This is a genomic window from Sphingomonas aquatilis (genome assembly GCF_014196115.1).
GTDB lineage: Bacteria > Pseudomonadota > Alphaproteobacteria > Sphingomonadales > Sphingomonadaceae > Sphingomonas > Sphingomonas aquatilis.
On the sequence record NZ_JACIDB010000002.1, the window covers coordinates 225,309 to 279,448 of the forward strand.

Consider the following 54,140-nt stretch of genomic DNA (forward strand, 5'->3'; position numbering starts at 1 on the left):
CGCGGGGGGAAGATCACGAAGTCCGCATTGGCGCGGCCGGGCACGTCGCTGGGTGAGGTGAGGACGGTAAAGATCGACGGATCGGGATGGTCGAAGCTGACCGTGTTGATCGTGTTGAAGCGCGACAGGTCGTAGCGCCATGGGGCGAGATTGCCGTGCCATGCCACCACGTCGAGCGGGCTATGGTCGAGCGTCATCGTCCACAGCGATCCCATGAACTTCTGGATCACCTCGGTCGGTTCGTCGCGATCCTCGAACCACGCGACCGGCGTTTCGAAATCGCGCGGATTGGCGAGGCCGTTGGCGCCGATGGGGCCGAGATCGGGCAGGCGGAAGAGGCTGCCGTGATTTTCACAGACATAGCCGCGTGCCGCGCCGTCGGGCAGCAGCGCGCGGAAGCGGACGCCACGGGGGATCAGCGCGATCTGGCCGGGCGCGACGTCGAGGCGGCCGAGTTCGGTCAACAGCTGCAGGCGGCCGGCCTGGGGCACGAACAGCAATTCGCCGTCGGCATCCATGAAGACGCGGGTGCTCATGTCGGCATTGGCGGCGTAGACGTGCATCGCGACGCCTTCGAGGTCTGCCGGATGCCGGTTGGCGAGCATCGTCGTCATGCCGTCGATCAGGTCGGTGCCTGGCGGCGACTCCGCGACCGGGTTCCAGCGCAGGCGGTTCGGCGCGAGCGGCGCGTCGTCGGTGCCGGGGGCGAAGCGCTTCGCGCCGTCGTAGCGCGTATAGGGCGGGTGCTCCGCGGTCGGACGCATGCGGTACAGCCACGAGCGGCGATTCTCATGGCGCGGTGCGGTGAAGGCGGTGCCGGAGAGCTGCTCGGCGTAAAGGCCGAAGGCGGGGCGCTGCGGCGAATTACGACCGATCGGGAGCGCGCCGGGGACGGCCTCGGTCGCGATATGGTTGCCGAAGCCGGGGATATAGTCGCTGCGGGGGTGGTGGTCGGTCATTGTTCTGGCGTCCTCTCCTGTTTCCACCACCCCGGTGTCGTACCGCGTTGTCGCCTGCTCCACATTCTTCGTCACTCCGGACTTGTTCCGGAGTCCACTTCCCCCCGAGGGAAAGGCTGGAGGCTCAGGCCTTCCCCTCGCCGCGGAGTGGACCCCGGAACGAGTCCGGGGTGACGGAGTGGATGGGGCGGGGTGACCCGATCCCATCCCATCCGACGTCACGGCGGCGCTTTCGCGCCGCACCGCGAACGAAGCTAAAGCTTCGTTCTTGGTCAGGCGTCGACCGTGATGACGCCGCGGCGGATCTGATCCAGCTCGATCGACTCATACAGCGCTTGGAAATTGCCGTTGCCGAAGCCTTCGTTGCCCTTGCGCTGGATGATCTCGAAGAAGATCGGGCCGACCATTGTCTCGGTGAAGATCTGGAGCAGCAGGCCTTCCTCGCCGACGTTGCCGTCGATCAGGATGCGGTTCTGGCGCAGGCGTTCCAGATCCTCGCCATGGCCGGGCACGCGCTTGTCGACGAGTTCGTAATAGGTCTCGATCGTGTCTTGCAGCTTGACGCCGCGCGCGCGCAGCTTTTCGACGGTGGTGTAGATGTCGTCGGTGGTCAGCGCGAGGTGCTGGATGCCTTCGCCGTTATAATCGCGGATGAATTCCTCGATCTGGCTCTTGTCGTCCTGGCTCTCGTTCAAGGGGATTCGGATCGCGCGATCGGGGGCGATCATCGCTTGGCTGAACAGGCCGGTCGCCTTGCCCTTGATGTCGAAATACTTCTGCTCTTCGAAGCCGAAGATCTGGCCGTAGAAAGCCGACCAGGTACGCATCTGGCCGCGGCGCACGTTGTGCGTCAGATGGTCGAGCAGGTCGAGGCCGACGTTGTTTTCGGCTTCCGCCTCCGCCGCGCCGGGCACCTGATCCCAGTCGTCGTAGACGCTGCCGTCGGCGCCATGGCGATCGACGAGGTACAGCAGCGAACCGCCGATGCCTTCCAGCGCCGGAATGCCGTCGAGCGACTGACCGGCGAGGGCCGGCTTGGCGCCGCGCGCGATCGCCGCGTCATAGGCGGCCTGCGCGTCCTGCACGCGGAACGCCATCGCGCTCGCCGACGGGCCGTGCGCCGCGCGGAAATCGGCGGCGTGGCCGCTGTCTTCGCGGTTGATCAGCAGGTTGATGCGGCCCTGCTTGTAGCGCGTGATGGCGCGCGTCTTGTGCGTCGAGGCGGGGACGAAGCCCAGCGCCTCGAACTGCTTGGCCAGCGCATCCGGATCGGGCGAGGTGAATTCGCAGAATTCGAAGCCGTCGAGCCCCATCGGGTTGACGTCGATATGGTCGTCGGTCTGGGCGGCATCGGTCATCAGTCTGGCCTTCCGAGATGGTATCATCCGTTACCAAACCCTGCGACATTGCCAAACTGGTGTCAACTGATACGAATGCGGCATGGCCGACCCATGCCCAGCCTCATCGCCCGCGCCATCGTTGGTTTTGGCCGATTTTATTCCGTACCGGCTGTCGGTGACGTCCAACCTGGTCAGCGATTCGATTGCGCGGACCTATGAGGCGTTGTTCGGGCTGACGATTCCGGAATGGCGGCTGATCGCGGTGATCGCGGAAACAGGCGGCATCACACAGCAGGCGATCGGCCGGGCCACGCGGATGGACAAGGTGACGGTCAGCCGCGCGGCGATCGCGCTGGTCGACCGGGGATTGCTCGACCGGCGCGGCAATCCGGAAGACCGGCGGTCGCACCTGCTCGACCTGACCGATGCCGGGCGCGACCTGTATGCGGTGGTGGCACCCAAGGCGCTGGACCTGGAAAGCCGCATCTTTTCGCAATTCCCCGCCGACGACGTCGCGCGGTTCATGGAGATGCTGCGCCGGGTCGAGGCGGTGACGCTGGCGCTCGACACCTGATCGCATCTTGCAGCGCGTTCCCACATCACGGACACCGCTCTGGCACATTCGTGCGACAATTGGCGTTTACGCGCCGGCCGGTCGCCACAGGGACGGCGGCGGGTAAGAGGGACAAGCAAATCATGCGGATCGTTGCGGCGATGATGGTGGCGGCAAGCTGGCCGGCGATGGCGCTGGCGCAAGAGGTGCCGGCGCCCGCGCAGGCCCCCGCGCCCGCTCCGACGCCAAATCCGACGACGCCTGCCCCCGCGGCAGCGACGGTCCAGGCCGCGCCCACGACCCCGGCGGCAGCACCCGCCGCCCCGGCGGAAGAGGACAGCGAAGAGGGCGATATCGTCGTCACCGGCCGCAAGCCGGTGGGCTCCGTCGTCGGCGACATTCCCGCCGAACAGACGCTGAGCCCCGCCGACGTGCGCAGTTATGGCGTCAGCAGCGTGTCCGATCTGCTCACCGAACTGGGGCCGCAGACGCAGAGCGGCGCGGGCGGACCGCCGGTGGTGCTGCTCGACGGGCATCGCATTTCGGGCTTCCAGGAAATCCGCGACATCCCGACGGAGGCGATCCTGCGCGTCGATATCCTGCCCGAAGAGGTCGCGCTGAAATACGGCTATACCGCCGATCAGAAGGTGGTGAATTTCGTGCTGCGCCGCCGCTTCCGCGCGACGACGGTCGAGCTGGCCGACAAGGGCGCGACCGAAGGCGGCAGCAACACGCCGCAGGGCGAGCTGGACCTGCTGACCATCCGCCAGGGCGCGCGGCTGAACATTCACAGCAAATATCAGCAGACGTCGGCGCTGACCGAATCGGAACGCGACATCACCGCCGCGTCGACCGAAGGCCAGACCAACAATTTCGACCAGCGGCCGTATCGCACATTGGTGCCGTTCAGCCGCAGCTTCGGCACCAACGCGACCTATGCCAAGACGATCGGCGAGGACATCAACGCCTCGATCAACGGCGAGATCGCGGCGACGCAGAGCACCGGCCAGTTCGGACTGCCGCTCGACGGCACAGGTACGCCGGTCAGCGGCGATCCGCTGCGCCAGCAGACCAACGGCGTCACCGGGCACCTCGGCACCAGCTTCAACGGGCGGCTGAGCCCGCGCTGGCTGTGGACGGTGACGGGATCGTTCGACCGCGCCGATACGCGCACGATCGGTGACACGGTCGCCGGCCGCGGCACCAACCGCGCGCATTCGGTGTCCAATGCCGGCGATCTGGAGGCGCTGGTCAACGGGCCGTTGTTCACGCTCCCTGCGGGCGACGTGACGACGGCGGTGCGCGTCGGCGCACAGACCAGCCAGTTCACCAGCAACTCGCTGCGCGCAGGCCTAGTCAGCGGCGGCCGGGTGTCGCGCGATCAGGCGAACGCGCGCGTCAACATCGACCTGCCGATCGCCAGCAAATCGCGCGCCGTGCTGCCGTTCCTCGGCAATCTGTCGATCAACGGCAATGCGGCGGTCAATCAGCTGTCCGACTTCGGCACGCTGACCGCCTATGGCTATGGCGTGAACTGGGCGCCGATCAACGCGATCCGCGTCATCGGGTCGATCAACCAGCAGGATGTCGCGCCGACCGCGCAGCAGCTGGGCAACCCGACGGTCGTGACGCCGAACGTGCGCGTCTTCGACTATGTGCAGGGCCAGACGGTGACGGTGACGACGATCAGCGGCGGCAACCCGGGCTTGCGCGACAGCAGCCGGCGGGTGACGAAGCTCGGCGTGACGCTCAGGCCGCTCGACCAGACCGACCTGACGATCATCGGCAATTATACGAAGCAGGATACGCGCAACCCGATCCAGGGCTTCCCGTCGCCGACCGCGGTGATCGAGGCGGCCTTCCCCGATCGCTTCACCCGTGATGCGGACGGCGAACTGACCCGGCTCGACACGCGGCCGATCAACTTCGCCCGATCCGAAAGCTCGGAATTCCGCTGGGGGATCAATTTCTCCAAGCCAATCAAGTCGAAGATCCAGAAGCAGATCGAGGCGTTCCGCGCCGGCACCGGACCCAATCCGTTCGCCGGCCTGCGTTTCCCGGGTGCGGACGGACGGCGACGGGGCGGCGGCGGTGACGGCGCCGGTTCGGGTGGGGGCGCAGGTGCCCCACCGGCGGGCGGCGATCAGGCTGCGACGCAGGGGACCAGCGGGCAGGCGGGTGACGGTTCCGGAGCGCGCCCGAACCAGCAAGCCGATGGGGGCGACCGGCCGCGGGGTGGCTTCGGTGGTCCGGGCGGCGGCGGGCGCGGCTTCGGCGGTGGCGGGTTCGGGGGACGTGGCGGCGCCGGTGGTGGTCGCGTCCAATTCGCCTTCTATCACACCTGGCATCTGGTCGAACGGCGGACGATCGCCAACGGCGGACCGGTGCTCGACCTGCTCAAAGGCGATACGCTGGGGTCGAACGGTGGCCAGCCGCGCCACGAATTCCAGGGGCAGGCCGGCTATTCCAACAACGGCATCGGCGTGCGCCTGTCGGCCAATTACGCCACCGGCACGCGGGTGAACGGCGGCACTGCGGCGAACCCGCAGACGCTCAACTTCTCGGGCCTCGCGACCGCGGATCTGCGCATCTTTGCCGATCTGGGGCAGCAACTCAGTCTGGTGAAGGCGCATCCGTGGATCCGCGGTACGCGCGTCACCTTCTCGGTCAGCAACATCTTCAACAGTCGCCAGCGTGTGACTGATGCGACCGGCGTGACGCCGATCAGCTACCAGCCGGATTATCAGGACCCGATCGGGCGGACGGTACGGCTGTCGTTACGCAAGCTGTTCTTCTAAAGGCCCAGCCGGCGGGCGAGCCAGGCCGCCGCCTGGTCGGGGGTCTGCTTGTCGGCGTCCCGGTCGACGCGATAGTTCGCCTCGCGCATCGCGGTCACCGGGATGCGGCCGACCAGCGGCTGGAGTGCCGCGACGAACGCGGCGTCCTTCGCGCGGCGCGGGGCGACGAGCAGCAGCGCGTCGTAGCTGGGGATGGCGTGCTTCGGGTCGGTGAGGACGGTCAGCCCGTCCGCGGCGATCCGGCCGTCCGAAGAGAAGGCGGAAATGACGTCCGCCTCGCCGCTGGCAAGCGCGCGGTACATGAAGGTTGGTGCGTAGGACTTGGCCGCCGCGAAGCGCAACGGATAGGCGCGGCGCACCGCCGCCCATTCGGGCCGTTCGAGGAATTCGAGGTCGCTGCCAAGCTTGAGCGAGGGCGCGGCGGCGACGAGGTCGGTCAGGCTGGTGATCGCCCGCGCCTTGGCGTCCGCTCCCCGCATCGCGAAGGCATAAGCGTTTTCGAAGCCCAAGGGGCCGACCAGGCGTACGCCGCTGCTGGCCTGTGCCCAGCGACCGATCGCGGCGACCATCGCGCGGCGATCCGGCACGTCGCTGCGGTGCATCTGGCCGTTCCACAGCGTGCCGGCATAATCGACGTAGACGTCGACATCGTTGCCGGCGAGCGCGCCATAGACCACCGCCGAGCCGAGGCCGTCGCGATAGCGGACGCTATAGCCGGCGCGGGTCAACCGATCGCCGATCAGCCGGGCGAGAATATATTGTTCGGAGAAGTTCTTGGCCCCGATCGTCACGACCTTCGTGTCGTTGCGTTGCCACAGCGGCGCGGTGGCGAGCGCGAGGCCGGCGACGAGCGCGATCAGCGCGCCGATCCACAGTGGCCGGCTGCGGTGCGCGATGCCGCGCTCGATCAGGCCGATGAGCGCGTCGGTGACGAGCGCCAGCCCGGCGGCGGCGATGCAGCCCGCCAGCACCAGCGCCCAATTCTGCGTCTGAAGGCCCGCGAAGATCATGTCGCCGAGGCTGGGCTGGCCGACCGTCGTGGAGAGCGTCGCCGCGCCGATCGTCCACACCGCGGCGGTGCGGATGCCCGCGACCAGCACCGGCAGCGCAAGCGGTGCCTCGACCAGGCGCAGCTTTTGCGCGGGCGTCATGCCGACCGCATCCGCCGCCTGGGTGACGGCGGGGTCGATGCCGACGAGCCCGGCGACGCCGTTGCGGATGATCGGCAGCAACGCATAGAGCGTCAGCGCGATCAGCGACGGCAGGAAGCCGAGCGCCGGGATACCGCCCCCCACCAGCCCCGACAGCCACAGCAGCAATGGGTAGAACAAGGCGAGGAGGGCGAGCGCCGGGATCGTCTGGATCAGGCTGGCAATCCCAAGGATCGCGGTGCCGATCCGTGGACGGCGCGCGGCGAGGATGGCGAGCGGCAGGCTAATCGCGATGCCGAGCGCCAGCGCCGCTGCCGACAGCAGGACGTGCTGGGCGAGCAGGGGCGGCACGCGGCCGAGCGCGGCGAGAAGGGCGTTCATCGTGCCATCTCGCGCAGCCGTTCGGCCTGATCGCGCGGCACCGCGACCAGCGCCTGCGCGGTCTCGCCGCCTTCGCCGCGCAGCAGCTGTGCGGGGGTGGCGTCCGCGACGAGCCTGCCCGCCTGCATCACCAGCACGCGGTCGGCGAGCAGCAAGGCTTCGGCCATGTCGTGCGTGACGAGGATCGTGGTGAGGCCGAGGCGATCGTGCAGCGCGCGGATCTCCTGCCCCAATGCATCGCGCGTCACCGGGTCGAGCGCACCGAACGCTTCGTCGAGCAGCAGCAATTTGGCACCCGGCGCGAGCGCCCGGGCGATCGCCACACGCTGGCGCTGCCCACCCGACAGTGCGTCGGGCCTGCGGCCGGCGAGTTCGCGCGGCAAGGCGACGAGGTCGAGCAGCGCGGGCACGTCGACGGGCGGCCCGCCGGCGATGCGCGGGCCGATCGCGATATTCTCTGCGACGGTCATGTGCGGGAACAGGCCGATCGACTGGAAGACATAGCCGATGCTCCGTCGCAGCGCCGGCGCGGGGCGGCTGGCGACGTCGGCATCGTCGATCAGGACGCGGCCGTCGCTCGGCACGACCAGACGGTTGACGGTCTTGAGCAAGGTCGATTTGCCGGAGCCGGAAGCGCCGACGAGCGCGACAAACTGACCCGCGGGGATCGTCGCTGAAACGCCATCGACCGCGACCGTGTCGTCGAACCTCTTGGTCACGGCATCGAAGCGGAGCGATTCTGCTGGCATCGGGGTCGACGATGCGGGATGCCTGATGCAAAGTCCAATAGGGAGAGCGAGATGGGCGAGCGGAAGGCGATCTTCATCACCGGTGGCGGATCGGGTATCGGCCGCGCGATCGGGCGGCTGTTCGCGAGCCGCGGCTGGCTGGTCGGCGTGGCCGACGTCAATTCGGGCGGCCTTGCCGAGACGCTGGCGGCGCTGCCGGGCGAGGGGCACCAGAGCTATGTGATGGACGTACGCGATCGCGATGCGTGGACAGCAAGCCTCGACGGCTTCACGCGCGTCAGCGGTGGGCGGCTCGACGTCTTGTTCAACAATGCCGGCATCGGCACGGGCGGGCCGATCGCAACCGCGAGCTTCGACGAGATCGACCGGACGGTCGCGATCAACTTCACCGGCGTGCTGAATGGCGCGCGGATCGGCCATGCGTATCTGGCACGGACGCCGGGGTCGGTGCTGCTCAACACCTCGTCGGCGTCGGGCATCTATGGCTCGTCGGGGCTCGCGACCTATTCAGCCACCAAGTTCGGAGTGCGGGGATTGAGCGAGGCGCTGGATGGCGAATGGTCGGCGGAGGGTATCAAGGTGCGTTGCCTGCTGCCGAGCTTCATCGAAACGCCGCTGCTGAACGGCGTATCCTCGGGCAGCAACCGCACCATCCGTGAGAGCGTGACTGGCGCGGGACTGGAGCTGACGCCGGTCGACGTGGTCGCGGAGGCCGCGTGGAAGGCGGTACATGGCGACGCGGTCCACACCTATGTCGGCAAGACCGCGGAGCGGATGCGCTTCGCCGCGCGCTGGATGCCGGGATCGCTGCGCAAGCGGATGCGGCGGGCGATGCGCTGATGGTTGCGGTGGCGCGCTGCGCATCCTCTCCGTCACCCCGGGCTTGACCCGGGGTCCCGCTTTCTATGCGGCGGCGTCGAAGAAGCGGGGCCCCGGCTCTTCGGCCGGGGTGACGGAGGGTAGGAAATGCGTTGCGGCTATTCGTCGACGATCGCGTCGATCGCCTCGGCCATGTCGATGTCGCGGTGGCTGAGGCCGCCGGCGTCATGGGTGGTCAGCAGGATTTCGACGCGGTTGTAGACGTTCTTCCATTCCGGATGGTGGTTCGCCTTTTCCGCCATCAGCGCGACCTGCGTCATGAAGCCGAACGCCTCGACGAAATCGGCGAACACCAGGCTGCGGGTGATCGCGTCGCGAGCCTCGTCATAATCCCATTCGGGCAGGCCATCGAGCGCATCGGCGCGGTCGGTTTCGCTGAGAGCCTCGATCATCCGGTCTTCCTTGCTGGAGGGCGTGGCGCCGGGGTATGGCCGTTATCATGGCGCTGCAAGAATCTTATAAGCAAGATGCTTTTGGCCCGGCGCCGGACGCCGACGCGATCGACGGTATCGCCCGCGACACGATCGCGCGGCTGCCCGCGGCGTTCGCGCAGCATCTGGGCGATGTCGTCCTGATCGTCGAGGAAGAGGCGGATGGCGAGACGCTCGCCGCGCTCGGCCTCGACCACCCGCTCGATCTGACCGGCCTGTATCACGGCCGACCGATCGGCGAGAAATCGGCGATGGAATCGGGGGCGCTCCCCGATCGTATCCATCTGTATCGGCAGGCGATCCTGGCGGAATGGGTGGAGACGGGCGTGCGGCTCGACGATCTCGTCCGCCATGTGACAATCCATGAGATCGGCCATCATTTCGGCCTGTCCGACGACGACATGCATGCGCTGGAAGAGGCGGCCGCGGATTGAGCGTCCTCCGGTTCGAGGATGTTGGCTGTCAACGCGGCGGCCGAATGCTGTTCGCGGGGATCGGCTTTGCGCTGGCGGCGGGCGGGGCCTTGTGTGTCACCGGACCCAATGGCGTCGGCAAGTCGAGCCTGATCCGCATCGCTGCCGGCCTGCTGCGGCCCGTCGAGGGCGCGGTGACGCGCGAGGGCGACGTCGCCCTGCTGAGCGAGATGCATGCGCTGGACCCGGAGCGCCCGCTGGCGCTGGCGCTGCGCTATTGGATCGGCGCGCGGACGGAGGCGGCTCTGGCGGCGGTCGGGCTGGCCGAGGCGGCGGCGGTGCCGGTGCGGCTGCTGTCGACCGGGCAGCGGCGCCGCGCGGGATTGGCGCGGGTCATCGGAACCGAGGCGCCGATCTGGCTGCTCGATGAGCCGGCGAACGGGCTGGACGCGGCGGGGGTCGCGTTGCTGGAGGCGGCGGTCGCGGACCATCGCGCGAAGGGCGGCATTGCGGTGGTGGCGACGCATCTGCCGCTGGCGCTGCCGGGCGCGCAGATGCTGGCGCTCGGCTGATGCGTGTGTCTGCGATCATCCTGCGCGACCTGCGGCGGGCGTGGACGGGCGGCGGGTTGCTGTGGCCGGTCGCCTTCTTCCTGCTCGTCGCAACGCTGTTTCCCTTTGCGGTCGGGCCGGATGCGGCGCTGATCGGGCGGATCGGCGGCGGCGTGATCTGGGCGGCGGCACTGCTCGCGGCGCTGCTGCCGGTCGAGCGGCTGGTCGCGCCCGATGTCGAGGCGGGGGTGATCGATCAATATGCGGTGCGGGGCATGCCGCTGGCGCTGGTCGCCTTCGCCAAGACGGTCGCGCACTGGCTGGGCTTCGCGCCGCCGTTGATGCTGGCGGCGGTGATCGCGGCCGGTCTGTTCGATCTGCCGGCGGCGACACTTCTGCGTGTCGAGGCGGGGTTGCTGGTGGGAACGCCGGGCCTCGCCGCTCTGGCGGTCGCGACATCGGCGTTGGTGACGGGCCTGCGCGGAGGGGGTGGCGTCGCAGGCCTCGTCATGCTGCCGCTCGCGATCCCGCTGCTGATCTTCGGCGCGGGATCGCTCGACTCTGGGGTGGGGGCGCTGAAGCTGCTGGGCGCGGTCAGCCTGTTGCTGACGGCGGGCGCCCCCTGGATCGCCGCCGCGGCGATCCGAGCAGGGATGGACTAGGGGAAGATCAGCCCTGGGTGTTGTCCGATGCATAGACCATCGCGGCCGCAGTTCCGGTTGCCGGTTTCAAGTGAAACCATTCGGGACGGTCGATCGCGGTCAGAAATGCCAGTACCGTCAGGCCGAACATCAGCAGCGCTAGTCTGCCCCACAGCGGATTGGGAGGGCTGTCGTCGGTGTTGGTCTTGGCGATATCGTCGTCAAGCTGCATGATAAGCCTCTCTGTCTGCCGAAGCTGAGATATAGGCACATCAAGTCTTCTGATCGACGAGCGTTCCGTTACGTTTTCTTGCTGCGTCGCACCATGGCGATGGGGCGACGCATTTCGGCCGGTGAGACGAGCCGCTAGCGGCTCCAGCGCGCCCAGATCGCGGTCGGCAGCGTCAGGCCGCGGGCCTCTTCGCGCACGCCGAGCTCGCCCGCTTCCACCTTGCCCGGCAGATCGGCGAACAGCTGGCGCATCAGTTCCTGCAGCGCGAGCGCCGACATACGCACCGCGTAGACGGTGAGGAACAGGAAGCGGCTGTCGGCATCGAGCAGGCGGCGGCAATCGGCGAGCAGGCGAGGCAGGTCTTCCTCCAGCCGCCATACTTCGCCCTCGGGCCCGCGGCCGTATTTGGGCGGATCGAGCAGGATGCCGTCGTAGCGGCGGTTGCGGCGCACTTCGCGCGCGACGAATTTCGCCGCATCGTCGATGATCCAGCGGACCGGCGCGTCGCTCATCCCCGACAAGGCCGCATTGGCCCGCGCAGCCTCGACCGATTTCTTGGAGGCGTCGACATGGACCATCTTCGCGCCTGCGGTCGCCATCGCCAGCGTGCCGACGCCGGTATAGCCGAACAGGTTCATGCATTCGGGCTGGTCCATGTCGGCGACCTGTTCGCGCATCCAGCTCCACACCGGTGCCATGTCGGGGAAGAAGCCCAGGTGGCGGAAGGGCGTCGTCTGCGCGGTGAAGCGCACCTCGTTCCACTTCAGCGGCCAACCTTCGCGCGGCACGGGTTCGGCAAAGACCCAGCGACCGCCGCCGTCCTCGTCGCTGGCGGGCAGGAACTCGCCCTGCGCCTTCCAATTCTCCGACGCGGGCGCCCACATCGCCTGCGGTTCGGGGCGGATGAAGCGGAAGCGGCCGTAGCGCTCCAGCTTGCGGCCGTTCCCCGAATCGACCAGGCCATAGTCGGCCCAGGGTTCGCCGATCAGCGTGTGGAGCGTCATGCGCGGGGGCGCGCCCGCTCGGCGATATAGGCCGTCACCGCCTCGAACGTGCCGGGCAGGTGGGCGCAACGCTCTTCGCGATCGAACAGGTCGCCGACGCGGGCCGGCAGCGCAGGACGCTGGCCGGTCGCACGCTCCACTGCATCGCCGAACTTGGCGGGGTGGGCGGTGGCGAGCGTCACCATCGGCGCATCGCCCGCCTGCGCGCGTGCGGCGGCGAGGGCAATGGCGGTGTGCGGGTCGACGATCTGGCCCGCCGCGTCGTGCGCCCAGCGCATCGCCAGCGTCATGTCGTCCAGGTCGACGCGGGCGCTGGCGAACAGCGAGGCACCGGTCTGCTGCGCATTGCTGAGCCGCATCGCGCCGCTCGATTCGAAGCCACGCATCTGGTCGGCCAGCGCGGCGCCGTCGCGCCCGCCGAGGTCGAACAGCAGGCGTTCGAAATTGGAGCTGACCTGGATGTCCATCGACGGCGTCGGCGTCTGCTGGACAATGCCCTTGCTGTAATCGCCCGCCGACAGCGCGCGGTGCAGGATGTCATTGACGTTGGTCGCGACGATCAGCTTGGCGACCGGCAGGCCCATCCTCGCCGCGACATAGCCGGCGAAGACGTCGCCGAAATTGCCGGTCGGCACCGAAAAGGCGACGGCGCGGTCGGGCGCGCCGAGGCGGACCGCGGCGTAGAAATAATAGACCACCTGCGCCATCAGCCGCGCCCAGTTGATCGAATTGACCGCGGACAAATGGAAACGCCCGGAGAAACCGGGATCGTTGAACATCGCCTTCACCAGCGCCTGCGCGGTGTCGAAGTCGCCGTCGATCGCGATGTTATGGACGTTGGGGGCGAGCACCGTCGTCATCTGGCGGCGCTGCACGTCGCTGACCCGGCCATGCGGGTGAAGCATGAAGATATCGACGCCGGCACGCCCCGCCAGCGCATCGATCGCCGCCGATCCGGTGTCGCCGCTGGTCGCGCCGACGATGGTCAGATGGTCGTTGCTGCCCTTGAGGAAGCGTTCGAACAGGAGGCCGAGCAGCTGCAAGGCCACGTCCTTGAACGCGAGCGTCGGGCCGTGGAACAGTTCGAGCAGCCACTGGTCGTGGTCGAGCTGGACGAGCGGCGTGACCGCGGCATGCGCGAAACGGCCATAGGCCTGCGTACAGAGCTCTTTCAACTCGGCCGGCGTCAGCGCGTCGCCGATGAAGGGCGTCATCACCGCGACTGCGGTATCGACATAGGACAGGCCGGCGAGGTCCGCGATCTGCTCGCGCGTGAAGCTGGGCCACGCGTCGGGCAGGTACAGGCCGCCGTCCGACGCCAAGCCGGCGAGGGTGACGTCGCGGAAATCGAGGGCGGGAGCGGCCCCGCGGGTGCTGACGTAGCGCATGGCGGCTGGGTAGCGGCGCGGGCGCGACGGGGCAACGGCGGGTTTTCTTGGGCGTGGTGCGGCTGGGCTATCGGCGTGCGAACGCGGCGGCGGCGTGCCGATTCGCGGCGATTCGGGCGCGGAAGTGGACGAAGTGGACGGTACGTAAGTGTCGAAATCGCCCATCGGCCCAGTGCGGGAGGGCACGGGGACGGCAAAGCGACGGTCGGACATGCCGCCGTCATAGCGGATCGGCGGCGTGTAGGACAGACGGGCGATGGCGGCGGGGCCGCGCGGCGTCGACGGGTCTGCAGTCTCGCTGCGCCGGATCGCCATGCTTCGTGTCGGTGATTCACGCGAAGACGCTAAGACGCGAAGAAGAAGAGGGTTGTTCACGCGGAGGCGCGGAGGACGCAGAGGGGGGTGCGCCTGCCGCGTCGGTGGGCTGCTTTCCTACGGCCGAGCGAGACAAGAACAGTGCGCCGCGGCGCACGAGAGACCTCCGCGTCCTGCGCGCCTCCGCGTGAACGGTCTTTCCTTTGCGTCTTCGCGTCTTCGCGTGAAGGAATGCCGATCCGTCCTGGTGGGTAAGTGATTGGCTTTGCCTTGTCTCGAAACCCTCCGCGCCTTGGCGTGACACCGGACTGTCATGGTGCTGGAGGCGCATGACTATCGAAGGGGCGATTGGCGCCGGCCCGGCGAACGGATTAGACGATCGGCCACCCCGTTCGTTATCGAGGCGCTATCCCATGACCCTCCCCGACCTGTTGCTGCCGACCTATGCCCAGATGCTGCGCGCGCTGTCGTCGTGGCTCGAAAAGGCGGGCGCGGGGCGGGAGGATGGTGGGGATGGGCTGCTGATTGCGCGGCTGGCGCCGGACATGTTCCCGCTGGCGACGCAGGTGCGCTTCGCCTGCGTGCAGGCCTATGAGGGCGTCGCCCGGCTGCGCGACGCGCCGCTGCCCGATGTGGTGCAGACGTTGCTCGCCGAGGGACGCGGCGCGGCCGAGGCGCCGGGGACGCTGGCCGACGCGCAGGCGCGGATCGCCGAGACCATCGCGATGGTCGAGGGGGCGGCGGGGGCGATGCCGGCGGTCGATCCGGCGCGCGCGATCGCGCATGCGCTGCCGCAGGGCATGATCTTCGATCTCAGCGCCGAGCAATATGCCCGCGACTGGGCGATCCCGCAGTTCTATTTCCACGTCATGACCGCCTATGCGATCCTGCGGGCCGAGGGCGCGACGCTGGGCAAGGCAGATTATGTCGCGCACATGTTCGCCTATCTGCGCCCCGGCACGATGCGCGGATGAGTAGGTTTGTACTCCGTCACAGACCTAATCTGCCAGAATGAGCAATTGATTGCATTTTTTTGGACAGTATCCGCCAGTTTCGGGTGAGGATGCTGACGTTCCGTGTCGTCATGACAGCAACGACAAGCTCGTCGTGAACCGAGGGACGAACCACGCATTATGCCGGAACCGATCAAGCCGCCCCCCGCCCAGTTTCTGCGCGACGACGTGATCCGTGGGGGGATGGACCTGTTGCTGTTTGCGCACAAATCGCACCTGCGCCATTCCGATGCCGAACTGACCGCCATGGGGCTGGGCCGGGCGCATCATCGCTGCCTGTATTTCGTCGGACGGCGACCCAATCTGTCGGTGGGCGAGTTGCTGGGGCTCTTGGGCGTGACCAAACAGTCGCTGGGCCGGGTGCTCGGCGCGCTGATCGACAACGGCCTGATCGAACAGCGCCCGGGCGAGGCGGATCGCCGCCAGCGCCTGCTGCGCCTGACGCCGGCGGGTGAGGATCTGGAGCGTCGCCTGTTCAGCGGGCTGCACGCCAACATGAGTCGCGCCTATGCCGCCTCGGGTGAAGAGGCCGTCAGCGGCTATTGGACGATGATGCAGAATCTGATGAGCGACGACGCGCAGGCGCAGTTCAAGGCTTTCCACGCGGGGTGAGGGCGTGGGGCGGCGGTGCGCCACGCCCGCCGCCCCGTTCCGGCGTCAAAAGGGCAGGGGCTGCCGATCGGGTTCGACCCAGTCGCGGCGCGCGGCCACGCTGAACAGCGTATCGCGATGCCAGTGATCCAGCAGCCAGTCCGGGTTGCCTGGCCGCGATGCCATGAGCGCGGTGAGCACGCGATGCAGCGGTGCGTCCGGCGCGTAGCGCTCCAGATAGTGCGCCGCGGCCCGCATCGACGCGCAGGTGATGGTGTGATGGTAGCCGCTGCTATCGGTGTTGGCGGTGAGCGTCGCGTCATTGTAGCGCGAGATCAGCGTCCGCATGCCCTGCGGCGTGGCCAGGTCGGGACGATGGCGATACAGCCACAGCGCGGCGGCGAAGTGCGCGGCGTGCGTCCAGTCGCGCTTGGGTAATGTGCGATCGATTACGCCCAAAGCGATGCGGGCGATGGCCGCGTCCGTCGATATCATCATGCTTGGCCTTCCTTCGTCAGGCCCGACTGGCACAAAAAACCCCGCCGGTCGGGCGGGGTGGGTCGTGTCGGGACGGATAGGATGGTCAGCCGCTCCGACATCCCCACACACGCGCGAACACCGCCGTCATGACGCGGTGATGTTGGATCGAGGCGATCGCGCAGGTCATGTCGATGGGATAAGGGACATGGGGATCGCGCTCAAGGCGGCACCCGCCTACCGTCGCCGGCGCAGTGCCAGCGCGTAGATCGTTGCGGCGATGGCGGCGAAGAGGAACCACTGGACGGCGTAGGACAGATGGTTGTTCGGCACCGACGACAGATCGGGCTGGCCGTTGGCGGCGAGGCCGGGGGCGGGGCGATCGGCGACGATCATCAGCCGCTGCGGCGTATGATCGAACAGCGAGCCGATCAACGAGCGGGCGTCCGGCGCATGGCTGATGAAGCCGGTTACCGGGCCGCCGGTCCAGGTGCCCTTGTAGGCGGGATCGGTGGTGGTGCCGAGCTGGACGAGCATGCCCGGCCCCTCCGCGCCCGTCGCGCAGTCCGCGATCAGGCGGAAGCCGGCCTTGCCCGCGCCGGCGAGCCGCTGACCGGTGACGCGGACGCACAGGCCCGAGGCGCGGCGGAACAGCAGGCGGTCGTCGGGGAATTGCGGGAAGGCGATGGGCGGCTTGGCTGGGTTGGCGGCGAGCTGCGCGAGATACGCCTCCTTCTTCGGCGCGCGGTCGAGCAGCTGCCAGAGGCCGAGGCCGATCATCGCGGCCACCGCGAGCGCGACGACGATAGTGGGGATCAGGGGAATGCGCTTCATGGGGTGGAGTCGCTGCGGGACTCGTCGATGCGGCCTTCGCGCGCGGCGTTCCTATATTCGGCGGCGAGCAGCGCGGCCTTGGCGACGCGGAGCGACCAGATCACGCCCGCCGCGGTGACGGGAATCCAGATCAGCATGTGCAGCCACAGCGGTGGGTGCAGCGTCAGCTCGAGCGTGATCGCGCCGGCGACGACCAATGCGCCTAGGATCAGCGTCAGGAAGGCGGCGGGCCCGTCCCCGACGTTGAAGCGGGTGAAATCCAAGCCGCAGCCCGAACAGCGATCCGCGAACTTGACCCAGCCGGCAAACAAAAGGGGCCGGCCGCAACGCGGACACAGCCCCTTCAACGCGACCTCGGCAATCGCAGGCGAGGATACGGGCGTCGGATCGGTCATGCGACGCCCGTCAAACTTATCAGCCGCCGTGAACCGGTGCGCCCCAGCCGCCCCAGACGTAGATGGTGACGAACAGGAACAGCCACACCACGTCGACGAAATGCCAGTACCAGGCGGCGGCTTCGAAGCCGAAATGCTGGCGCGGCGTGAAGTCGCCCTTATAGGCGCGGATCAGGCAGACGATCAGGAAGATCGTGCCGATGAGCACGTGGAACCCGTGGAAGCCGGTCGCCATGAAGAAGGCGGCGCCGTAGTTGATGCCCTTGAACGGGAAGGGCGCGTGCATATATTCATACGCCTGGATGCTGCTGAACAGCACGCCCAGCGCGACCGTCAGCCACAGGCCCTTCAGCACGCCGTCACGGTCGCCGACGCCGAGCATGCCCCACAGGCCACGCTTCTCGCCGCCGCGCTGGTTGTGGATCAGCGCATGGTGCGCCCAGGTGACGGTGGTGCCGCTGGTCAGCAGGATCAGCGTGTTGAGCAGCGGCAGTTCGAAGGCGTTGATGACGGTCAGGCCCTTGGGGGGCCATTGCGCGGCGATCGCCGCTGCGCCTTCGGCCGCGCGCTCTACCTGGCCGTCGACGAAGGCCATGGCGGTCGGGAACAGGCTGAAATCGAAGAACGCCCAGAACCAGCCGACGAAGAACATGACTTCCGACGCGATGAACAGGATCATGCCGTAGCGGAAGTGGAGCTGGACGACGGGGGTATGGTCGCCATGATGCGCCTCGCGCACTACGTCCGCCCACCAGCTGTACATCGTGAACAGCACGCCCGCGAGGCCGGCGAAGAAGATCCAGCCGCCGCCATTGGCCTTGTCGGCCGCCAGATGGCCGCCGTGCATCCACATGATCGCGCCGCTCGCCATCACCAACGCCGAGAGCGATCCGAACAGGGGCCAGATGCTGGGTGGCAGGATGTGATAGTCGTGATTCTTGGCGCCGGCCATGGTCAGGTCCCTGTTCTCTTATCCTCTTTGGGGCGGGACCCTAAGGCCCAAACGCCCCTAGAACAAGGTCGTGGCGGTGACGATTTTAGCGCCCGGCGCAGGACGGTGGCCGTCGATCAGGATTCCGATGCCGTCTGCGCCCGGCCGGGGGTCTTGCCGGCATCGGCGGGATAGAAGGTGTAAGACAGCGTGATCGTCTCGACATCCGACGCGTCGGGGTCGTCCATGATCTTGGGATCGACGAAGAAGATGACCGGCATGCGCTGCGTCTCGCCGGGCTTCAGCGTCTGCTGCGTGAAACAGAAGCACTGGATCTTGGTGAAATATTTGCCAGCCTGGCTGGGCGTGACGTTGAACGTCGCGGTGCCAGTGACGGGCTTGGTGTCGAGGTTCGTCGCGGTGAAGAACGCCATGTCGCGCGCGCCGATCTTCACCGTCTCCGACCCCGCTTCGGGGCGGAAGCGCCATTTCATGCCGGGGGCGACGTTGCTGTCGAAATCGATGCGGATCAGCTTGTTGACCGCGCCGGGCGCCTCGAGCGCGCGCTGCGTCGTGCCGTTGAGGCCGGTCACCTGGCAGAACAGGCGGTAGAGCGGCACGCTGGCCCAGGCGATGCCGGTCATCACGCAGATGCCGAGCACCGCCAGCATCGCGGTGCGCAGCTGGCGGCGGGTGCCGGGATCGGTCGCCGTCCCGGTCACATGCCCTCGCGGATCTTCACGATCGCAATGGCGAAGACGAGGATCACGAACGCGCCGAGCAGCAGCGCCATCACGCGTGCCCGCGATTGCTGGCGTGCGCGGATCAGGTCTTGGTCGTCGGGAGTCATCATGGCAGCACCCAGCGGTCGACGACCAATGCGCCGAACACCACGAAGAGGTAGAGGATCGAATAGCTGAACAGGCGCTTTTCGGGCTTCATGTTATCGTCGGGCTGCGTCGTGCGCGTGGCGACGATCAGCGCGAGCGCGGCGAAGATCAGCGTCGTAACGGTGGCGACCACGCCGTAGATCGCACCGGTCAGGCCGAGCGGCCAGGGCAGCAGCGCGGCGAGCGCCATCGGGATCGTGTACAGGCCGATCTGGCGCCGCGTCGTGCGTTCGCCCGCGACGACCGGCAGCATCGGCACGCCGGCGTTGGCGTAATCGGTCTTCACGAACAGCGCGAGCGCCCAGAAATGCGGCGGCGTCCACAGGAAGACGAGGCCGAACAGCAGAACGGGGAGCAGCGCGACCTGCCCCGTCGCCGCCGCCCAGCCGATCAGCGGGGGAAAGGCGCCGGCCGCGCCGCCGATCACGATGTTCTGCGGCGTCCGGCGCTTCAGCCAGACGGTGTAGATCAGCACGTAGAACAGGATCGAGACGGTCAGGATCGCCGCAGCGGCCAGGTTGACCGCGAAATACATCAGGATGACCGAGAAGGCGGCAAGGCCGACGCCGAAGTGCAGCGCCGACTGACGGTCCATCCGGCCATCGGGCAGCGGCCGCTTCTGCGTGCGGCGCATCTTGGCGTCGAGGTCCGCCTCATACCATTGGTTGAGCGCCCCCGCCGCGCCGGCGCCCAGTGCGATGCACAGGATCGCGGTAAAGCCGATCACCGGATGCACGCCCACGGGCGCCGCCAGCATGCCGCACAGGCCGGTGAACACGACGAGCGTCATCACGCGCGGCTTGGTGAGCGCGAGGAAATCGCGCCAGTCGGCTGGCGGCAAAAGAGGCGTCGCGGCGGTCATGATCGCCCCGGCTATACCCATAGCGCGGGGGTTGGGGAAGGGCGCCGCACGTATCGTGCTGATCCAGGTCAAGCACCCCCGAAATGGCGGGAACGATAGCTGAAACAGGCGGTTAGCCTGACCTATTAGGCCGCCCGTACGGCGGCACAGGTTCGAGGGGATGAAGCAGTGGCAACCCGTATCATCGACGCCGGTATTCCGGTGTCGCAATTCCTAACCGACAGTTTTCAGCGCGGCCTCGCCCATTGGAACCGCGAGCGACTGGAGCCGGGCTTCCCGACTAGCGACTGGCAGCGCACGCTGGATCGCGACGTGCGGATGCAGCGGCTGGAAGGCGGTTTCCTGGAGGAACTGCGCGCGGAGGTGGCGGAGGAGGCTGCCGCAGCGCCGACCGACGTCGAGGGCTTCATCGCCTGGTTCGAGGCGCTGAAGGCGAGCGGCCCGGGGCAGCAGGACGCGCTGTTTCCGTGGCTGGCGCAGGAAGCGAACCTCGACCAGCTGCGCTGGTTCTTCGAGCAGGAAGCGGCGGGTGAGGCGGGGTTCGACGATCTCGTCGCGATGACGCAGGTGAAGCTGCCGACGCTCCCCAAGCTGGAGTTGGCGCGCAATTATTGGGACGAAATGGGCCGGGGCAATGCCAAGGGCATGCACGGGCCGATGCTCGATGCTTTGGTCGAGACGCTGGCGGTGAACCCGGTGATCGAGAACACCTTGTGGCAGAGCCTGGCGCTGGCCAATGCCATGACTGCGATGGCGACCAACCGCCGCTATGCGTGGCAATCGGTGGGCGCGCTCGGCGTGATCGAGTTGACCGCGCCGGATCGCTCTGCGGCGACCGCGAAGGGGCTGCGACGACTGGGCTTTTCCGACAAGGAACGCCGCTATTTCGATCTGCATGCGGTGCTCGACATCAAGCACAGCGAGGATTGGAACCGCGAGGCGATCCGCCCGGCGGTGGAGGAAGACCCGCGCCGCGCGACCGCGATGGCGGAGGGCGCGCTGATCCGGTTGAGGTGCGGCGAGCGGTGTTTCGAGGCGTATCGCGCGGTGTTGATGGGGTGAAGGTCGCGTAACGTAACCGTCACCCCGGACTTGGTCCGGGGTCCACCGGGCCGCAAGGGGGTGGCAAGAGGCTCAAACCATCCCCCTTGCCGCGGAGTGGACCCCGGACCAAGTCCGGGGTGACGGGGTGGCTAGGGCAGTCGCAGAGTCTTAAATCAGCGCGAGTTCTGCCAGTCGTCCGATGAGCGCGGGCGGCATGAGCGACAGGCCGTCCGCCTCTCCGCCTAGATCGAGCGGCGCATCCGCTGCTTCCAGATAACGCCAGCCCTGATGCGCACGCTTCGGCCGGGCCTGCACCAGCACCAGCGCCGGATCGATATGGATCGCGACGCGGCCGCCCTCCGCCTCGCCGAAGCCGAGGATCGGCGAGCGCGCGACGAGCTGGTGTTTGATGATCCAAAACAGCGAACCCTGCCCCGCCACCTCCTCGTGCCGCTTGGGCAGATAGCGCGTGGTCAGGAAGACCGGGCCGTCCGCGGCGCGCTGCGTCAGGCGATCGGCGAGATGATCGACGCTCGTCGCGCCGAAGGCCACTTTGGTGAGATGCAGCATGGCCGCGCGATGTGGGTGGGGGGTGTGGTGCCCGCAAGGCCGCGCTAAGTCCTCCCTCACGCAGCGGGGGAGGGGGACCGCGGCCGTAGGCCGTGGTGGAGGGGGGCGTTTCGGCATACGATACGCTCGCCGTGACCTCCCCCTCCGTCAGCGCTGCCGCGCTGCCACCTCCCCCTGGCGGGGGAGGACTAAGAAGGATTACCCGCCCAGCCCCCAGAGCGACGCCAGTCCCAGGAACGAAAAGAACCCCATCACGTCGGTCGCGGTCGTCACGAACACCGCCGACGACACCGCCGGATCGACATTGGCCTTGTCGAGCGCCACCGGCACGATGACGCCGACGAGGCCGGCGACGATCGAGTTGATGACCATCGCGATCGCGAACACGATCGACAATTGCAGGTTGCCGAGGATCACATAGCTGCCGACCGCGCCGACCAGGCCGAGCGCGCCGCCGTTGCACAGCGCGATCTGGAATTCGCGCGCCAGCATGCGCACCGTGTTCGAGCTGGTGAGCTGGTTGGTCGCGAGCGCGCGGACGACGACGGCGAGCGTCTGCGTACCGGCATTGCCGCCCAGCGCCGACACGATCGGCATCAGCGCGGCGAGCAGCGCGAAGCGCGCGATCTCACCCTGGAACAGGCCGACGACCGATGCCGACAGCATCGTCGCGCCAAGGTTCACCACCAGCCACGCGATGCGCGTGCGCACGGTGAAGCGGATCGGTTCGTTGATGTCGCCTTCACCGGCGCCCGACAGGCGGAGGGCGTCCTCGCCCGCCTCCTGCTGGATGATGTGGACGATATCGTCGACGGTGATCATGCCGACGAGCCGGTCGGACGCGTCGACCACCGCGGCGCTGATGAGGGCGTATTTCTGGAAGCGGAGCGCGACCTCTTCCTGATCCATGTCGACCGGGATCAGCGTCTGTTCGCGCTTCATCACGTCGCCGATCGCGATGCTGCGTGGCGTGCGCAGGATCCACGATAGCTGGCACGTGCCGACCGGATGGTGGCCGGCATCGACGACGAAGATTTCCCAGAAGTCGGTGGTCAGCTCTTCGTGATGGCGCAGGAAGTCGATGACGTCGCCGACGGTCCAGTGATCGGGCACCGCGATCAGCTCGCGCTGCATCAGGCGGCCGGCGGTTTCCTCCGGGTAGGACAGCGCCTCTTCGATCGCGGCGCGATCGTCGGGGTCGAGCGCGCGCAGCACGGCGCGCTGGTCGGCTTCCTCCAGATCCTCGATGATCGCGACCGCGTCGTCGGTGTCGAGCTCGCTCGCGATGTCGGCGACCTCGGTCGGGGTCAGCGCGTCGATCAGGTCCTCGCGGACGTAATCGTTCATCTCGGCGAAGACGTCGCCGTCGAGCAAGTCCTTCAGCGCGCGGGCGAGGCCGGCGCGATCCTCATGCGGGGTCAGTTCGAACAGGTCGGCGATGTCGGCCGGGTGCAGCGGTTCGACCAGCGCGCGCGCTTCCTCGTCGTCGCCCGCGCGCACCGCATCCAGCACCGCATCGACGAATTCGGGACGCAGGCGATCGTCCTCGTCCAGCTCGTCCTGTTCGGGGGCCAGCATCTCGGGAAGCTCGGTATCGCTCATCGCTGCCTCCGTCCGTGCTGCAATCGTGTCGTGGTGCAATCGGGAGCGTCTACCGCGCTGCGGCACGATTGGCCACCCTTCGGGGATTTGCCCTTCGGCCGAAGCGACACTACCTGCTGCGGCAACACCATAAAGGACAACACATGGCCGATACCTTCACCACGCTGACGCTGACGCTCGACACCGGGTCCGAACAGGGCGACGTCACGATCAAGCTGCGCCCCGATCTGGCGCCGAACCACGTCGCGCGCATCGGCGAGCTGGCGAACGAAGGCTTCTACAATGGCGTGCCGTTCCACCGCGTGATCCCGGGCTTCATGGCGCAGGGTGGCGACGGCGGTCGTGGCGATGGCACCGGCGGGTCGTCGAAGCCGAACCTGAAGCAGGAGTTCAACAAGGAGCCGCACGTGCGCGGCGTCTGCTCGATGGCGCGGACCAGCGATCCCAATTCGGCGAACAGCCAGTTCTTCATCTGCTTCGACGACGCGCGCTTCCTCGACAACCAATATACCGTCTGGGGCGAAGTGACCGACGGCATGGACCTGATCGACAAGCTGCCCAAGGGCGAGCCGCCCCGCAATCCGGGCAAGATCGTCAGCGCGAAGGCGGAGTAACGCCGGAGGTGGGGCGAGGGCGCCGTGTCCTCCCCCTCCGTCAGGCCATATGGCCTGCCACCTCCCCCTGGCGGGGAGGACTTCGACCTCATTCCTCCCCCGCCAGGGGGAGGTGGCGCCGGCACAGCCGGTGACGGAGGGGGAGGGTGCGGGACGTCCGCTGATCGTCCCGACCGTTAAACCTCGCCCAGCGTCCGGATCAGCCAGTCGTGGAACATGCGGACCGGACGCTGTTGCAGCGCGCGGGGGCGGCAGACGAACCAATAGCTGTACGGGCTTTCCACCACGATATCGAACAGGCGCACCAGCCGCGGATCGCGCGCGTCCTGGAAATGGCTTTCGTGCATGAAGGCGACACCGATGCCCTGCGCCGCAGCTTCCAGCATCAAGGCGCCCGAATCAAAATAGTCGATCGCCAGCGGCTCGATCGTCGGGTCGATGCCCGCCGCGTCGCGCCATGCGGTGAAATTGTCCGGCATCTCGCGATGGATCAGCGCGGTCAGGCCGCTCAACTGCTCGGGCCGGGTGACCGGGTCGGGGCCCTCCAGCAGCGTGCGCGCGCCGATGACATAGACCGAATTGCGGTCGAGCCGCTTGGCGTACAGCGTCGGATCGATTTCGCGCGACAGAGCGATCACCGCGTCGAGCCCTTCGCCCAGCCGCGCGATGCCGTGGCCGGCGGTGTCGATATCGAGATGCAGTTCCGGATGCGCCGCGCGCAACTCGCCCAGCCGCGGGAACAGCCGCTGCGAGGCGAACAGCGGCAGGATGCCGAGGCGCAGGCGCAGCACGTCGCTGTGCCCCATCATCTCCTCGATCGTATCCGACAGGCTGTCGAGCATTGGCGCGATCTGCCCGAGCAGGCGGTCGCCATCCGCGTTCAGCACCATCGCCTGGTGGCGGCGTTCGAACAGCGGACGCCCGATGAAGCGTTCCAGGCTCTGCACGCGGCGGCTGAGCGCGGGGGCAGACAGCGCCAGTTCGGTGGCGGCAGCCTTCACCGACCCCAGTCGGGCGACTTGCACAAACGCCTCGATGGCGCCCAGCGGCGGCAATCTGCGCATCGCGGTCCTTCCTCGCCCCAGTGTCGCGTCAACGAATGCAGATTGTGCAATCGTATCGAATGTTTTCGCACTTGCAACATAAAGCTTCGGAGAGGAAAGGGGACGGGCCTTTCAGGCATCCTCTCCTAAAAACTTTCCCGGGCTGGCGTTTTCGCCGGCCCTTTTTTTGCGCGTTTTCGGCGACACGCGCGCAGCAGGCCGGAGCCGCCGACGCGCGCGAGCACGTTTTCAAAAGCTTCACCCTCGCACCATCGGAACCGCCTTCCTATCTCGCGCGCTTCGAACGCACCCTGCAGGACGAGAGTGGATGGCCGACAGCGATACCCCGACGCGTAAAATCCAGGTGGCGAACAGCCGTCCGGAGGATTCCGGCCGCGGCCTCGCGCACCTGCCGCGCAGCCTGATGGCCGCGCTGGGCGTGGGCGAGGGCGACGTGATCGAGATCGTCGGCAAGCAGTCGACACCCGCGCGCGCCGTCGGGCCGTATCCCGAGGACGAGGGAATCGAGATCCTGCGCATTGATGGCCTGCAACGCGCCAATGCCGGCGTCGGCGCGGGCGATTTCGTCGAGGTGCGGAAAGTGGAATCGAAGCCCGCGACGCGCGTCGTCTTCGCGCCTGCGCAGGCCAATCTGCGCTTGCAGGGCCAACCGCAAGCGCTCAAGCGCACTTTCTTCGGGCGGCCGCTGTGCCAGGGCGACGTCGTCGCGACCGCGGGGCACCAGCGCGTCGGCAATATGCCGCCGGGTATCCAGCAGTTCATGAACGCGCCGGCCTATGCGTTGCAGGAAATTCGCTTGTCGGTGGTGTCGGCGAGCCCCAAGGGCATCGTCCATATCGACGAGAATACCGAGGTCGAGCTGCGCCCCGAATATGAGGAGCCGACGCAGCGCCGCGCCGATGTGACCTATGACGATATCGGCGGCATGGCGCAGACGATCGACCAACTGCGCGAGATGGTCGAACTGCCGCTGCGCTACCCCGAGCTGTTCCAGCGGCTGGGCGTCGATCCGCCCAAGGGCCTGCTGCTCTATGGCCCGCCGGGGACCGGCAAGACGCGCCTCGCGCGCGCCGTGGCGAACGAAAGCGACGCGTCCTTCTTCCTGATCAACGGTCCCGAGATCATGGGCTCGGCCTATGGCGAGTCCGAGGGCCGACTGCGGGAGATCTTCGAGGAAGCCGCGAAGAGCGCACCGTCGATCGTCTTCATCGACGAGATCGATTCGATCGCCCCGAAGCGTGGCAGCGTGCAGGGCGAGGCGGAGAAGCGCGTCGTCGCGCAGCTGCTGACGCTGATGGACGGGCTGGAGGCGCGTGCGAACCTCGTCGTGATCGCGGCGACCAACCGACCCGAGGCGATCGACGAAGCGCTGCGTCGGCCGGGCCGCTTCGATCGCGAGATCGTCGTCGGCGTACCCGACGAGCGCGGCCGTCGCGAAATCCTGGGCATCCACACCCGCGGCATGCCGCTGGGCGACAAGGTCGACCTCGTCGAACTGGCGCGCACCACCTATGGCTTCGTCGGTGCCGATCTGGCCGCGCTGACCCGCGAGGCGGCGATCGAGGCGGTGCGGCGGATCATGCCGAAGCTCAACCTGGAAGAGCGGACGATCCCTGCCGAGGTGCTCGACGAGTTGTCGGTGACGCGCGAGGACTTCCTCGAGGCGCTGAAGCGCGTCCAGCCGAGCGCGATGCGCGAGGTGATGGTCGAGGCGCCGCGGGTGCGCTGGGACGATGTCGGCGGGCTGGATGCCGCGCAGAACCGGTTGAAGGAAGGCGTCGAGCTGCCGCTGAAGGACCCCGATGCCTTCCGCCGGCTGGGCATTCGGCCGGCCAAGGGCTTCCTGCTCTATGGCCCGCCGGGCACGGGCAAGACCTTGCTCGCCAAGGCGGTGGCGCGCGAGGCGGAGGCGAATTTCATCGCCACCAAATCGAGCGACCTGTTGTCGAAATGGTATGGTGAAAGCGAGCAGCAGATCACCCGCCTGTTCCAGCGCGCGCGGCAGGTGGCGCCGTGCGTGATCTTCATCGACGAGCTCGACAGCCTGGTGCCCGCGCGTGGCGGCGGCCTCGGCGAGCCGCAGGTGACCGAGCGCGTGGTCAACACGATCCTCGCCGAAATGGACGGGCTGGAGGAATTGCAGTCGGTGGTCGTCATCGGCGCGACCAACCGGCCGAACCTGATCGACCCCGCGCTGTTACGGCCGGGGCGGTTCGACGAGCTGGTCTATGTCGGTGTGCCCAATCAGGAGGGGCGCCGGCGTATCCTGGGCATCCAGACGCAGAAGATGCCGCTCGCCGACGATGTCGATCTCGACGCGATCGCGCGCCAGACCGATCGGTTTACCGGCGCCGATCTGGAGGACGTGGTGCGCCGCGCCGGCCTGGTCGCGCTGCGGCGATCGTTGCAGTCGACCGCGGTGACGATGGCGGACTTCGAATCGGCGCTCACCGAATCGCGCGCGAGCGTGACGCCCGAGATGGAGAAGGATTACGAAAAGATCGCCGCGCAGCTGAAGCAGGATGCGGCGGCGATCCAGCCGATCGGCTTCATTTCCCCCGGCCAGCTGCGCGCGCGCGGGCCGAAGGCCGCAGACTGAGGTGCAAACGCGCCGAAACCGTTTGGGCTGAGCCTGTCGAAGCCCGCCGCTCCACGGACGTTATGTCTGCGGAGAGGTGCCCTTCGACAGGCTCAGGGCGAACGGTTTGCGAGGCGCGCGGATCAGGCCCGCTCCCGCAACGCCACCCAGGCATAGGCGAACAGCACCACCAGCGCCGCCGCCGCGGTTAGGTACGGCAGCGGCCGCGACAGTTCGTACAGGCCGACGCCGATCGAGGGGCCGAGCACGAAGCTCGCGCCGTTGACGCTCGTCACCTTGCCGGCAACCGACCCTTGCGCGGCGGGTCCGACGGCAAGGCTCGACCCCGCGGTAAACCCCGGCCGTGTGAAGCCGAAGCCCAGGTTCGCCAGCGCATAGGCAGTGGCGATGCCGTACAGCGATGTCGCGAGCCCGGTCAGCGCCACGCCGATCGCGGCGAGCACCAGCCCCACCAGCACCAGCCGTCGCGGCGTGAGGCCGAGCAGCGGGATCACCCCCCATTGCACCAGCAGCGCCGCGCCCGCGCCCATCATCAGCACGATGCCGGTCGGCTCCAGCGCCAGCGCGGGCGCGATGTGCAGGCGATCGATGACGAGGAAGCCGATCGCCTGGCTGGTCATCGCCTGCGCATGGCCCATCACCAGTCCCGCGATCATCCAGGCGCGCACGCGCGGATCGAGATAGCCGACATGCTCGCTATGCGGCTGCGTCGCGGCGGCGACGGTCGCGCCGGTGGGGGCGCCGCCGATCGAGGGATAGGCCGAGGAGGTGCCATGTTCGTGGAACGTCGCGCGCCGGTCGTCGGGCAGGATCGCGCGCACCGTGATCCACACGCCCACGCCGAACACCGCGAAGACGAAGGCGGGACCGGCCAGCCCGACTTCGACACGGCCGATATGGCCGAGCAGCAGATAGGGCGCGATCGCCGGCCCCAAGATCGTGCCGAGGCCGAAGGCGCTGGCGAGCAGGGTGAGGGCGCGCGTGCGATCCTCACGGCTCGTCTCGCCGGCGACCAGCGCCTGCACCGCGGGCGGCGCGGCGGAGCCGAACGTGCCGTAGATCAGCCGCCCGGCGATGAAGAGGCCGAAGGCGGCGGTGCCGCCGATCCAGCCGTTGATCCCGGCGGCGAGGAACAGGCCGCACAGGCTGAGCGACACCGAAAAGCCGCCGACGCCCAGCAGGATCATCGCGCGATGCCCGTGCCGGTCGGACCGGTTCGCCCAGAAGGGCGCGGCGATCACCCATAACAGCGCCGATACCGAAAAGGCGGCGGCGACGGCGCTGTCGGCGACCTTCAGCGAGCGCCCCAGCGCGGGGAGGATCGATTGCAGCGCGGTATTGCCCGCCGCGATCGTCAGCATGACGAGGAACATGAGCGCAAAGCGCCGGTCCATCGGGCCGCGGGTCCGGCCGGTCATGCGGCGCGGTGCCCGGCGCGGTCCCAGGCCCCGGCGCGGTCCCAGGCATAGTCGCGCGTCACGGCGCAGACGATGACCTGATAGCGGTCGTACCAATGCGCCCGACCCGCCTCGCGGATCGCGGCATGATCGGGCTGGTCGCGCCAGGCGATGGCCGCCGCCTCGTCCGCCCAATAGCTGATCGTGATGCCGGCGCCGTCCGGCTCGCGCACGCTGTCGACGCCGCGATAGCCCGGCTGGCGTGCCGCCAGCGCCGCCATCGCCGCCGCGGCCGCGTCATAGCCCGCCGCGTCGGCGCCGTTGCGCTGCGAGGTGAAGATCACCGCGACCTCGCCAGACCGTTGCTCCGCCATGGTTTCTTCCCCTCCGTGATCCCCTTCCTAGTCCGGCGACGGGGCAGGGCAAGCTGTGTCTCGGGAGCGCTCGCTGCGACGAACCGCAGGGGGCGACGCAACCGCATGTCTTGAAACGCGTTCGGGAAACGTGGCACGGGGTATTTTCCGCGCGGTCCTGCGCGGGGTCCCGACACGCGATCAACGACAGGAAGCCGATGCCCTCTTCGACCACCGCCGCCAGGCGCCGTACCCGTGGCACCGGCGTGCCGAGCCCGGTCGCGATGTTCTTTCAGGGCTTCCTGAAGCATCCGGTGATGGTGGGGTCGATCATCCCGTCGTCGGACAAGCTGATCCGCAAGATGCTCGCGCCCGTCGACTGGTCGGCGTGCAAGCTGTTCGTCGAATATGGTCCCGGCGTCGGCACCTTCTGCCGCCCGATCCTGGAGCGGATGGCGCCCGACGCGACGTTGATCGCGATCGACACCAACCCCGATTTCATCCGCTACCTTGACCACACGATCACGGATTCGCGCTTCGTCGCGGTGGAAGGATCGGCGGCGGACGTCGAGCGGATCGTGCGCGAACGCGGGCACGACCATGCCGATTACGTGCTGTCGGGCCTGCCCTTCTCGACGCTGCCCGCCGGCGTCGGCCCGGCGATCGCCGCGGCGACGCATCGTGTGATCCGCACCGGCGGCGCGTTCCTGGTCTATCAATTCTCGCCCAAGGTGAAGGACTTCCTCACCCCCCATTTCACCAACATCGATCATGACATGGAATGGTGGAACGTGCCCCCCGCGCAGCTGTATTGGGCGTGGAAGGATTGATCGCCAGCGCGGCCTGTAGCGACACAATCGAACGATTTTGCCGATACGGGCCCTTTTCTTGCATCGAAGGTTAAGCTAATCGCGTCCGATATGGACGCTCCGAAGCATTCCTCTGCCCTGTTCCTGCGCGACACTGCGATCCGCCGCGGCATGGAATTGATGATGTTCGCCCAGACGCGGTTTCTGCGCACGGCGGACGAAAAGCTGGCCGAACTGGGCCTGGGGCGCGCGCATCACCGCGCGCTTTATTTCATCGGGCGCTGTCCCGACGTCACCGTCGGCGATCTGCTGTTGTTGCTGGCGGTGACCAAACAGTCGCTCGGCCGGGTGATGAAGGATCTGGTCGACCGCGATCTCGTCTGCATGCGCGCCGGGGACGTCGATCGTCGCCAGCGCCTGTTGCGGCTGACGGAACAGGGGGTCGCTCTGGAAACCGCCTTGTTCGAGGAGCAACGCGACCGCATGGCCAAGGCGTACAGCTATGCCGGGCAAGAGGCGGTGGCGGGCTATTGGGCGGTGATGGAGGCGCTGATCCCCGCAGAGGCGCGCGCGCAGATCGACGCGCTGGGCCGGTGACGCGCGGCTAGTCGTCGATGCCGAAATTCAGCCCGCGCGACACGCTGGGATCGACCACCGCGATCAGCAGATAGGCGGCGAACTGGCGCAGGCGCTGCAGCACGCCGGTATGCGCCTTGTACCAGCTGCGCGTGATCGGCTGCGATCGCGCAATCTCGCCCTCGATATAGCGCCGGACATGCGCGGCGAAGGCGGCGTCGTGGACGCGCAGCATCAGCTCCATGTTGATGAACAGGCTGCGCATGTCGAAATTGGCCGATCCGACATAGACGACGTCGTCGATCACGTAGAGTTTGGTGTGCAGCTTGGTCGGCAGATATTCGTACAGCGCGACGCCCTTGCGCAGCAGGCCCGCATAGGTGAAGCGCGCCGCCGCGATCGTCGCATTGTTGTCGGATTTGGACGCGGTGACGACGCGCACCTTCGCCTTGCGGCGCCCGGCCTTGTCCAGTCGGCGCAGAATGGTGGGCGAGGGCGTGAAATAGGCGGCGATGATGTCGATCCGCTTGCCACGGCGCAGGTCGTCGCGCACTGCCCGCGCCCAGGGCGACAGGCGCCGCGTCGGCCCGCCGATCAGCCAGCGTGTGTCACCATGCGCCTCGCTCCAGCGCGCCAGCGCCTTGTTGAGCGGGCGCACCTTGCCTTTGGGCAGCCGCAGCCAGTCGTGCAGCGCGTCGAAATAGCCCGCCAATCGACCCGCGGCCGGCCCCTCGACCAGCAGCCCCAGGTCGCGCCACGCTTCCTGCGCGGGGGTGCCGAAATAATCGTCCTCGACGTTGAACCCGCCGATGATGATCCGCTCGCCCGACTGCCCCGCATCGGCGAGCGCCAGCTTCTGGTGGTTGCGCAGCAGGTAGCGGCGCCCGAACCGGGGCGCGAAGCGGCACACGGATACGCCGGCCTCGCGCAGCGGCGCGTAAAAGGCATCGTCGGTTTCGCTGCCGAAGCCGTCGACGATCAGCGCGGTGTCGACGCCGCGTTCCGCTGCGGCGATCAGCGCGGCATTGACGCGGCGTCCGGTCGCGTCGTCGGCGTAGATGTAATAGAGGATGCGCAGCGAATGGGTCGCGCCCGCGATCAGGGCGAGCAGCGCGTCGAGGCGGCGCGGGCCGGTATCGAGCAGCGTCAGCCGATTGCCATCGACCGCGAAGGTCGGCTGGGGAGCGGGCGCATCCATTGCGCTCGTCTGTGCCCGTCGGTGCGCCGGGTGGCAAGTAACGGTGAGGCGTTATGAACGTGACCTCAGCCCACCCACGCCGTCACCCCGGACTTGGTCCGGGGTCCACTCTGCGGCTAGGGGGTGGTTGGAGCCTCTTTCTCCTCCCTTGCGGCTTGGTGGACCCCGGACCAAGTCCGGGGTGACGATGTGGGTGGGGCCAAGGCAGCGCATCTACCCTCGCCGCACCGCCGCGGGGCCGATTTCCTTGACTTTACCCACAGCCTCCGCCTACACGCCGCCCCTTACTGAATCGGTATTTGCGAAGGAAAGCGTCCATGGCGCGCGTTACCGTCGAGGATTGCGTCGACAAGATCCCCAACCGTTTCGACCTGGTCCTGTTCGCTGCGCAGCGCGCGCGGCAGATTTCGGGCGGCGCGGAACTGCTGCTCGATCGCGATCGCGACAAGAACCCGGTCGTCGCGCTGCGCGAAATCGCCGACGAGCTGGTCCGCCCCGATCACCTCGAGGAAGCGGTCGTCAACAGCCTGCAGCGCGTCCAGATCGACGACGACGATGAAGTCGACGCCGTCGGCTCGCTCGCCGCCTCGGCCGAAGCGCTCCGCCTGACCGCCGCTGCGCCGCCGCGGAACCAGAATCTCGGCGCCGATTACGACGGGTGAGGACTGGTCAGCGGGTTAGCCTCGGCTAATCCGCGTCGCGGACCAGTCCACGGCCAGCGGGCGCCAGGCCCGACTGACGACGCGGCTTTGCCGCGTCGTTTGCGTTTGGGGGATCGGCTAGCGGATTAGCCGCGCTAATCCGCGCCTCGGACCGATCCGCGGCCAGCGTCGCAACGCGACGACTGACGACGCGGCTTTGCCGCGGCGGGCGGGTTTTGGGAGATATGCAATTCCTCCCTCGCGTCAGCGGGAGTGCAGGGTTGGATTGCTCCGAGCAATCCAAGATCATGCCGGGGGCATGATCGACCCTGCGCTGGGGACCGCCCGCGCAGCCGGTGGTGGAGGGGGTGCTTCCGCGAATGCTCCCCTCACCGCATCCTCCCCCTCCGTCAGCGCTATCGCGCTGCCACCTCCCCCTGGCGGGGGAGGAATTCAGAGGAGCCGGCGTTTAAAGCTCCGACCGCTATCGTAACCCCAGCGGAGGCTGTGGCCTTTGTGGGATGACGGCTGGAGTGTCGCGCAGGGCCCCGCCGCGGCGAAGCCGCGTCGTCAGTCGTCGCTTTCGCGACGCTGGCCGGGGTCGCCACGCGACGCGGATTAGCGTCGCTAATCCGCTTGGCGACCCTTGAACCCCTGCGCCACGACGAACCATTCCACCGAGCCCTTGCGGCTGCTGGGCGGCTTGGCGTGCTTCACCGTCTGGAAGTTGCGCTTCATCTCGGCGACCAATTGCGCATCGGCGCCGCCCGCAAAGACCTTGGCGACGAAGGTGCCGCCCTTTTCCAGCACGTCGACCGCGAAGGCGAGTGCGGTTTCGACCAGCGCCATGGTGCGCAGCGCGTCGGTCTGCGGGTGGCCAACGGTGTTCGCCGCCATGTCCGACATCACCAGGTCGGGTGCGCCGCCCAATGCCTCCATCAGCACGCCCGGCGCGGCATCGTCCATGAAGTCCATCTGGAAGATGGTGACGCCGTCGATCGGATCGACCGGCAGCAGATCGATGCCAACCACCGCCGCCTTGGGCACGCGGCGGCGGATCACCTGGCTCCAGCCGCCCGGCGCGATGCCGAGGTCGACGACGCGGCGCTTGCCCTGGATGATCCCGAACCGCTCGTCGAGTTCGAGCAACTTGTACGCCGCGCGGCTGCGATAGCCCTCCGCCTTGGCGCGGCGGACATAGGGGTCGTTGAGCTGGCGTTCGAGCCAGCGCGTCGATTGCGCGGTGCGGCCGCGCGCGGTCTTGACGCGGGTGCGCAGGCCGCCGCCGTCTCTGCTCATGTCATGACACTCATGGTCTGGGGCTGCCCATCAGGCGGCGCAGGATGCCTTCACGGATGCCGCGGTCGGCGATGCCCAGCCGCTCGGCGGGCCACAAATCGAGGATTGTTTCCAGGATCGCGCAGCCCGCGACCACCAGGTCGGCGCGTTCCGATCCGATGCAGGCGAGCTGCGCGCGTTCCTTCACCGATTTGCGCGACAGGTCGGCGCTGATCCGGCGCATTGCGTCGGCGGGGACGATCAGGCCATCCACCTGCGCGCGGTCGTAATGGCTCAGGCCCAGATGGACGCTGCCGAGCGTCGTCACCGTGCCGCTGGTGCCGAGCAGGCGCGGGCGCCGGACGTTCTTGGGTAAGCGGCCGGCAAAGTCGGCGAAGCTATCCGCGACGATGCCGCGCATCCGCTCGTACGCCGCGAGGCGGCCGCCTTCGCCCTCGCCGCCGCCGGCATGTTCGGTCAGCGACACGACGCCCCAGGGCGCCGAATGCCAGTCGAGCACGCGCGGCATGCTGCCCCGCGTCGTGTCGATCAGCACCAGTTCGGTCGAGCCGCCGCCGATGTCGAAGATCAGCGCGGGGTCGTCGCCCGGTTCGATCAGCGCATGGCAGCCGAGCACTGCCAGCCGGGCCTCTTCCTCAGCGGAGATGATGTCGAGGTGGATGCCGGTTTCCGCGAGCGCGCGCGCGATGAAATCCTGCCCGTTGCTCGCCCGCCGGCACGCTTCGGTCGCGACCGAGCGCGCGAGCGTGACATTGCGGCGCTTCAACTTGTCGGCGCAGACGCGCAGCGCGGCGATGGTGCGTTCGATCGCGGCGTCGCTCAGCCGGCCGGTCGCGGCGAGTCCTTCGCCGAGGCGCACGATGCGCGAAAAGGCGTCGATGACGGCGAAGCCATCGCCCTGCGGCCGGGCGATCAGCAGCCGGCAATTGTTGGTGCCGAGGTCGAGCGCAGCAAAGGCCTGCGCATCGGACCAGCGACCGCGTTGCGGTCGGCTCGGCGCCGAACGGGCAGGCGGGGCCTGCCGGTACGGCATTCGGGCGGAACGATCCCCCATAGCCGTGGTGACTTTCTATCTGTTTCTGTTCTGCCGTCACGGAGATGAACGCCCCGCTCGGTGCTTGCCCTCTAGGTAGCGCGTACAAGCCCTTGCGACAAGGCGAGCAATTTGACCTGTTGACAGGCCCACGGTGCCCGCCTAGATGCGCGGCCCTCGTTGCCCGATCCTCTAATGGTAAGAGAGCGGACTCTGACTCCGTCAATCAAGGTTCGAATCCTTGTCGGGCATCCACTTACCACCTGCTCCTACGAGCGTTCCTCCCATCGCTGACGTTGATCCCACCCCTTCGCAGGTCGTGCTGGGGATCGATGCCGCGTGGACCGCGGGGCAGCCGAGCGGCGTCGCGCTCGCGGTGTTGGAGACCGGGCGCTGGCATTTGCGGGCGGTGGCGCCATCGTACGACCATTTCCTGACGCTGGCGGCCGGCGTGGCGTGCGACGCACCGCCGCGGGGATCGTCGCCCGATGCGCCTGCGCTGCTCGCAGCGGCCGAGGCGCTGGCGGGTGCGCGGGTCGATCTGGTCGCGATCGACATGCCGCTGGCCCGCACGCCGATCGTCGCGCGGCGCGCGTCGGACAATGCGATCACGCGCGCGTTCGGCGGGCGCTATTGCGGTACGCATTCGCCCAGCGCGATGCGGCCGGGGCCACTCTCCGACGGCTTGCGGGCAGGGTTCGAGGATGCGGGCTATCCGCTGCGCACCGACGCGGCGCAGACCGGCGGGCTGATCGAGGTCTATCCGCATCCGGCGCTGGTGGTGCTGGCGCAGGCGCCGCGGCGGTTGCCCTATAAGGCGTCGAAGACCCGCACTTATTGGCCGGACGAATCGCTGGCCGCGCGGCGCGTGTTGCTGGCGGCGGAATGGGCGCGGATCGTGGGTTTGCTGGCGACCCGGATCGAGGGCGTGGAGGCAGCGCTGCCCCCTCTGCCCGACGACGCGAGCGGTGTCGCGCGCAAGGCGCACGAAGACGTGATCGACGCGATCGTCTGCGCCTGGGTGGGGATCACCGCGCTCGGCGGGCAGGCGGACGCCTATGGCGATGCGGAGTCGGCGATCTGGGTGCCGCGCGAGGGCGGAACGGCGGCGCCCTTCGCCGGTTGAGCGGGCATGCCGACGCTCGACCCCCGCACCACCGCGCTCATCCTCATCGACCTGCAGGACGGCATCATTGCCGGAGACAAGGGGCCGCACAGCGCCGCCGACGTCGTCGCGCGCGGCAAGGCGTTGGCCGCGCGCTTCCGCGCCGCAGGCGCGCCGGTGGTGCTGGTCCATGTCGGCTTCACGCCCGATACGATGCCGAGTCGCAACGTCGACCAGCTGCGCCTGCCCGCCGAGGGGACGCCGCCTGAATTCCACACGCTAATCGAGGGGCTGCGGCAGGACGGCGACATCGTCGTGATGAAGCACCATTGGGGCGCGTTCATCGGAACCGACCTCGACCTGCAATTGCGGCGGCGGGGGGTAAAGACGGTGGTGATCGCCGGCATCGCGACGAATTTCGGGGTCGAATCGACCGCGCGCAGTGCGTGGGAGCTGTCGTATGACGTGGTGATCGTCGAGGATGCCTCGACGTCGCGCTCGGCGGAGCTACATGCGTTTGCGATTGAGCATATCCTGCCGCAGATTGCGCGGGTGGTTGTGAGCGAGGACGTGACGCTGGGGTAGCGCGAGGGCTTCGCCCCACATGTCCGTCATGCCGGACTCGTTCCGGCATCCACCGTGCCGCGGGGGTTCGTTCTCAGCCTCTGGCTATCCCCCTCGCCGCAGAGTGGACCCCGGAACTCGTCCGGGGTGACGGGTCGTCTGGAAAGACCCCTTACTTCGCCTCCGCGATCAGCTTCGCCGCATCCGCGCCGGCCCAGTCGTTGCCGCCCTTCCAGCGCCACACCTCCTTACCCGCCGAATCGAACAGCACCGTCGTCGGCAGGTTCGCGTTCCACCCCAGCGACAGCGCCATCTGATCGTCGACGTAGGGCGTCAGCGACGGCGCGCCATGGGCCTTCAGGAACACGGGCACCTTGTCCGCACCTTGCGTATCCTGGCTGATCGCCGCGACGCGCACGGTGCCGCGCTTCGCCAGCGCCTCCAGCGTCGGCAGTTCGGCGATGCAGGGGCCGCACCACGTCGCCCACAGATTGACGAGCACCGGCTTGCCCTTGAACGCGGCGAGGGTGGTGGGCTTGCCGTCCGGCCCCTTGAACGGCGTGCTCGGCGCGGCCTCGCCGGCATGGCTGCGGTCGACGCCGACCTGCGCGGTCGTGGCGGCCGGAGCGGTCGCTTCGTCGGGCGACGCTGTGTTCGTATCGGCCGTGTTCGCTTGCCCGGGGGCGGCGCTTTGCCTATCGCAGCCTGCGGCCATCAGCGCCAGGAGACAGACGATCGCGACGCGTGCGGACATGAGCGGTTCCAATTCGATGTGGGGCGGCAGATTTGCCGAAGGCCCTGCTGCGGTAATGCGCGAGATTAACGCCTCGATCCCCTTCGACAAGCGGATGTGGCGTCAGGATATCGCCGGATCGAAGGCGCATGTCGCGATGCTGGCGAAACAGGGCATCGTGTCGGCCGAGGATGCCGCCGCGATCGACGCGGGGCTGGACACGGTCGCCGCGGACTATGCCGCGAACGGCGTGCCCGAAGACCTCAGCCTCGAAGACATCCACATGCTGACCGAGGCGAAGCTGGCGGCTTCGATCGGCCCGGTCGCCGGCCGCCTGCACACTGCGCGCAGCCGCAACGATCAGGTCGCGACCGATTTCCGCCTGTGGGTGCGCGATGCGATCGATCAGGTGTTGGATGCCCTGACCGGCCTGACCCACGCGCTGCTGACCCGCGCCGAGGAGCATGCCGATGCGGTGATGCCCGGCTTCACCCACCTGCAATCCGCACAGCCGGTGACGTTGGGCCATCACCTGATGGCCTATGTCGAGATGACCGCACGCGACATCTCGCGCTTCCGCGACGCGCGGGCGCGGATGAACCTGTGCCCGCTGGGATCCGCCGCGCTCGCCGGCACCAGCTTCCCGCTCGACCGGCAGATGACGGCGGCGGCGCTCGGTTTCGACGGGCCGACGCGCAACAGCCTGGATGGGGTGAGCGACCGCGACTTCGCGCTCGATTACCTCACCGCCGCGACGCAGACCGCGCTGCACCTCAGCCGCCTGGCCGAAGAGTTCGTGTTGTGGGCATCGCAGCCGTTCGGCTTCGTCGCGCTGTCCGACCAATGGTCGACCGGCAGCTCGATCATGCCGCAGAAGCGCAATCCCGATGCGGCCGAACTGGTACGCGGCCATGCCGGGCGCATCCTCGGCTGCCAGACCGCGCTGATGGTGACGATGAAGGGCCTGCCGCTCGCCTATTCGAAGGACATGCAGGACGACAAACCGCCGGTGTTCGAGGCGCACGACCTGCTCGGCCTGTCGATCGCGGCGATGACCGGCATGGTCGAAAGCGCGACCTTCCGCACCGATCGCATGCGTGGCCTCGCCGAAAGCGGCTTCGCCACCGCGACCGATTTCGCCGACTGGCTGGTGCGCGAGGCGGGGCTGCCGTTCCGCGAGGCGCATCACGTCACGGGGCGCGCGGTGAAGCGCGCCGAGGAACTGGGCGTGCGGCTCGACGAACTGCCCTTCGCCGAATTCCAGGCGATCGACGCGCGCGTCAACGAAAGCCTGTACGACGTGCTGTCGGTCGACGCCTCGGTCGCCAGCCGGACGAGCTTCGGCGGCACCGCGCCCGCCAATGTGCGCGCTGCGATCCGGGCGGCGCGGGAGAGCCTGTCATGAAGCGCCTGATTCCGCTCCTGGCTTTGACGCTCGCCGGCTGCGGCGCCGCCAAGGAATTGCAGCCCGCGCCCGGCGCGAAACTGCCGCCCGCCCCCTATGGCGCGACCGCGACGCCGACCGCGAACCAGCTGCTCACCCCAACGACTCAGCAGCGGCCGCAGCGCAGCGACGAACTGCTCAAACAGTCCGAAGCCCGCCGCAGCGACGAATTCGACCTCCCGCCGAACTGATACATCCATGAACCATTTCGATTACCGCGACGGCGTGCTCCACTGCGAGGACGTGCCGCTCACCCGCATCGCCGAAGAGGTGGGCACCCCCGTCTACGTCTATTCGACCAACACCTTCCGTCGTCACGCGCAGGTGTTCCGCGAGGGGCTGAAGCATGTCGGCCGCATCCATCTGGCCTATGCGATCAAGGCCAATCCCAACCTCGCCGTGCTGCGCGTGCTTGCCGAAGAGGGCTATGGCGCCGACGTCGTCTCAGGCGGCGAGATGGCGCGTGCGCTCGCGGCGGGCATTCCGGCGGCGGACATCGTGTTTTCGGGCGTCGGCAAGACGCGGGCCGAACTCGCGCGCGGGATCGACGCCGGCATCGGCCAGTTCAACCTGGAGCTGGAGGAAGAGGGCGTCGTCCTCGCCGAGATCGCGCATGCCAAGGGCAAGCGCGCGCCCGCGACGCTGCGCGTGAACCCCGACGTCGACGCCGGCACGCACGCCAAGATCTCCACGGGGCGCGCCGAGAACAAGTTCGGTGTCCCGATCGACCAGGCCCCCGACATGTTCGACCGGCTGGCACCGCTCGACGGCCTCGACCTGCGCGGCGTCGCCTGCCACATCGGCAGCCAGTTGAGCGATTTGTCGCGACTGGAAGAGGCCTACCGCCGCATCGGCGAGCTGGTCGCCGAACTGCGCCGCCGTGGCCACACGATCACCCGTGTCGACCTGGGCGGCGGTCTCGGCGTGCCCTACAGGGCCGGCGACGTGCTGCCGAGCCCGGCGGACTATGGCGCGATGGTGGCACGCGCGACGCAGGGGTGGGACGTCGAGCTGATGTTCGAACCCGGCCGCGTCATCGCCGGCAATTCGGGCGTGCTGCTGACCGAAGTCGTCTGGGTGAAGCCCGGCGTCACCAACCCCTATGTCATCGTCGATGCCGCGATGAACGACCTCGCCCGCCCCGCGCTGTACGATGCGTGGCACGATTTCGACGCGGTGACCCCGACGGGCGAGCGGATGACCGCCAACATCGCCGGCCCGGTGTGCGAGAGCGGCGACACCTTCGCGATGGGCCGCGAGATCGATGCGGTGAAGAGCGGCGATCTCGCCGTCTTCCGCACCGCGGGCGCGTACGGCGCGACGATGGCCTCGACCTACAATAGCCGTGACCTCGTCCCCGAAGTGCTGGTCGATGGCGACCGTTATGCCGTCGTCGCCGATCGCATCGCCGCCGAGACGATCCTCGCCGCCGAGCGCGTGCCGGAGTGGCTGAAGGCGTGAGCCTCCACAGCCTGCCGCTGTTCGTCCGGCTGGCGGGCCGCCCGGTGATCCTGCTGGGCGAGGGCGAGGCGGCGGACGCCAAGCGGCGGCTGCTGGAGCGCGCGGGCGCGGTGATCGTCGGCGAAGACGCGGCGGCGGCGCTCGCCGTAGTGGCGATCGAGGACGACGACGCGGCATTGGCTGCGGTCGAGCGGCTGAAGGCGCGCGGGCTGCTGGTCAATGCGGTCGACCGCCCGGCCTTGTGCGACTTCACCACGCCCGCGATCATCGACCGCGCGCCGGTACTGATCGCGATCGGCACCGGTGGCGTGTCGGCGGGCCTCGCCGCGGCGCTGCGCCAGCGGCTGGAGGCGCTGCTGCCGGCGGGTCTCGGGCGGCTCGCGGAACAGCTTCACCATGCCCGCGCCGCGCTGCGTGCGCATTATCCCGATGGCGCCACGCGGCGACGTGCGCTCGGCGCGGCGCTGGCGGCGGGCGGGGCGCTCGACCCAATGCGTGAGGATGCCGACGTGCCGCGCTGGATCGCGGGCGGGCAGGCGATCGAGCAGGGGCATGTCCGTATCGCGCTTGCCTCGCCCGATCCCGACGCGCTGACGCTGCGCCAGGCGCGCTGGCTCGCCAATGCCGACCGCGTCGTCTTCCACCCGGGCGTTCCCGCGGCGATCCTCGACCGCGCCCGCGCCGATGCGGTGCGCGAGGCGTGGAGCGGGGCTATGGCGGCGCACGACGGCCTGACGGTCGAGCTGGAGATGGCATGAGCGGTTTCGGATATCGCATCAACGGCCGATCGGCGGAGCGCGTCGCGGTCAAGCAGGCGCTGGCCGATCCGGCGGACTTCGTCTGGGTCCACCTCAACACCACCGAGGAGCGTGCGCAGATCTGGCTGCGCGATGCGGCGGGGCTGGACGATTATGTCGTCGACGCGCTGACCGCGATGGAGACGCGCCCGCGCTGCGAGGCGTTCGAACAGGGCGCGCTGCTCAACCTGCGTGGCCGCTCCACCGACGAACAGACCAGCGGCGACGCGCTCGCCTCGGTCCGCATCTGGGCGATCAAGGGCCACGTCTATTCGGTCAGCCGCCGCCCGCTCTATGCGGTCGATGCGGTCGAGAAAGAGGTGGAATCGGGCCATGTCGCCGATCCGGGCGACCTCATCTCCGCCTTCGCCACCGCGATCACCGCCGATCTCGACCCGCATGTCGCGGACCTGGGCGACGAGCTGGACGATTGCGAGGAGCGGCTCGACGCCAATCGCGTCTTCGACCTGCGCCGCACCGTCACGCGCGTGCGCGTCGCCGCGATCGGCTATCGCCGCTTCCTGTCGCCGCAGCGCGCCGCGCTGGAAAAGCTCGCCGAACTGCCCGGCGCCTGGCTGGCCGAGGACGATCGCCGCCACCTGTCCGCTGCCGCCGACCGCGCCGCGCGCATGGCGGAGGAGCTGGAGGCGATCCGCGAACGCGCCTCGTTGATGCACGAGGCGCTGACCGACTTGCGCAGCGAGCAGATCGACAGCCGCTCGCTCATCATCTCGATCGTCGCGATGGTGTTCCTGCCGCTCACCTTCATCACCGGCCTGTACGGCATGAACGTCGCGCATCTACCCTATGCACAGGAGCCTTGGGCGTTCGATGCGATCATGGGGCTGTGCGGGCTGATCACCGTCACGGTGCTGGGCTATTTCGTCCAGCAGCATTGGTTTCAGAAGTAATCCTAAGTCCTCCCTCGCTTTAGCGGGGGAGGGGGGAGTGATGGGTCGAACGTGCCCCGCACGTTCGAGGATCGTCCGGGGGACGATCCGACCCATTACTCCGGCGAAGCGGGTGGTGGAGGGGGGCGTTTCCACATGCGGCGCGTTCGCCGTATCCTCCCCCTCCGTCACCGCCTTTGGCGGCGCCACCTCCCCCTGGCGGGGGAGGAATGGGATTTTACGCCGCGCGCGCGGTGCGCCACGCCTCGGCGATTTCCGACAGACTGCTCGCCGCATCGCGGAACGGTGCCGAATCGGTGCCGACCGAAGCATCGACCACCGTCCGGCGGATACCGGCGTAGAGCCGCGCCAGCGTGTTCGACACCTCGCCGCCGCGTTCGAAATCGAGGCCCGATTCCAGCGCGAACAGGATCGCGGTCGCGCGCGTCACGCGCTCGCTCTTGGTGCGCAGCTGGTTGTTGTCCATCGCCCAGGCCGCTGCGCGCAGCGCCGAGATGAGCTCTTCGTAGAGCAGTTGGACGAGGCCCGGCCCCTGCGCCTCGGCCGTGCGGCCGACGACGTCGATCTGGCGATAGGTGGCATAGGGGTCGCCCGAAAGTGCGGTCGCGTAAGCCATCAATTGCTCTTGTTCCAAGCCTTGATCTGGTTGTCGAGGAAGGTCTGCGTCGACTTGTACGCGCTGACCTTGCTGTTCATCGACGAGAATTGCTGCGTCAGCCGCTTGTTCATCGCATCCGACAACAGCGAGACCTGATCCTGTTGTTTCGCCAGATCGCTCTTTGCCTGCGTATAGCGGGTCGCCGATGCGCCGAGGCCGTAAATGCTGCTCGACGTGGTCAGCGAGATGCTCGACAGCGTGCTGGAGAGGCCGAGCGCATTGCTCGACGTGCTGGCGAACATCGCCTCGACCTGGTCGGGATTGGCGGCGAGCACGCGGTTGAGCGTCGTCGTATCGACCTTCAGCGTGCCGTCGCGATTGGTCGCGACGCCCAGCTGCGCCAGCGTCGTCGGTGCGCCGCTCCCGTCATCCGACACCAGCCCCTTGGTCGTCAGGGCCTGGAGCGAGCGCATCAGCGTCGCAGCGGCGGTATCGCCCTTCAGGTCGCCGTTCGTCGGGTCGATCTCGCCCTTCACGCTGGCGAACACCTGGTTGTAGGTATCGACGAAATCGCCGACCGCTTGCGCCAGCGCGCTGGTCGGCCGCACGCTGGTGAGCGACACCGCGCTGGTCGTCACCGCATTGAGCTGCAACGTCACGCCCGACACCAGGTCGCTGACCGTGTTGGATGCGCGCTGCACCTGCACGCCATCGACGGTCAGCCTCGCATTCGCCGCGGTGCCGGTCAGCGTGCCGGTGTTCTTGCCGATGTTGAACTGGTTGAGCTTGCTGTCCGCATCGTCCGCCTTCAGCGTGAAGGCCTGCGCGGCGCCGGTCGCGCCCTTCAGCGACAGCACCGACTTGCCGTCGACATCGGTGATGACGGTCGCGGTGACGCCCGCCTTCGCGCCGTTGATCGCGCTGGCGATGCCGTCGAGGCTGCCGTTGGTGACGTCGATCGACACGGTCGGGGCGCTGCCCGCGGTGAAGTCGGTCATCTGCGTGCCGTCGCTGCTGTACGTCGCTGTTCCGAACGTCAGCGTCATCTTGCCGGTCGCGATCGTCGCGGTGCGATCGTCGATCTTCGCCGAGCGCGATCCTTGCGCGGTCGCGAGCGCCTGGATCGAGACGCTGGACGACAGCTGGCCCACCTTGGCGCCCGCAATCGCGGTCGCACCAAGCGCGCTGGTGTTCGAGCTGACGGGCTGCGTCTGCAACGTGCCGCCGGAGCTCAGACTGGCGAGCGCGGTCGAGAAGTTGGAGATCGTGTTGCGCAGCGTGCTGGTTGCCGAGATTTGCGCGGTCAGCGTGTCGTTCTTGGCGGTCAGCGCGGCGGTCTTGGCGGCGAACTGCGCCTGCACCAGCGCCGGGACCAGCGTCGCGATGTCGATGCCCGAGCCTGCGTTGAGCGAGGTCAGCAGGCTCTGCGCCGCATTCTTGGTCAGGCTCGTCGTCGACGCGGGCGCCGGGGTGGGCGTCGGTGTCGGCGTCGATGTGCTGCTGCCTACGGTGCTGGCCACTGGTCTACTCCACGCGCTTCATCAGGATTAACGGCCGCCGCCGTGCAAAGGTTAAGGGGTTTTCGCCGAAATCTTGATGCCGTGTTCGTCGAACCGCGCGCTCTCGGGCACCTCCACCGGCGGCTGCGCGGTGCCGCCCGCCGCGGCGTTCAGGTTGAAGACGAAGGCGAGCACGGTGGCGATCGCGACGTACAGATCGTCGCGGACCTCCTGGTTCTCACGCGTGGTGTAATAGATGGCGCGGGCGAGCATCGGATATTCCAGGATCGGCACGCGCGCCTCGCCCGCCACTTCGCGGATCGCCAGCGCGGTCGCGCCGCGGCCCTTGGCGACCACCACCGGCACCTGGTCGCGCCCACGGTCGTACCGCAACGCCACCGCGAAGTGCGTCGGGTTGGTGAGCACGACATGCGCCTCCGCCACCGCCTTGCGCACGCCGCCCTTCGCCATCGCGCGCTGCACGCTGCGCTGGTGGCCCTTGGCCTCGGGCGAGCCTTCGGTTTCCTTATGCTCGTCGCGGACCTCCTGCTTGGTCATCTTCAGCTTGGAGAGCAGCTGGATGATCTGGATCGGCACGTCGAACAGCGCGATCGCGACGAGGCCGGCGGCCATGGCGATCATGATGCCGGTGAACGTGCCGCCCAGCGCCCCTACGGCCTCGCCCAGGCTGGACGACGACAGGCCCAGCGTCGTGCGGCTCGACTTCCACAGCATATAGCCGCCGATCACTGCGAGCAGTACGACCTTCAGCAGCGACTTGCCGAGTTCGATCCACCCCTGCGGCCCCAGGATGCGCTTCAGGCCCGACGCCGGGTTGATGCGCTCGCCCTTGAACGCGATCAGCTTGTTGTTCCACGTCAGCGAACCGAGGCCGGCCGAGCTGATGATCGTCGCGATCACGCTGACCGCGAACAACGTGATGAGCGAAGGCAGCAGCTTCCACCCCGCCTGTTGCAGCGGCCGCCACGGCGAGAAATCCTCGACGTCGGTGCGGTCGAACTGGAAACTTGCGGTCATCACCGCCTTGCAGGCGGCGATCAGCGACGGTCCGGCGAAGATCAGCCACGCGACGCCCGCCATGACGACGAGGGCGGTCGCGAAATCCTTGGACTTGAGGATATTGCCGTCTTCTGCGGCCTTTTCCTTGCGCCTTTGGGTTGGCGCTTCCGTCTTGTCGCCGCCTCCCGACATCAGCCGTTCACCAGCGTATCGGTGGCGGCGAGGCCTTCGCGGATGATGACCAGCATGTAATCGCCCATCGCCGGGAAGGCGACGGCGAGCGCGACGACGCCGACCGCAAGGCTGGCGGGCAGGCCGACCGAGAACAGGTTGAGCGAGGGCGCGGCGCGGCTGACCATGCCGACGACGAGGTTGAGGCAGAGCAGCAGGAAGCCGACCGGCAGCGCCAGAAGCAGCCCGGCGAGGAAGGCGTAGCCGCCGAAGAAGGCGATGTCCTTCAGCCGATCGGTCGAGATCCAGCTGCCCGGCGGCATCGTCTCATAGCTCTTCACCAGCAGCTGCACGAGCACGAGGTGCCCGTCGACCGACAGGAACAGCAGCGTCAGCATGATCGTGAAGAACTGGCCGAGCGCCGGCGACGAGCGGCCGTTCTGCGGGTCGATCGACGAGGCGAAGCCGATACCCATCGACCCACCGATGATTTCGGAGGCGACCATCGGCGCGGCAAAGGCGATCTGCAGGATGAACCCGATCGCGGCGCCGACCAAGGCTTCGGAGAAAACGGACAGGAAGGTCGCGACCGCGAACACCTGTGCGGGCGGTGCGACGGGATGGACGGCGAGCACGAAGATGCCGACCGCGCCGGTCAGCCCGACACGCACCGGCAGCGGGATCGCCACCGCGCCGAACACCGGCGCCAGGATAAACGCCGCCCCGACGCGCACCATCACGAAGATGAGCGCCCACAGCTGGGGTTCGATGGCGAGGCCGAATCCTAACATCTCAATCCCTCTCCCTGTGGGAGAGGGAGGGAGCGGCGGAGCCGCGGAAGGGTGAGGGTGAGAGGCGCGCGACGCCCTCACCCTTCCCACCCGGCTGCGCCGGGCGGGCCCCTTCCCTCTCCCGATGGGAGAGGGAGATCATTACTTCACCAAATCCGGGATGCGCTCGAACATGCCGACGGTGAAGTCGCTCAGCAGCCCCAGGATCAGGCTGCCGAAGATCATGATCGAAAACGCGACGACCAGCAGCTTGGGCACGAAGCTCAGCGTCTGTTCGTTGATCGACGTCGCGGCCTGGATCATGCCGAGGATCAGGCCGGCGAGCAGCGCAGGGATCAGGATCGGCGCGCTGGCGAGGGCGAGCACCCACATCGTCTGGTTGGCGACGGTGAGGAAGTAATCGGCGTCCATCGTCTCGTATCCTGTGGCGGTGGCCAAGCCCGCACCGTTCGGCCTGAGCCTGTCGAAGGCCCTGTGTCTCACCGTGCTTCGACAGGCTCAGCACGAACGGAAGTACGCGGTCAGGTCGCGAAGCTGTTGGCGAGGCTGCCCATCGTCAGCGCCCAGCCATCGACCAGCACGAACAAGAGCAGTTTGAACGGCAGCGAGATGATCGTCGGCGACAGCATCGCCATGCCGAGCGCCATCAGCACCGTCGCGACGACCAGGTCGATGACGATGAAGGGCAGGAACATCAGGAAACCGATCTGGAACGCGGTCTTCAGCTCCGACGTGACGAACGCGGGCAGCAGGACCGCGAAGGGAATGTCCTTCGGGCTGGCATAGGGGCCCGACTTCGCCATGTCGGCGAACATCGTGACGTCCTTGATCCGCGTCTGCTTGACCATGAAGGCGTGCAGCGGCGCGCCGGCGCGCTCGATCATCTGCGTGCCGGCGAGCTGGCCGGCGGCATAGGGCTGGATCGCGTCGCGGTTCATCTGGCTGATCGTCGGTGCCATCACGAACAGCGACAGGAACAGCGCGAGGCCGATCAGCACCTGGTTCGGCGGCGTCTGTTGCAGGCCGAGCGCCTGACGCAGCACCGCGAGCACGATGACGATCCGGGTAAAGCTGGTCATCATCAGCAGGATGCCCGGCAGGATCGTCAGCAGGCCCATGATGATGAGGACCTGGAGCGACAGCGACAGCGGCGCCGACTGCGTGCCCCCCGATGCCGCACCCGAACTCAGCTGGCCGAGCGCGCGGTCCACCGCATCGCCGACGCCCGGCGCGGGCGCCGCGGCGGGGGCGGCCGGTGCGGCCTGGGCGAAGGCCGGCACCGCGATCAGCAGCGCGAGCGCGATCGCCAGGATCGCCCAGATCCACTTGTGCGCGCTGCGTCCGCCGGCATCGGCGTCGCGGCGGCGCGAGGTCTTGAACAGCGCCGGGCCATGGCCCAGCCGGGTCACCGTCGGGCTCACTGGTCCACCTTGTCGATCAGGTTGACGCCGCCACGGCCGACCGAGACGAGCAGCCGCTTGCCTTCGAAATCGAGCACGGCCAGGCGCAGGCCTGGCGAGATCATCATCGTTTCCTTGACCGCGATCAGCCGGTTGGTCGGCTTGCCGGGCATCCGCGTCTCGATCCGGCGCCACAGGTACAGGCAGCCGATCATAAGGCCGCACACCAGCGGCAGCAGGACGACGAGCTTCAGGATATAGGACCACATCATGGCGTCGTGTCCTCAGGCGCGCTTGTCGGGCGAGACCAGCTCGGTCATGCGCACGCCGAAGCGGTCGCCCACCGTCACCACTTCGCCGCGGCCGATCAGCGTGCCGTTGACGAACACGTCGAGCAGTTCGTTCGCCTGGCGGTCCAGCTCGATGACGCTCGATTCGCCCAGCGCGAGCAACTCGCGCAGCGTCAGCTGGGTCGATCCGATCTCGACGGTCAGCTTGACGTCGACATCCTGGAGCAGGCGGAAATTGGCGGCGACGCCACCCTCCACCGGAAAGCTGCCGGTCATGTCGTTCATGCGTCGAATCCTTCGTCGTCGATACGGTCGAGATGGGTGAGGCGGACGGCCGCATGGCCGTTCGAGGTGCCGACGGTCCCCATGCCCAGCCGGCCGCTGCCGACCATGACGGGCACTTCGGGGCCGAAGCTGATCGGGATGACGTCGCCGGGCTTCAGGTCCATCAGCAGCGACAGCGGCACGACGGGTTCGGCGAGGACCGAGCGGATCGGGAAGCGCACGCCGAGCGCCGCGCGCGTCAGCGAATTGCGCCACACCGGATTGGCGTCGGCCTTTTCCAGCACCTTGCCGGTCAGCGTCGGGGCATGCGGCTTCAGCGTCGTGACCGGATACAGCAGGTCGATGAACACCGGCTTCGCATCGCCCGCGGCGATGCCGAAACGGGTGACGATCATCGCATCCTCGCCGTCGATCGCCAGCATTGCGGCGTTGATCTCGACGCGGGTCGGCGTGAAGTCGATCTGCGCGAGCGGCTCCCAGGCGCTGCGCAGCGGCGCGGCGATCCACTGGCCCAGCCGCGTCACCATCGCCTCGCCCGCGGGCGAGAATTCCGCCGGCATCACCGCAGGCGCGGTGCCGGTGCCGCCGAAGAACAGATCGAGCAGTTCCAGCACGAACACGCCGTCCAGCACGCACAGGCCGTTCGTCGCATTGGGCGCCATCGTCATCGGCAGCCAGGCGGTCAGCCCCTCGGGCCGTTCCGACCGATAATCCGCGAAGCGCTGCACGACCAAAGGCTCGGCCCAAGTGCGCACCTCGCGCCGCAGCACCGGCTCGAACACGCCGCGCAAGGTGCGGGCATAGCGGGCCGACAGATGCTGCAACGTGTGCAGGTCGCCGAACGGGTTGAGCTTCGCCGCCCCCAGCACCGACGCATGCGCGGCGGTGGCGCGATCGCGCGTCCGTCGTTCGGTGGTTGCTGCGGCGTTAACCATGCCTCACTGAACAACGAAATTGGTAAAGTAGACGTTACTAACGCCGCCGAATCCCTCTTTTTGTGTCAGCGTATCGTTAATTGCCTTCGCCAGGCGCTTCTGCAGCTGCTCCTTGCCCTCACTGCTGAACACCTGATCCTCGGGCGTGTCGCCCAGCGTCAGCAGCACCGCCGACCGCACGGCGATGTCGTTGGTCTTCAGATTCTCGATGACCGTGTCGTCATAGGGCGTCGAGATGGCGAGGCCGATCTGCACGACATGGACGGAATTCTGCAGGTTCGAGGTGAAGCTCGGCTCCATCGTGTAGTAATTGGAGGCATAGCGATCGCCCGGCCCGCCCGACGGCACGTGCTTGCCGCCGCCGCTGTCGTGGCTGCCGCCCGATTCGCCGCCGCCGCCATGGCCGCCCTCACCGCCTTCGCCTTCCGCCTTGGGGCGCTTCTGTTCGGATTTGGGGACCAGCTTGGGGCCATGGTCTTCCTCGGCCGCGGCATGGCCGCCGCCGATCAGGCCGCTGCTCGCGGCGAAGACGCCGGCACCGACGCCGCCGCCGACCAGCACCAGCAACACGACCACCATGACGATGATCTTCATCTTGCCGCCGCCCTTCTTCTTGGGTTCGGCCTCTTCGGGTTTGTCGCTCATCGCTCGGGTTCCTTAACGACTGGAATCAGGCGAGACGGCCGTCGTCGGCGGCGTCCTGCTCAGGGTTGGTGGTGCGCGCAGCCCGGTCGGGCTGGCGCGCGGTGGAGGTTTGCTGGCGGGGCTGCTGCTGGCCGCCTTGGGGCTGGCCCGATTGGGCTTGGCTTGCGGTCTGCTGCTGGTTGCCGGTGTTGCTTTGGGTCGACGGCGACTGGTTCTGGTTCTGGCTCTGCCCCTGCGACGACGACTGCGACGACGTGCCCGCCTGCTGCTGGCTGGCGGCGGCGGTGGCGGCCTCGACCGTCGTCTGGCCGATGCGGATCCCGCGGTCCTCGGCGATCGCGGACAGGCGGGCGCTGGCGCCCTCGATCAGCGCGCGCGTTTCGGCATTGTCGGAGGCGAAGCGGACGTGCAGCGCGCCGCCGATCGTCTTTACCGACACGTCGAGCGCGCCGAGCGCATCGGGGACCAGCCGGATGCGCGTGTCCTGCGCATTGGCGGCGTCGCGCAGCCGCTCGATCCGGTCGATCATCGTCGCCGGCCAGTCGTTCTGGCGCATGTCGAGCGGCGCCTGCGTCGGCGTGGCGGCGGTGCTGCGGACCTCGACGGCCTGCGCGGCGACCGGCGTCGGGGCGACCGGCTGCGCCTCGCGCTCCTCGCCCGCACTCGCGGCATGGATCGCTGCGCCGAACACCTCCGCCGCCGACGCGGTCGTCCCGGCCACCGGTTGCAGCCGCGGCAGCGCCTGCGCGCTGAGCGCGACCGTCTGGCGCGGCGTACCGGCGACTTCGCGGGCGAATGTCTGGCGGGCGGGCGTGGGCTGTGCAGCGGGGGCAGGCTCGGCCGGTGCGTCGGCGACGACTGCGGCACCGGCGACGGGCACCGGCGCCGCCGCGGCGATCACCGGCGCGGGTGCGGCGACCTGTGACGGGGCAGGGGCGGGGGCCGTCTCGCTGCGCGGCGGCGTTGCGGCGGTAGGGGGCGATGCCGTGACGGGCGCCGCGGCCGGCTGCTGCACGGAGCCAAGCTGGTGCACGGGGCCTGATGGCTGCACGGGGGACGTCACGACGTCAGGCGCAGAGGTCGACGCGACGGCCACGTCAGCGGACGGGGCCTGACGCCCGCGGCCGGGGGCGGAGGGGCGGGGGCCAGTGGCGACGGGCGCCTGAGCTGTCGTGGCGGGCGCTGTAGCTACCGGCGTCAGTGCCGCTAGGGAGGGAGCCTGCGTGGTCGGCGGGGCGGCGGGCGTCGCGGCCGTCTGCCCGACCGGCACGGTCAGCGTCTGAGTCGGCGTGGCGACCGCGGCGGTGTCCGGCTGCACGGGCGTGTCGCGGCTCAGCGCCGGCTGGTCATAGGCGGTGGTGGTCGCCGTATCCCGGTGCGGCATCGGGCTCGACGTCGCCGTGCGGTCCTGCACGACACTATCATGCTGCGCCGGCTGCGCGATGGCGGCATCCGGCGTCGCGGCGGGCGAGGGTGTCGCCACCATCGTATGCGCGTCGACGGCCGGACGCGTGGCCTGCCTGGCGCGCGGCGACGCCAAGGGCGCGGGCGCCGTCTCAGGCTGCCGCGCCTCTGGCTGCTTGGTCTCCGGCTCCGGCGTTTCGGGCTGGGGCGCCACAGCGACGGGCGTCGCTGCGGCCGGCGTCGTATCGACGACCGGCGCGACGTTGGCGGGCACGACGGTAGATCCGTCGGTCTGTGCCGCCGCGTCATCCGCCTCCTGCTCGGTCGAATCGGTGTCAGCGGACGCCTTGGTGCCGGATGATGTGTTCGCGGCTGCCAAGGGGCGGGCGGGCGCCTCCGCCATAGCCGCCTTGGCCTCGGCCGGCCGCCCGACAAGTTTCGCCTTGGCACCCGCGGCGGTCTGCGGGAGGGGCGTAGGGGTAGGCTGGGCCGGCTGCGGAACGGGCGCCGCGGCGACCGGGGCGTCCGCCGCGCCGAGGTCGACCATCGGCGCCTCCACCGGTGCCGGCTGCGGCAGGCGAATCGTCGGAGCCCCGGGCGTCGTCGCAACAGGTGCGGGCGCGTTCTCGTTCGGCGCGGCGGGAAGGGCCGGGGTCAGATCGGGCGACAGCACCACGGACGGATCGACGGGAGCCGGCGTGTGCGCGACAGGCTGCGTCGTCGCGACGGGATCCACATCGGGCATCCGCGCTGCAGCGACCGTAAGCGGCACGATTGGCACAGGCGTGGTCGTGGTCTCGGCGGCGTGCGTAGCGAGCACCGGCGCGTCCGACGGCGCGGCGACGGGGTTCGGTGCATCGGCCGCGGCCCGTCCGGTATCAGCGGCATTCGGGGCGGCATTCGGAGTCGCAACGGCGGCGGTCGGCGCAACCACCGTCTCGACCGACACCGCACCGGCCGATGCCGCCGCCGCGACAGGCGCCGGAACGACTAGTGCCGCCGCGACACCGACGTCGACGGGGGTGGTGACCGGCTCCGTCATTGTCGCTGCTGCAGGTGCGGCAACCGGCGCGGGCAAGGTGCTCGCCATCGCCTTCACCGACGTACCGCTGCTCAGCGTCTGCGCCTTGGTCGCAGGGGTAGCAGGAGCCACAGGGGTAGCAGGAGCCACAGGGGTAGCAGGAGCCACAGGGGTAGCAAGGATCGCCGGCATGGCCGTCGCCATCGCAGCAGGCTTCGCAGCCACCGGCGCGGCCGGCTTGGCGGCCAGCGCCGCGGGAATCTCGAGCGGTGCGGGCACCGCGATGTTGACCGCGGGCAGCCACGCCAGCGCGGGATCGACCTCGGGCGTCGCAGGGGCCGTCGCAGGCGTCACCGCCGCCGCCACGGCCGGCAGCGGGATGCCAGGAGCGGCAACCGTTTGCCGCCCGGCCGAGGTGCTTGCCGCCGCGCCGGCTGGCGTAGCGGCTGCCGTCTTGGTCGCAAGGATAGGCAAGACTGCCGCGGCACCCCCCGGTGCCACGGCAGCCTCGTCCTCACCACCGCCGATCTTAAGCATCGACAACGCAAACAGATCACCGCCCGCCGACGACGCGCCCTTGCCCGGATGGCCGGGGGTGGGAGAGGCGACGGTAAGAGCAGTGTCGATCATGGTCATCATCTCATCGGACAGAGGTGTCCCGAGACAGTCAGCAAGGATCGTGCCGTTTTGCCCTCAGTGGCGACACGGGCGGCGTCTCTTCCAGCGCGCGCATCTCTTTGGCCAAGGCGGTGCGGCGTGCGCGCTCCAGCAGTTTCTCGATCGCGCTCTGGTCGCGCTTGGCAGACCGGGTCGCCTCGGCGGCGCGATTGACCATCAGTTCGGCGGTGTCGACGCGCGCCTGCGCGGCGGCGGCGGACTGGTGCAGCCGTTCCCGGAAATGCGCCTGCGCGCCCATCGATGCGGCGGAAACGCGCGTGTCCGGCGCGGGCGCAACCGCATCGGCCAGCGCCCGGATCCGGTTGTGCAGGCTGGTTTCGCTGGCGTGCTTTTCGTGCGCGCGCATCTCGTCGGCGCGCACCAGCCCCAGTTGCAGCGTGCGCACCCGGTGGATGCGCGCGAGCTTTTTGGCGTCAGGCACCGAAGACGCCGGTCAGTTCGGCGATCGCCTCGTCCAGGCTGACCGTCTCGTTCGATGCCTGCTTGATATATTCCATCACCACCGGATGCGCGGCGATGGCGTTGTCGATCGCCGGATCGGCGCCGGGGCGATAGGCGCCCATCAGCACCAGGTCGCGGTTTTCCTCGTATGTCGCCAGGTGCCGGCGCAATACGCGCGCGGCATGGACGTGGTCGGGATGCGCGATATCGGTCATCACGCGGCTGACCGACGGACCGATGTCGATCGCCGGATAGACGCCGCGCTCGGCGAGATGCCGGTTGAGCACGATATGCCCGTCCAGGATCGACCGCGCCGAATCGACGACCGGATCGTTGCCGTCGTCGCCATCGGCCAGCACGGTATAGATGGCGGTGATCGACCCGCCGCTGCGCACGTCGGTGCCGGCGCGCTCGATCAGATTGGGCAGCATCGCGATCGCGGACGGCGGATAGCCGCGCGCACTGGCGGGTTCGCCCAGCGCCAGCCCGATCTCGCGGCCCGCATGCGCGACGCGGGTCAGCGAATCCATGATCAGCAGCACCTTCTTGCCCTCGTCGCGAAAGGCTTCGGCGATGGCGGTGGCGCGCAGCGCGCCACGGATGCGCAGCACGGGGCTATGGTTGGCAGGCACCGCGACGACGACGGCGCGCTGGCGCGCCTCGCCCGCGACCTTGGTTTCGAGGAAGTCGGCGACTTCGCGGCTGCGCTCGCCGATCAGGCCGATGACGATGACGTCGGCCTTGGCCGCCTTCACCATCATGCCGAGCAGCACCGACTTGCCGACGCCCGACCCGGCCATGATGCCGACGCGCTGGCCCTGGCCGATCGTCAGCAGCCCGTTGATCGCCCGCACGCCGACGTCCATCGGCTGGAGCACGCGGCCACGATCGAGCGGCGATTGCAGCTTGCCGGCGAGCGGCCATTTGCCCGCACCGCGGATCGGGCCCAGGCCGTCGATCGGCTTGCCCGATCCATCGACCACGCGGCCCAGCATCGCCGCGCCGACCTCCGCCTCGCCCGGGGGGCCGATCGGGCGCACCGGCGCGCGCGGCAGCAAGGCGGCGGGGCCGCCTAGGTTCATCAGCAGCGTGCGGCCGTTGCGAAAGCCGATCACTTCGGCCTCGACGCGCGCCGCGCCCGTGTCGTTCGCGCTGCCGCCGCCGATCTCGCAGATCGTGCCCACGGGCAGCGACAGGCCCACCGCTTCCATCAGCAGGCCGTCGTAGGAGGCGAGCCGGCCCGACACTTTGGCGGTGGGGCGGAAGTCGGCGACGCCCAGCGTCTCCAGATAATCGGTGGTAAAGCGGTTCAACATCACGCGTCCGGGTTGGTCACGACGGGCAGCGGCACGCGCTCGATCGCCTGCGCC

General features: G+C 68.4%; 59 protein-coding genes and 1 tRNA gene (2 of these 60 cut by a window edge). 22 read left to right on the plus strand and 38 right to left on the minus strand.

The annotated features are described in order from the left end of the window. On the minus strand, positions 1-959 hold the 5' portion of the coding sequence (gene hmgA, locus GGR47_RS07020) for a homogentisate 1,2-dioxygenase (RefSeq protein WP_147036456.1). 352 nt of this gene lie to the left of the window's left edge; the window shows 959 of its 1,311 coding nt (coding positions 1-959); it begins with the start codon at positions 957-959; its stop codon lies beyond the left edge, outside the window. Between the two features lie 272 nt (positions 960-1,231). Continuing rightward, entirely contained in the window at positions 1,232-2,317 is a 1,086-nt protein-coding gene (gene hppD, locus GGR47_RS07025) for a 4-hydroxyphenylpyruvate dioxygenase (RefSeq protein ID WP_147036455.1), read from the minus strand. Positions 2,318-2,399: 82 nt separating this feature from the next. Between hppD and GGR47_RS07030 the strand changes: the two genes are divergently transcribed. Together GGR47_RS07030 and GGR47_RS07035 are read left to right on the plus strand one after the other, a co-directional pair. After that, a complete protein-coding gene (locus tag GGR47_RS07030; RefSeq protein WP_172436182.1) occupies positions 2,400-2,873 on the plus strand; it encodes a MarR family winged helix-turn-helix transcriptional regulator in 474 nt (157 codons plus the stop codon). 122 nt (positions 2,874-2,995) lie between these two features. Next, on the plus strand, positions 2,996-5,650 hold the full coding sequence (locus GGR47_RS07035; protein WP_147036454.1) for a TonB-dependent receptor: 2,655 nt from the start codon (positions 2,996-2,998) through the stop codon (positions 5,648-5,650). Here GGR47_RS07035 and GGR47_RS07040 read toward each other — a convergent pair. After that, positions 5,647-7,182: an ABC transporter permease/substrate-binding protein gene (locus GGR47_RS07040; RefSeq protein WP_147036453.1), complete on the minus strand. Its 1,536-nt coding sequence runs from the start codon at positions 7,180-7,182 to the stop codon at positions 5,647-5,649. The genes GGR47_RS07035 and GGR47_RS07040 overlap by 4 nt on opposite strands. Further along, on the minus strand, positions 7,179-7,931 hold the full coding sequence (locus GGR47_RS07045; protein ID WP_147036452.1) for an ATP-binding cassette domain-containing protein: 753 nt from the start codon (positions 7,929-7,931) through the stop codon (positions 7,179-7,181). The genes GGR47_RS07040 and GGR47_RS07045 overlap by 4 nt, the downstream gene beginning before the upstream one ends. A gap of 51 nt (positions 7,932-7,982) precedes the next feature. Between GGR47_RS07045 and GGR47_RS07050 the strand changes: the two genes are divergently transcribed. After that, a complete protein-coding gene (locus GGR47_RS07050; protein ID WP_147036451.1) occupies positions 7,983-8,771 on the plus strand; it encodes an SDR family oxidoreductase in 789 nt (262 codons plus the stop codon). Between the two features lie 137 nt (positions 8,772-8,908). Here GGR47_RS07050 and GGR47_RS07055 read toward each other — a convergent pair whose 3' ends face one another. Continuing rightward, positions 8,909-9,202, minus strand: a complete 294-nt coding sequence (locus tag GGR47_RS07055; protein ID WP_017980223.1) for a 4a-hydroxytetrahydrobiopterin dehydratase — start codon at positions 9,200-9,202, stop codon at positions 8,909-8,911. A 35-nt stretch (positions 9,203-9,237) separates the two neighbouring features. Here GGR47_RS07055 and GGR47_RS07060 point away from each other — a divergent pair, with 35 nt between their 5' ends. The 3 genes from GGR47_RS07060 to GGR47_RS07070 are packed head-to-tail and all read left to right on the plus strand — an operon-like array spanning position 9,238 to position 10,867. Beyond that, on the plus strand, positions 9,238-9,675 hold the full coding sequence (locus GGR47_RS07060) for a metallopeptidase family protein (protein ID WP_147036450.1): 438 nt from the start codon (positions 9,238-9,240) through the stop codon (positions 9,673-9,675). Next, complete coding sequence (gene ccmA / locus GGR47_RS07065; protein ID WP_147036449.1) at positions 9,672-10,226, plus strand: heme ABC exporter ATP-binding protein CcmA; 555 nt, start codon at positions 9,672-9,674, stop codon at positions 10,224-10,226. Before GGR47_RS07060 ends, ccmA begins: the two co-directional genes overlap by 4 nt. Then, complete coding sequence (locus tag GGR47_RS07070; RefSeq protein WP_147036448.1) at positions 10,226-10,867, plus strand: heme exporter protein CcmB; 642 nt, start codon at positions 10,226-10,228, stop codon at positions 10,865-10,867. The genes ccmA and GGR47_RS07070 overlap by 1 nt, the downstream gene beginning before the upstream one ends. A 7-nt stretch (positions 10,868-10,874) precedes the next feature. On the opposite strand, the gene GGR47_RS07075 is transcribed toward GGR47_RS07070, so the two are convergent. From GGR47_RS07075 to thrC, 3 genes are all read right to left on the minus strand, one after another. Next, a complete protein-coding gene (locus GGR47_RS07075; protein WP_147036447.1) occupies positions 10,875-11,078 on the minus strand; it encodes a hypothetical protein in 204 nt (67 codons plus the stop codon). A 134-nt stretch (positions 11,079-11,212) separates the two neighbouring features. Beyond that, positions 11,213-12,082, minus strand: a complete 870-nt coding sequence (locus GGR47_RS07080; RefSeq protein ID WP_147036446.1) for a class I SAM-dependent methyltransferase — start codon at positions 12,080-12,082, stop codon at positions 11,213-11,215. Further along, entirely contained in the window at positions 12,079-13,470 is a 1,392-nt protein-coding gene (gene thrC / locus GGR47_RS07085; RefSeq protein WP_147036460.1) for a threonine synthase, read from the minus strand. The genes GGR47_RS07080 and thrC overlap by 4 nt, the downstream gene beginning before the upstream one ends. 728 nt (positions 13,471-14,198) lie before the next feature. Between thrC and GGR47_RS07090 the strand changes: the two genes are divergently transcribed. Beyond that, the gene (locus tag GGR47_RS07090; RefSeq protein WP_147036445.1) at positions 14,199-14,759 is read left to right on the plus strand and encodes a DUF1993 domain-containing protein; all 561 of its coding nucleotides are present in this window, start codon (positions 14,199-14,201) and stop codon (positions 14,757-14,759) included. A gap of 159 nt (positions 14,760-14,918) precedes the next feature. Next, positions 14,919-15,410 (plus strand): MarR family winged helix-turn-helix transcriptional regulator, encoded by a 492-nt coding sequence (locus GGR47_RS07095; protein WP_017980215.1) that lies wholly within the window; start codon positions 14,919-14,921, stop codon positions 15,408-15,410. A 45-nt stretch (positions 15,411-15,455) separates the two neighbouring features. On the opposite strand, the gene GGR47_RS07100 is transcribed toward GGR47_RS07095, so the two are convergent. From GGR47_RS07100 to GGR47_RS07125, 7 genes are all read right to left on the minus strand, one after another. Further along, positions 15,456-15,887, minus strand: a complete 432-nt coding sequence (locus tag GGR47_RS07100) for a hypothetical protein (RefSeq protein ID WP_147036444.1) — start codon at positions 15,885-15,887, stop codon at positions 15,456-15,458. Positions 15,888-16,103: 216 nt separating this feature from the next. Continuing rightward, on the minus strand, positions 16,104-16,700 hold the full coding sequence (locus GGR47_RS07105; RefSeq protein WP_147036443.1) for an SURF1 family protein: 597 nt from the start codon (positions 16,698-16,700) through the stop codon (positions 16,104-16,106). Then, a complete protein-coding gene (locus tag GGR47_RS07110; RefSeq protein ID WP_147036442.1) occupies positions 16,697-17,095 on the minus strand; it encodes a DUF983 domain-containing protein in 399 nt (132 codons plus the stop codon). The genes GGR47_RS07105 and GGR47_RS07110 overlap by 4 nt, the downstream gene beginning before the upstream one ends. Before the next feature lie 19 nt (positions 17,096-17,114). Continuing rightward, on the minus strand, positions 17,115-18,047 hold the full coding sequence (locus tag GGR47_RS07115; protein WP_017980211.1) for a cytochrome c oxidase subunit 3: 933 nt from the start codon (positions 18,045-18,047) through the stop codon (positions 17,115-17,117). 116 nt (positions 18,048-18,163) lie between these two features. Then, positions 18,164-18,748, minus strand: coding sequence for a cytochrome c oxidase assembly protein (locus tag GGR47_RS07120; RefSeq protein WP_147036441.1), 585 nt, complete (start codon positions 18,746-18,748; stop codon positions 18,164-18,166). Beyond that, entirely contained in the window at positions 18,745-18,879 is a 135-nt protein-coding gene (locus tag GGR47_RS19280; protein ID WP_017980209.1) for a hypothetical protein, read from the minus strand. Before GGR47_RS19280 ends, GGR47_RS07120 begins: the two co-directional genes overlap by 4 nt. Next, positions 18,876-19,778 (minus strand): heme o synthase, encoded by a 903-nt coding sequence (locus tag GGR47_RS07125; RefSeq protein ID WP_147036440.1) that lies wholly within the window; start codon positions 19,776-19,778, stop codon positions 18,876-18,878. The genes GGR47_RS19280 and GGR47_RS07125 overlap by 4 nt, the downstream gene beginning before the upstream one ends. Before the next feature lie 168 nt (positions 19,779-19,946). Here GGR47_RS07125 and GGR47_RS07130 point away from each other — a divergent pair, with 168 nt between their 5' ends. Next, positions 19,947-20,840: an iron-containing redox enzyme family protein gene (locus GGR47_RS07130; RefSeq protein WP_183949485.1), complete on the plus strand. Its 894-nt coding sequence runs from the start codon at positions 19,947-19,949 to the stop codon at positions 20,838-20,840. Positions 20,841-20,990: 150 nt separating this feature from the next. Here GGR47_RS07130 and GGR47_RS07135 read toward each other — a convergent pair whose 3' ends face one another. Further along, a complete protein-coding gene (locus GGR47_RS07135; RefSeq protein ID WP_147036323.1) occupies positions 20,991-21,392 on the minus strand; it encodes a DUF1489 family protein in 402 nt (133 codons plus the stop codon). 198 nt (positions 21,393-21,590) lie between these two features. Further along, positions 21,591-22,994, minus strand: coding sequence for a magnesium transporter (gene mgtE / locus GGR47_RS07140; protein WP_063686601.1), 1,404 nt, complete (start codon positions 22,992-22,994; stop codon positions 21,591-21,593). Positions 22,995-23,137: 143 nt separating this feature from the next. Between mgtE and GGR47_RS07145 the strand changes: the two genes are divergently transcribed. After that, positions 23,138-23,608, plus strand: a complete 471-nt coding sequence (locus GGR47_RS07145; protein WP_017980204.1) for a peptidylprolyl isomerase — start codon at positions 23,138-23,140, stop codon at positions 23,606-23,608. 176 nt (positions 23,609-23,784) lie between these two features. Here the strand turns inward: GGR47_RS07145 and GGR47_RS07150 are convergent, their stop codons facing one another. Beyond that, positions 23,785-24,672: a LysR substrate-binding domain-containing protein gene (locus GGR47_RS07150; RefSeq protein ID WP_147036321.1), complete on the minus strand. Its 888-nt coding sequence runs from the start codon at positions 24,670-24,672 to the stop codon at positions 23,785-23,787. A gap of 307 nt (positions 24,673-24,979) precedes the next feature. Here GGR47_RS07150 and GGR47_RS07155 point away from each other — a divergent pair, with 307 nt between their 5' ends. Beyond that, a complete protein-coding gene (locus GGR47_RS07155; RefSeq protein ID WP_147036319.1) occupies positions 24,980-27,271 on the plus strand; it encodes a CDC48 family AAA ATPase in 2,292 nt (763 codons plus the stop codon). Between the two features lie 122 nt (positions 27,272-27,393). Here the strand turns inward: GGR47_RS07155 and GGR47_RS07160 are convergent, their stop codons facing one another. Both GGR47_RS07160 and GGR47_RS07165 read right to left on the minus strand, forming a co-directional pair. Next, entirely contained in the window at positions 27,394-28,689 is a 1,296-nt protein-coding gene (locus tag GGR47_RS07160) for an MFS transporter (protein ID WP_147036317.1), read from the minus strand. After that, the gene (locus tag GGR47_RS07165; protein WP_147036315.1) at positions 28,686-29,042 is read right to left on the minus strand and encodes an antibiotic biosynthesis monooxygenase family protein; all 357 of its coding nucleotides are present in this window, start codon (positions 29,040-29,042) and stop codon (positions 28,686-28,688) included. The genes GGR47_RS07160 and GGR47_RS07165 overlap by 4 nt, the downstream gene beginning before the upstream one ends. A gap of 197 nt (positions 29,043-29,239) precedes the next feature. On the opposite strand from GGR47_RS07165, the gene GGR47_RS07170 reads away from it, so the two are divergent. Next, the gene (locus GGR47_RS07170) at positions 29,240-29,851 is read left to right on the plus strand and encodes a class I SAM-dependent methyltransferase (protein ID WP_017980199.1); all 612 of its coding nucleotides are present in this window, start codon (positions 29,240-29,242) and stop codon (positions 29,849-29,851) included. 90 nt (positions 29,852-29,941) lie between these two features. Further along, complete coding sequence (locus tag GGR47_RS07175) at positions 29,942-30,427, plus strand: MarR family winged helix-turn-helix transcriptional regulator (protein WP_147036313.1); 486 nt, start codon at positions 29,942-29,944, stop codon at positions 30,425-30,427. Positions 30,428-30,434: 7 nt separating this feature from the next. Here the strand turns inward: GGR47_RS07175 and GGR47_RS07180 are convergent, their stop codons facing one another. Beyond that, positions 30,435-31,604 (minus strand): phospholipase D-like domain-containing protein, encoded by a 1,170-nt coding sequence (locus GGR47_RS07180; RefSeq protein ID WP_147036311.1) that lies wholly within the window; start codon positions 31,602-31,604, stop codon positions 30,435-30,437. A gap of 317 nt (positions 31,605-31,921) precedes the next feature. Here GGR47_RS07180 and rpoZ point away from each other — a divergent pair, with 317 nt between their 5' ends. Then, a complete protein-coding gene (gene rpoZ, locus GGR47_RS07185) occupies positions 31,922-32,266 on the plus strand; it encodes a DNA-directed RNA polymerase subunit omega (protein WP_017980196.1) in 345 nt (114 codons plus the stop codon). 606 nt (positions 32,267-32,872) lie between these two features. On the opposite strand, the gene GGR47_RS07190 is transcribed toward rpoZ, so the two are convergent. Then, positions 32,873-33,544 carry an RlmE family RNA methyltransferase gene (locus tag GGR47_RS07190; protein ID WP_147036309.1) on the minus strand — a complete coding sequence of 224 codons (672 nt, stop codon included), beginning with the start codon at positions 33,542-33,544 and terminating at the stop codon, positions 32,873-32,875. 10 nt (positions 33,545-33,554) lie between these two features. Next, positions 33,555-34,577, minus strand: coding sequence for a Ppx/GppA phosphatase family protein (locus tag GGR47_RS07195; RefSeq protein ID WP_043061398.1), 1,023 nt, complete (start codon positions 34,575-34,577; stop codon positions 33,555-33,557). Positions 34,578-34,758: 181 nt separating this feature from the next. Between GGR47_RS07195 and GGR47_RS07200 the strand changes: the two genes are divergently transcribed. From GGR47_RS07200 to GGR47_RS07210, 3 genes are all read left to right on the plus strand, one after another. Then, positions 34,759-34,832: transfer RNA gene (locus GGR47_RS07200), tRNA-Gln, on the plus strand. A 64-nt stretch (positions 34,833-34,896) separates the two neighbouring features. Continuing rightward, on the plus strand, positions 34,897-35,703 hold the full coding sequence (locus tag GGR47_RS07205; protein ID WP_244305081.1) for a DUF429 domain-containing protein: 807 nt from the start codon (positions 34,897-34,899) through the stop codon (positions 35,701-35,703). 6 nt (positions 35,704-35,709) lie between these two features. Further along, positions 35,710-36,267 carry a hydrolase gene (locus GGR47_RS07210; protein WP_147036307.1) on the plus strand — a complete coding sequence of 186 codons (558 nt, stop codon included), beginning with the start codon at positions 35,710-35,712 and terminating at the stop codon, positions 36,265-36,267. A gap of 151 nt (positions 36,268-36,418) precedes the next feature. Here GGR47_RS07210 and GGR47_RS07215 read toward each other — a convergent pair whose 3' ends face one another. Then, positions 36,419-37,000, minus strand: coding sequence for a TlpA family protein disulfide reductase (locus GGR47_RS07215; RefSeq protein WP_147036305.1), 582 nt, complete (start codon positions 36,998-37,000; stop codon positions 36,419-36,421). A 16-nt stretch (positions 37,001-37,016) separates the two neighbouring features. Between GGR47_RS07215 and argH the strand changes: the two genes are divergently transcribed. From argH to GGR47_RS07240, 5 genes are read left to right on the plus strand one after another with little or no spacing between them, the layout of a single operon-like run. Further along, a complete protein-coding gene (argH, locus tag GGR47_RS07220) occupies positions 37,017-38,384 on the plus strand; it encodes an argininosuccinate lyase (RefSeq protein ID WP_147036325.1) in 1,368 nt (455 codons plus the stop codon). Continuing rightward, positions 38,381-38,614: a flagellar basal body L-ring protein FlgH gene (locus GGR47_RS07225; RefSeq protein ID WP_147036303.1), complete on the plus strand. Its 234-nt coding sequence runs from the start codon at positions 38,381-38,383 to the stop codon at positions 38,612-38,614. The genes argH and GGR47_RS07225 overlap by 4 nt, the downstream gene beginning before the upstream one ends. A 7-nt stretch (positions 38,615-38,621) precedes the next feature. Next, positions 38,622-39,884 (plus strand): diaminopimelate decarboxylase, encoded by a 1,263-nt coding sequence (gene lysA, locus GGR47_RS07230; RefSeq protein WP_147036301.1) that lies wholly within the window; start codon positions 38,622-38,624, stop codon positions 39,882-39,884. Continuing rightward, positions 39,881-40,642, plus strand: coding sequence for a precorrin-2 dehydrogenase/sirohydrochlorin ferrochelatase family protein (locus GGR47_RS07235; protein ID WP_147036299.1), 762 nt, complete (start codon positions 39,881-39,883; stop codon positions 40,640-40,642). The genes lysA and GGR47_RS07235 overlap by 4 nt, the downstream gene beginning before the upstream one ends. Beyond that, positions 40,639-41,592, plus strand: coding sequence for a zinc transporter ZntB (locus GGR47_RS07240; protein ID WP_043060870.1), 954 nt, complete (start codon positions 40,639-40,641; stop codon positions 41,590-41,592). The genes GGR47_RS07235 and GGR47_RS07240 overlap by 4 nt, the downstream gene beginning before the upstream one ends. Before the next feature lie 217 nt (positions 41,593-41,809). Here GGR47_RS07240 and fliS read toward each other — a convergent pair whose 3' ends face one another. The 14 genes from fliS to GGR47_RS07310 form a co-directional block, all read right to left on the minus strand. Beyond that, positions 41,810-42,208 (minus strand): flagellar export chaperone FliS, encoded by a 399-nt coding sequence (gene fliS, locus GGR47_RS07245; RefSeq protein WP_063686580.1) that lies wholly within the window; start codon positions 42,206-42,208, stop codon positions 41,810-41,812. Further along, the gene (gene fliD / locus GGR47_RS07250) at positions 42,208-43,710 is read right to left on the minus strand and encodes a flagellar filament capping protein FliD (RefSeq protein ID WP_063686578.1); all 1,503 of its coding nucleotides are present in this window, start codon (positions 43,708-43,710) and stop codon (positions 42,208-42,210) included. The genes fliS and fliD overlap by 1 nt, the downstream gene beginning before the upstream one ends. A gap of 51 nt (positions 43,711-43,761) precedes the next feature. After that, positions 43,762-44,901 (minus strand): flagellar type III secretion system protein FlhB, encoded by a 1,140-nt coding sequence (gene flhB, locus GGR47_RS07255; protein ID WP_017980134.1) that lies wholly within the window; start codon positions 44,899-44,901, stop codon positions 43,762-43,764. Beyond that, on the minus strand, positions 44,901-45,671 hold the full coding sequence (gene fliR, locus GGR47_RS07260; protein ID WP_147036297.1) for a flagellar biosynthetic protein FliR: 771 nt from the start codon (positions 45,669-45,671) through the stop codon (positions 44,901-44,903). The genes flhB and fliR overlap by 1 nt, the downstream gene beginning before the upstream one ends. Before the next feature lie 141 nt (positions 45,672-45,812). Further along, on the minus strand, positions 45,813-46,082 hold the full coding sequence (gene fliQ / locus GGR47_RS07265) for a flagellar biosynthesis protein FliQ (RefSeq protein ID WP_017980132.1): 270 nt from the start codon (positions 46,080-46,082) through the stop codon (positions 45,813-45,815). Positions 46,083-46,192: 110 nt separating this feature from the next. Next, positions 46,193-47,092: a flagellar type III secretion system pore protein FliP gene (gene fliP / locus GGR47_RS07270; protein WP_183949486.1), complete on the minus strand. Its 900-nt coding sequence runs from the start codon at positions 47,090-47,092 to the stop codon at positions 46,193-46,195. After that, a complete protein-coding gene (locus tag GGR47_RS07275; RefSeq protein WP_017980130.1) occupies positions 47,089-47,343 on the minus strand; it encodes a flagellar biosynthetic protein FliO in 255 nt (84 codons plus the stop codon). The genes fliP and GGR47_RS07275 overlap by 4 nt, the downstream gene beginning before the upstream one ends. Before the next feature lie 12 nt (positions 47,344-47,355). Continuing rightward, positions 47,356-47,646 (minus strand): flagellar motor switch protein FliN, encoded by a 291-nt coding sequence (gene fliN, locus GGR47_RS07280; protein WP_017980129.1) that lies wholly within the window; start codon positions 47,644-47,646, stop codon positions 47,356-47,358. Beyond that, positions 47,643-48,581 carry a flagellar motor switch protein FliM gene (locus tag GGR47_RS07285; protein WP_043060868.1) on the minus strand — a complete coding sequence of 313 codons (939 nt, stop codon included), beginning with the start codon at positions 48,579-48,581 and terminating at the stop codon, positions 47,643-47,645. Before GGR47_RS07285 ends, fliN begins: the two co-directional genes overlap by 4 nt. A 3-nt stretch (positions 48,582-48,584) precedes the next feature. After that, the gene (locus GGR47_RS07290) at positions 48,585-49,226 is read right to left on the minus strand and encodes a flagellar basal body-associated FliL family protein (RefSeq protein ID WP_017980127.1); all 642 of its coding nucleotides are present in this window, start codon (positions 49,224-49,226) and stop codon (positions 48,585-48,587) included. A 25-nt stretch (positions 49,227-49,251) separates the two neighbouring features. Beyond that, complete coding sequence (locus GGR47_RS07295) at positions 49,252-52,281, minus strand: flagellar hook-length control protein FliK (RefSeq protein WP_183949487.1); 3,030 nt, start codon at positions 52,279-52,281, stop codon at positions 49,252-49,254. A 37-nt stretch (positions 52,282-52,318) separates the two neighbouring features. After that, positions 52,319-52,750, minus strand: a complete 432-nt coding sequence (locus GGR47_RS07300; protein ID WP_147036193.1) for a hypothetical protein — start codon at positions 52,748-52,750, stop codon at positions 52,319-52,321. Further along, on the minus strand, positions 52,743-54,086 hold the full coding sequence (locus GGR47_RS07305; RefSeq protein ID WP_017980125.1) for a FliI/YscN family ATPase: 1,344 nt from the start codon (positions 54,084-54,086) through the stop codon (positions 52,743-52,745). Before GGR47_RS07305 ends, GGR47_RS07300 begins: the two co-directional genes overlap by 8 nt. Then, positions 54,086-54,140: the 3' end of a FliH/SctL family protein gene (locus tag GGR47_RS07310; RefSeq protein ID WP_147036192.1), read on the minus strand. Its footprint extends 773 nt past the window's final position; the window shows 55 of its 828 coding nt (coding positions 774-828); the start codon falls outside the window, past its right edge; the stop codon is at positions 54,086-54,088. The genes GGR47_RS07305 and GGR47_RS07310 overlap by 1 nt, the downstream gene beginning before the upstream one ends.

What these genes read in the sequence shown, in the direction of transcription:
- hppD (WP_147036455.1), bottom strand. Translation starts at nt 2,317, where the DNA reads ATGACCGATGCCGCCCAGACCGACGACCATATCGACGTCAACCCGATG.
- GGR47_RS07030 (WP_172436182.1), top strand. Translation starts at nt 2,400, where the DNA reads ATGGCCGACCCATGCCCAGCCTCATCGCCCGCGCCATCGTTGGTTTTG.
- GGR47_RS07035 (WP_147036454.1), top strand. Translation starts at nt 2,996, where the DNA reads ATGCGGATCGTTGCGGCGATGATGGTGGCGGCAAGCTGGCCGGCGATG.
- GGR47_RS07040 (WP_147036453.1), bottom strand. Translation starts at nt 7,182, where the DNA reads ATGAACGCCCTTCTCGCCGCGCTCGGCCGCGTGCCGCCCCTGCTCGCC.
- GGR47_RS07045 (WP_147036452.1), bottom strand. Translation starts at nt 7,931, where the DNA reads ATGCCAGCAGAATCGCTCCGCTTCGATGCCGTGACCAAGAGGTTCGAC.
- GGR47_RS07050 (WP_147036451.1), top strand. Translation starts at nt 7,983, where the DNA reads ATGGGCGAGCGGAAGGCGATCTTCATCACCGGTGGCGGATCGGGTATC.
- GGR47_RS07055 (WP_017980223.1), bottom strand. Translation starts at nt 9,202, where the DNA reads ATGATCGAGGCTCTCAGCGAAACCGACCGCGCCGATGCGCTCGATGGC.
- GGR47_RS07060 (WP_147036450.1), top strand. Translation starts at nt 9,238, where the DNA reads ATGGCCGTTATCATGGCGCTGCAAGAATCTTATAAGCAAGATGCTTTT.
- GGR47_RS07070 (WP_147036448.1), top strand. Translation starts at nt 10,226, where the DNA reads ATGCGTGTGTCTGCGATCATCCTGCGCGACCTGCGGCGGGCGTGGACG.
- GGR47_RS07075 (WP_147036447.1), bottom strand. Translation starts at nt 11,078, where the DNA reads ATGCAGCTTGACGACGATATCGCCAAGACCAACACCGACGACAGCCCT.
- GGR47_RS07080 (WP_147036446.1), bottom strand. Translation starts at nt 12,082, where the DNA reads ATGACGCTCCACACGCTGATCGGCGAACCCTGGGCCGACTATGGCCTG.
- thrC (WP_147036460.1), bottom strand. Translation starts at nt 13,470, where the DNA reads ATGCGCTACGTCAGCACCCGCGGGGCCGCTCCCGCCCTCGATTTCCGC.
- GGR47_RS07090 (WP_147036445.1), top strand. Translation starts at nt 14,199, where the DNA reads ATGACCCTCCCCGACCTGTTGCTGCCGACCTATGCCCAGATGCTGCGC.
- GGR47_RS07095 (WP_017980215.1), top strand. Translation starts at nt 14,919, where the DNA reads ATGCCGGAACCGATCAAGCCGCCCCCCGCCCAGTTTCTGCGCGACGAC.
- GGR47_RS07100 (WP_147036444.1), bottom strand. Translation starts at nt 15,887, where the DNA reads ATGATGATATCGACGGACGCGGCCATCGCCCGCATCGCTTTGGGCGTA.
- GGR47_RS07105 (WP_147036443.1), bottom strand. Translation starts at nt 16,700, where the DNA reads ATGAAGCGCATTCCCCTGATCCCCACTATCGTCGTCGCGCTCGCGGTG.
- GGR47_RS07110 (WP_147036442.1), bottom strand. Translation starts at nt 17,095, where the DNA reads ATGACCGATCCGACGCCCGTATCCTCGCCTGCGATTGCCGAGGTCGCG.
- GGR47_RS07115 (WP_017980211.1), bottom strand. Translation starts at nt 18,047, where the DNA reads ATGGCCGGCGCCAAGAATCACGACTATCACATCCTGCCACCCAGCATC.
- GGR47_RS19280 (WP_017980209.1), bottom strand. Translation starts at nt 18,879, where the DNA reads ATGATGACTCCCGACGACCAAGACCTGATCCGCGCACGCCAGCAATCG.
- GGR47_RS07125 (WP_147036440.1), bottom strand. Translation starts at nt 19,778, where the DNA reads ATGACCGCCGCGACGCCTCTTTTGCCGCCAGCCGACTGGCGCGATTTC.
- GGR47_RS07135 (WP_147036323.1), bottom strand. Translation starts at nt 21,392, where the DNA reads ATGCTGCATCTCACCAAAGTGGCCTTCGGCGCGACGAGCGTCGATCAT.
- mgtE (WP_063686601.1), bottom strand. Translation starts at nt 22,994, where the DNA reads ATGAGCGATACCGAGCTTCCCGAGATGCTGGCCCCCGAACAGGACGAG.
- GGR47_RS07145 (WP_017980204.1), top strand. Translation starts at nt 23,138, where the DNA reads ATGGCCGATACCTTCACCACGCTGACGCTGACGCTCGACACCGGGTCC.
- GGR47_RS07150 (WP_147036321.1), bottom strand. Translation starts at nt 24,672, where the DNA reads ATGCGCAGATTGCCGCCGCTGGGCGCCATCGAGGCGTTTGTGCAAGTC.
- GGR47_RS07155 (WP_147036319.1), top strand. Translation starts at nt 24,980, where the DNA reads ATGGCCGACAGCGATACCCCGACGCGTAAAATCCAGGTGGCGAACAGC.
- GGR47_RS07160 (WP_147036317.1), bottom strand. Translation starts at nt 28,689, where the DNA reads ATGACCGGCCGGACCCGCGGCCCGATGGACCGGCGCTTTGCGCTCATG.
- GGR47_RS07165 (WP_147036315.1), bottom strand. Translation starts at nt 29,042, where the DNA reads ATGGCGGAGCAACGGTCTGGCGAGGTCGCGGTGATCTTCACCTCGCAG.
- GGR47_RS07170 (WP_017980199.1), top strand. Translation starts at nt 29,240, where the DNA reads ATGCCCTCTTCGACCACCGCCGCCAGGCGCCGTACCCGTGGCACCGGC.
- GGR47_RS07175 (WP_147036313.1), top strand. Translation starts at nt 29,942, where the DNA reads ATGGACGCTCCGAAGCATTCCTCTGCCCTGTTCCTGCGCGACACTGCG.
- GGR47_RS07180 (WP_147036311.1), bottom strand. Translation starts at nt 31,604, where the DNA reads ATGGATGCGCCCGCTCCCCAGCCGACCTTCGCGGTCGATGGCAATCGG.
- rpoZ (WP_017980196.1), top strand. Translation starts at nt 31,922, where the DNA reads ATGGCGCGCGTTACCGTCGAGGATTGCGTCGACAAGATCCCCAACCGT.
- GGR47_RS07190 (WP_147036309.1), bottom strand. Translation starts at nt 33,544, where the DNA reads ATGAGCAGAGACGGCGGCGGCCTGCGCACCCGCGTCAAGACCGCGCGC.
- GGR47_RS07195 (WP_043061398.1), bottom strand. Translation starts at nt 34,577, where the DNA reads ATGCCGTACCGGCAGGCCCCGCCTGCCCGTTCGGCGCCGAGCCGACCG.
- GGR47_RS07210 (WP_147036307.1), top strand. Translation starts at nt 35,710, where the DNA reads ATGCCGACGCTCGACCCCCGCACCACCGCGCTCATCCTCATCGACCTG.
- GGR47_RS07215 (WP_147036305.1), bottom strand. Translation starts at nt 37,000, where the DNA reads ATGTCCGCACGCGTCGCGATCGTCTGTCTCCTGGCGCTGATGGCCGCA.
- argH (WP_147036325.1), top strand. Translation starts at nt 37,017, where the DNA reads ATGTGGGGCGGCAGATTTGCCGAAGGCCCTGCTGCGGTAATGCGCGAG.
- GGR47_RS07225 (WP_147036303.1), top strand. Translation starts at nt 38,381, where the DNA reads ATGAAGCGCCTGATTCCGCTCCTGGCTTTGACGCTCGCCGGCTGCGGC.
- lysA (WP_147036301.1), top strand. Translation starts at nt 38,622, where the DNA reads ATGAACCATTTCGATTACCGCGACGGCGTGCTCCACTGCGAGGACGTG.
- GGR47_RS07240 (WP_043060870.1), top strand. Translation starts at nt 40,639, where the DNA reads ATGAGCGGTTTCGGATATCGCATCAACGGCCGATCGGCGGAGCGCGTC.
- fliS (WP_063686580.1), bottom strand. Translation starts at nt 42,208, where the DNA reads ATGGCTTACGCGACCGCACTTTCGGGCGACCCCTATGCCACCTATCGC.
- flhB (WP_017980134.1), bottom strand. Translation starts at nt 44,901, where the DNA reads ATGTCGGGAGGCGGCGACAAGACGGAAGCGCCAACCCAAAGGCGCAAG.
- fliR (WP_147036297.1), bottom strand. Translation starts at nt 45,671, where the DNA reads ATGTTAGGATTCGGCCTCGCCATCGAACCCCAGCTGTGGGCGCTCATC.
- fliQ (WP_017980132.1), bottom strand. Translation starts at nt 46,082, where the DNA reads ATGGACGCCGATTACTTCCTCACCGTCGCCAACCAGACGATGTGGGTG.
- GGR47_RS07275 (WP_017980130.1), bottom strand. Translation starts at nt 47,343, where the DNA reads ATGATGTGGTCCTATATCCTGAAGCTCGTCGTCCTGCTGCCGCTGGTG.
- fliN (WP_017980129.1), bottom strand. Translation starts at nt 47,646, where the DNA reads ATGAACGACATGACCGGCAGCTTTCCGGTGGAGGGTGGCGTCGCCGCC.
- GGR47_RS07285 (WP_043060868.1), bottom strand. Translation starts at nt 48,581, where the DNA reads ATGGTTAACGCCGCAGCAACCACCGAACGACGGACGCGCGATCGCGCC.
- GGR47_RS07290 (WP_017980127.1), bottom strand. Translation starts at nt 49,226, where the DNA reads ATGAGCGACAAACCCGAAGAGGCCGAACCCAAGAAGAAGGGCGGCGGC.
- GGR47_RS07295 (WP_183949487.1), bottom strand. Translation starts at nt 52,281, where the DNA reads ATGATCGACACTGCTCTTACCGTCGCCTCTCCCACCCCCGGCCATCCG.
- GGR47_RS07305 (WP_017980125.1), bottom strand. Translation starts at nt 54,086, where the DNA reads ATGTTGAACCGCTTTACCACCGATTATCTGGAGACGCTGGGCGTCGCC.